Genomic DNA, 57,671 nt, shown 5'->3' with positions numbered 1-57,671 from the left:
CGACGAGGTGGGCGCCGCCGAGACGGCCGTTGAAGCAATCATCCAGGCGGGCCACACCCGGATCGGGATGATCAACAACATCGACGACATCCCCGCCACGCACGGCCGCAGGGAAGGTTTCCTCAACGCTCTCCGGCGGCACGGCCTGCAGCACGACCCCCGCCACCTCGTGATCGGCCAGCCCGAAACCACCGGAGGCCGCGAGGCCGCGCTGGGCTTGCTGGGCCAGCCTGACCGGCCCACAGCCCTGTTCTGCTTCAGTGACAGGGTTGCCATGGGCGCCTACCAGGCGGCCACGGCATTGGGGCTGCGCATCCCGGAGGACGTGTCCATTGTCGGGATCGACAATCTCGAAATCATCGCAGACGCCCTGTGGCCGGGACTCACCACCGTCGCCCTCCCCCACTACGAAATGGGCAGTTGGGCGGTCCACCGGATCCTGGACGACATCGAAAATCCCGGCGCACCCGCAGTCCAGACGCAGCTGGACTGCCCCCTGATTGAGCGGGGGTCGCTCGGCCCGCCGCCACGTTAGCCGACTGCCGGCACCAGCCGGCATCACCACAGCGTTCCACCCCTCCACTGTTCCACTGCTCCACTGCCCGGGGACCGCAATAAAAAGGGACGCAGCCGTTGCACCGGCCGCGTCCCGAAGGACCCGGGGCAATCTCCCACGCCCAAATTCAGCAGAAAGATTGACCAACATGAACAAGCGATTCACCCGGATCCTCGCCACCAGTGTAGCTGCGGCCGCACTCGTCGGATCCCTGGGCGCCTGCGGCAAGGGCAGCGCCTCCGCCCCGTCCGCCGGCTCCAACGAGATCACCATGTGGACCCACAATGCGGGCAACGCCGAAGAACTCAAGGCGGTTGAAAACATCGTCGATTCCTACAACAAGAGCGCAGGCGCCAAGGCCAAGATCAAGGTCCAGGCATTCCCGCAGGACTCCTACAACGACTCCGTGGTCTCGGCCGCGGCCTCCGGGAAGCTTCCCTGCATTGTTGACATCGATGGCCCCAATGTTCCCAACTGGGCCTGGGCAAAGTACCTGGCACCCCTGAAACTCGACGCGGACGTGTCCAAGAACCTTCCGAGCACGGTGGCCAAATGGGAGGGCGAGACCTACGCCGTGGGCACCTATGACGTCGCACTGGCGATGCTTGCACGCGCGTCCGACCTCAAGGCAGCCGGTGTCCGCGTCGCCACGGTCGAGAAGCCGTGGACCAAGGACGAGTTCCAGGACGCGCTGACCAAGCTCAAGGCCCTGGGCAAGTGGGAATACCCGCTGGACATGGGTACCGCCGGAACCGGAGAGTGGCTGCCCTACGCCTACTCCCCGTTCCTGCAGTCCTTCGGTGGGGACCTGATCAACCGCGACGGGTTCCAGTCGGCAGACGGCGTCCTCAATGGCGACAAGGCCATCGAGTGGGCGCAATGGTTCCGCGGCCTCGCCGACCAGGGCTTCATGGCCAAGAAGAGCGGCAAGGACTCCACCCAGGACTTCCTCAACAACAAGAGCGGCCTTCTCTACACCGGCTCCTGGGCCGCGGACAAGGCACGCGCAGCGGTAGGTAAGGACCTGGTGGTCATGCCGTCCGTGGACCTCGGGACCGGACCCAAGATCGGCGGGGCCTCCTGGCAGTGGGGCGTGACCAGCGGCTGCAACAACTCCGCGGCAGCCATGGACTACCTCTCCTACTCGCTGAAGCCGGAAAACCTGGCCGCGGTGGCGAAGGCAACGGGCACCATCCCGGCCACCGACGAGGCCGCCGCGCTCCTCCCCGAATATGCCAAGGGCGGCACAAACCGGATCTTCATGGAACTTTCCCGCAACTACGCGGTGATGCGCCCCGAAACCCCGGCCTATCCCTTCATCGCCACCGAATACGGCAAGGCGGTTCAGGACATCCTCGCCGGCGCCGACCCCAAGACGGCGCTGGACAAGTCGGTCAAGGCCATCGACGCCAACATCAAGTCCAACGGCGGCTACAAGAACTAGCCGGCTGCCCAACGGTACGACGGCGGTGCGCAACCGCCGCCGTCGTCGTACCTCGGGGCCCGACTGTCGACGGAGAAAACCATGACAACCACCCAACTCCCCTCCCCCGGCCGCCCTCTTGCGGAGCCGGCCCCGGCCGCACCGCCCAGCAAACCGCGCCGCCGGCCGCGCCACCTGCGCGAACAGATCAGCGGGTGGGGCATGATCGCCCCGGCCGCGGTCCTGCTGCTCGCCTTCGTCTTCCTCCCGGCGATCCTGGGCTTCGGCCTGGCATTTACGAACGCCCGGCTTGTTTCCCCGCGGCCCGTGGAGTTTGTCGGCACGGACAACTTCGCGCGGCTCTTCGCGGATCCGGTGTTCTGGCGCTCGCTGCTGAACGTCAGCTACTTCGCCGTCGTGGTGGTGCCCGTCCAGTCCGGACTCGCCCTGGCGATGGCCCTCCTGATCAACAAGAAGTTCCGCGGCGTGAACTTCTTCCGCACCATCTACTTCCTTCCCGTGGTGACGTCCATGGTGGTGGTGTCCCTGCTGTGGCTGTTCATGTACCGCAAGGACGGCCTCATCAATGAGCTGCTGTCGGTGGCCAGTTTCGGCCTCATCAGCGGCCCGGACTGGCTCAACGATCCCGCCACCGCCATGCCGGCCATCATCGCCCTGTCGATCTGGCAGGCCGCAGGCTTCCACATGATCATCTGGCTCGCAGGCCTGCAAAGCATCTCCGGGGAACTCTACGAGGCCGCCCAACTCGACGGCGCCAGCCGCTGGCACCAGTTCCGCTACGTGACCTGGCCCGGCCTCACCCACACCCGCACCCTGGTCCTGGTGACCATCACCATCCAGGCGCTCGGGCTCTTCGACCAGGTCAGCGTCATGACCCAGGGCGGGCCCCTCGATTCCACCACCACCATCATCTACGAGGCGGTGCGCTCCGGCTTCAAGCAGCAGGAGACCTCCTACGCCTCGGCCATCTCGCTCGTGTTCTTCGTGCTCGTGCTGCTGATCTCCGCAGTGCAGCGCTACCTGACCCGAGAGAAGGACTGACGTGAAACAGACACTCATTTCCAAGGGTCTCGGCAGTGCCGCGACCACGGCGGTCCGCCTCCTGTTCGCCGCCGTCGCCGCCTTCCCCATCGTGTTCATGATGGTGTCCTCGCTCAAGCCGGACCAGCAGATCTTCGGCGACATGTCCTCGGTGGCGGCGTTCCTGCCGGTCGGCAACATTTCACTGGACAACTACGCGGCCGTGTTCGACCGGGTCCCCGCCGCCCGCTTCCTGGTCAACTCCATCGGCATTTCCGCGGTAACCGTGGTGCTCGGCATCTTCATCAACAGCCTCTGCGCGTTTGCCCTGTCCCGCATGGAGGTCCGCGGCAAGCGCGTGGTGTTCACCGCGATCCTCGCCACCCTCATCGTGCCCTTCCAGACGCTGGCGCTGCCGCTGGTGTGGTGGGTCAACCAGCTGCCGTACTTTGAGCTCAACGGGTTCAGCCTCGAGATCTCGAAGGGCTGGCTGGACACCTACCAGGTCCAGATCATCCCGTTCATCGCCAACGCGTTCTCCATCTACCTGTTCCACCAGTACTTCGAATCCATCCCGAAGGAACTGGACGAGGCCGCCCGGATCGACGGCGCAGGCTGGTTCACCATCTACCGCAAGGTGGTCATGCCGCTCGCGGGACCGGCCACCGCCACCGTGGCCATCCTGACCTTCCTGCCCGCCTGGAACTCCTACCTCTGGCCGCTCATGGTGGTCCAGTCCGAGGAACTCCGCCCGGTGATGATCGGCATCCAGTACTTCTTCCAGCTCAACGTCTCCTGGGGCGAGGTGATGGCTTACGCGTCCCTCATCACCATTCCCGTGGTGGTCCTGTTCATCGCGTTCCAGCGATCCTTCATCAACAGCATCGCCTCCAGCGGCGTCAAGGGCTGACCAGCCTCCTCACGCGAAAGCCTGCCAAGAACCCTCATGAAAACACTCACAGAACTCGACTGCCAGTACCGGCCAAAGTGGCACTACTCGGCGGAGCGCAACTGGCTCAACGACCCCAACGGTCTGGTCTACTCCAACGGCACCTACCACCTCTTCTACCAGCACAACCCGCACGGCCAGGAGTGGGGCAACATGTCCTGGGGCCACGCCACCTCCACGGACCTGCAGCACTGGGACGAACAACCTGTGGCCATCGCCTGCGATGAGCAGGAGGCCATCTTTTCCGGCTCCGCGGTGGTCGATGTCCACAACACCAGCGGCTTCGGCATCGGAGGCGTGGCCCCGCTCGTGGCCATCTACACCAGCGCGTACTCGCCCGCCTCGCCGCTCGCCGGACGGCAGGCACAGTCCCTTGCCTACAGCACGGACGACGGCGCCACCTGGACCAAGTACGCCGGGAACCCGGTCCTGGACCGCGCCTCCGCGGACTTCCGCGACCCCAAGGTCTTTTGGCACGACGGCGCCGCCGGCAGCTACTGGGTGATGGTCGCCGTCGAGGCGGCCCGCCACGAGGTGGTCCTCTACAAGTCGGCGGACCTGTTGACCTGGGAGTACCTGAGCACCTTCGGCCCGGCGAACGCCACGGCAGGGGTGTGGGAATGCCCGGACCTCTTCGAACTGCCGGTGGACGGCGATGCCTCCAACTCCCGGTGGGTCATGGTGGTCAACCTGAGCCCCGGCGGCATCGCCGGCGGCTCGGGCGGCCAGTACTTCATCGGAACCTTCGACGGCGTGACGTTCCGGTCCGAAACCACCGTCACCGACGGCATGCAGGCCGACGACAGCCGGATAGCCGACTACGGGTGGCTCGACTGGGGCCGGGACTACTACGCGGCCGTGTCCTTCAGCAACGCCCCCGACGGGCGGCGGCTCATGATCGGCTGGATGAACAACTGGCAGTACGCCGCCGCAACGCCCTCGGACGGCTGGCGCAGCGCGATGTCCCTGGTCCGCGAGGTCAGGCTGGTGTGCCGCGGCGGGCGCCCGGTGCTGGTGCAGGAGGCGGTGGACCCGTTCCACACCCACGGTACCGAGGTGTTCGCCCTGGCCCGGCAGCCGTTGGCGGACGGGGTGACCTGGCTTCCGGCCGAGGCCTGCGGTGATGTGCTGCGAATCGATGCGGAGTTCGAGCCCGGCGCCGCCGGCAGGGTAGGTCTGGTGCTCCGGGCCGGCACCGAAACGGGCGGGGAAGCCGCCGACCCCGCCGGAGCCGGTGCACGCACCGTCCTGGCCTACGACTGCCGCACGGCCGAGCTCAGCCTGGACCGGACCGAATCCGGCAACGTGGGCTTCCACGAGTCGTTCCCGTCGGTGGAGCGCGTTGCCGTGTCCCTGGAGGACGGCCGGCTAAGGCTCCGGGTCTTCCTGGACCGCTGCTCGGTCGAGGTCTTCGCGCAGGACGGCCTGGCCACCATCACCGATCTGGTCTTTCCCGCGAACTCCAGTACCGCCGTCGGGCTGCTGGCCGAAGGCGACGGCGGCACTCTGGCGGCCCTGGCCGTCCTCCGCTGAGCGGCTGAAGGGGTCCAAGCCGGCAGCGGTGGGGCGATCAGATCCGCGTTGAAACGAAGCCGGTCCGCCGGACCGCTGCCGGCCATCTGCCGTTCACCTGCCCGTATCGGGGATTAATTACCGGGAAGTAACGTGGCGATCTCTTGTTGAGATCCAACCATTGAGAGGCTCCCGAATGAGCACGACTCACACCCGAGGCATCCTCACGGCCGCCGCAGCAATCGTCCTGGCCGCGTCCGCGATCAGCATCACCGCGGCCGCCCAGGCCGCAGACCACCCCACCGGTGCCGGCAGCCACGGTGACAGGAACACAGCCCTGGCCGACGCCTTCAACGGCGTTGACCGGAACACGAACTGGCAGCAGACGTCCAAGCTGAAGCTGAACTTCCCGACCTACCACACGGAGGGAATCGCCTACAGCCAGGACCACATCTTCCTCTCGGCCGTTCAGATCATCGAACCGACCGTGAAGTTCCCGACCCCGCAAAACGGCTTCGACCGCACCCCCGGCAAGGGCGTCGGCCACCTGTTCGTCATGGACAAGGCCGGCGCCCTGCAAAAGGACATCGTCCTGGGAGAGGGCGACATGTACCACCCCGGCGGCATCGACTTCGACGGCACCAACGTCTGGATCCCGGTGGCCCAGTACCGGCCGGACAGCAGCGCCATCATCTACCGGGTCAACGCGACCACCCTGGACGTGCACAAGCAGTTCGAGGTGAAGGACCACTTCGGCGGCATCGTGATGGACAAGCAGACCGGCCACCTGGTCGGCAACACCTGGGGCTCGCGGCGCTTCGCCGAATGGAACCTGCAGGGCAAGCAGCTCTCGACCTGGCAGAACCCGAACTACTTCATCGACTACCAGGACTGCCAGTACGTGCCCACCTCCCGGATGCTCTGCGGCGGGATCACCAACCTCCCGCAGACCCCGGCCGCCGGCGGCACCGGCGGCACCTACGAACTCGGCGGCATGGCGATGATCGACCTCAAATCCCGCAGCGTCATCCGCGATGTCCCGTTCCAGCAGTGGTCCACCGCAGGCCATGTGGCCACGCGCAACCCATTCAAAATGACGGCCGACGGCGGCCACCTCACCATGAAGGTGGCCCCCGACAACGGTGAGGAAGGCAACGGCACCGAAATCCTCACCTACGAGGCCACGGTCACGCCGGCCAAGTAGCCCCGGCAGGTCACCCAAGCAGCACACGAATGCCTGCCCTCAGCCGCAGGCATCCCCGAACACCAACGATTGGCTCCCCCATGCCTCATCCAGCACAACGATTCACCCGGAAGCGGGTTGCCGCCACGGGCGCGGCAGCCCTGGCCGCCTCGGCCCTGACGGCCGGCATGTTCGGTATCGGCGCAGCTCCGGCCTCCGCCGGCGAAAACCACACCGGTACCGCGACGCCAATCAAGCACGTGGTGGTGATCTTCCAGGAGAACGTCTCCTTCGACCACTACTTCGCCACCTACCCGAACGCTGCCAACGCCCCGGGGGAAACCCGGCAGGGCACCGGCACCGCGACGGCCGCCTTCACCGCCGCGAAAAACACCCCCAAGGACATCAACACTCTGGCCACCGCCGGTCTCCTGGCACCGAACAACCCCAATTCGGCGCAGCCTGCCCGGCTCTCACCGATGCAGGCCGTCACCTGCGACCAGGACCACGGATACACCGCTGAGCAGAAGGCCTACAACGGCGGGGCGATGGACAAGTTCGTCCAGTTCACCAGCCGCGACGCCTGCGGCACCAACCAGTACGGCCACCCCGGCCTGACCATGGACTACTACGACGGCAACACCGTCACCGGCATCTGGAACTACGCCCAGAACTACTCCATGAGCGACAACCACTTCAGCACCGTCTTCGGACCCTCCACACCCGGGGCGCTGAATCTGGTCTCCGGCCAGACCCACGGGGCCACCGAGTACACCGCCGCGGGACAACCCGTGGCCACCACGGCGGCCGGCAGCAGTGCTGTCAGCCGGCCGGATGCGAACGGCGTCGGCACCGTCATCAACGACCCCGACCCGGTCCACGACGACTGCTCGAACAGCAGCCACGCCAAAACCGGAAACCTGGCCGGTATGAGCGGCAGGAACATCGGCGACCTGCTCAACGCCAAGGGCACATCCTGGGGCTGGTTCCAGGGCGGCTTCACGCCGACCACCGCCGCGACCGCGACCACCCCGGCGTCGTGCCTGTCCAGCCACACGAACGCCGCCGGCGCCAGCGTGGTCGACTACTCCCCGCACCACCAGCCGTTCCAGTACTACGCCTCCACCGCTAACCCGCACCACCTGGCACCGGCGTCCGACGCGGAAATCGGCCACAACGGGCCGGCGAACCACCAGTACGACCTCACCGCGTTCAACAAGGTGGTCAACACCGACAACATGCCCGCGGTGTCCTTTCTGAAGGCGGGAATGTTCCAGGACGGCCACGCCGCCTACTCCGACCCGATCGACGAACAGAACTTCATCACCAGCACCGTGAACCAGATCCAGAAATCCCGGAACTGGGACAACACTGCCGTGGTGCTTGCCTACGACGACTCGGACGGCTGGTACGACCACGTCGCCGCCAAGGCAAAGAACTCCTCCAACACCGCCGACGACGACGCCTGGTGCCAGCACGCCGCAGCCAGCGGCGTCCCGATGGCCGGCGGCTACGCTGACCGCTGCGGCCCCGGCCCGCGCCAGCCGCTGGTGGTCATTTCCCCCTACGCGAAGAAGAACTTTGTGGACCACACCCAGACCGACCAGGCCTCGATCCTGCGCTTCATCGAGGACAACTGGAGCACCGGCCGGATCGGCGACGCCTCCGCCGACGCCACCGCCGGATCGGTGAACGCCATGTTCAACTTCCACCAACAGCGCAACGACAGGGTACTGCTCAACGAACAGACCGGCGCCGTCGCCGCCACCGAACACGGCAACAACAACCGGGGAAAGTAAACACACCTGCAACAACCCGGTCGTGGACCGAACAGTCCCGTTGGAACGCCACCCGGCCAAGTGCCGGGTGGCGTTCCTGTCCGCGCCGCCTGCACTGGCGCCGTCTGCGCTGGTGCCGCTGTTCGGGGGATCCCGGCTACAGGCCCGCGCTCTCCCTCGAGCCACCCCGAAGCCACCCCGAAGTATCAACAGTTTGTTGACAACAGGATGTTGATGCTAGAAGCTGGTGGTGTCGAAGAGGCGCCGAACCAACGGGAAAGAGGGTCTGGAATGAACGAGACCGACGGGACCGGTCCGGGCGGCGACGCTGCGGAGGCTCAGCGCCAAAGCCAGGCCACGCGGAAGTTGCTGGACCGGGGCGCCTCTGAACTCCCGCCCCGGCCCTGGCTGGGTGAGCGGCAGCCCCCTTCAGCGGGTGACCTCATCCAGCACGTCCTATGGCGGGCCAACGGGACAGACCGCGGAGAGCCGGTGGATGGTCTGGACGTGCGGGCCGCCCTCACCCTTGTGTCTGCCGCGCGGGCAGAGATGGATGGCCTGGAAACAGCCCTCCTGTTTCTGGCGCGGGCCGAGGGGCTGACCTGGCCCCAGATTGCCCAGAGCCTGGGCCTCCGCTCGGCGCAGGCCGCGCAGCAGCGACTGGATCGGCTGTCCGGCAGGCCCGAGACGGGTGCGGTGGGCTGACGTGGAACTCATTCCTGAGCCCAGCGCCGGTACGGAAGGCAGGGATCCCGCCGGCGCGGTTCTCACCGGCATCGGCGCCAGCCCGGGCACCGCCCGCGGGACCGCCCGGACCGTTCACAGCGTCGACGAATTCTCCGCGGTAACCCCCGGCGACGTCCTGGTCTGCCGCACCACTGACCCCGCCTGGACGCCACTGTTCGGGATCGCCGCCGCCGTCATCACGGAAACGGGCGGGATGCTCTCGCACGCCGCCATCGTGGCCCGCGAACAGGGCATCCCCGCCGTTCTGGGGGTAGCCGGCGCCCTGACCCGCGTCACGGACGGAACGACACTCGTGGTCGACGGAACCCACGGCACCGTCCACGCGAAACCGGCAAGTCCGGTGGCAGGTCCATGATGGCCCCGCAGCAGCCATCCATGCTGCTCACCCTCCACGCCGTGCGGCTGCTCGGCTTCGCTGACACAGAGTCGGTTGCCGCCCGGTTCGGCCAGGATCCGCACGACGCCGAACGGCTCCTTATTGACGCCGGCGCGAACGGGTGGGCGTCGCGCTCCGCATTCGGCGGAACCCGGGGCTGGTCCCTGACCGTGGCTGGCCGGACTGAAAACGAACGGCTCCTGGCGGAGGAGTTGGAGTGCGCGGGTGGCCTGGCAGCGGTCACCGCCGTGCACGCGAAGTTTGCACCCCTGAACGCAGGAGTCGTGGCCGCCTGCAGCAAACTTCAACTCCGCTGGCTCGCCGACGGGAGTCAGCCCAACGTTGGGATCGACGAACCAACACGTCAAACCTTCACCCGGGCGTCGGCGTCGCTGAGCGATCTGGAAGTCCGCCTGACCGCCGTGTTGCCGCGGTTCAGCGGATACTCGGGACGCCTCGAGCAGGCGGTGGCAAACGCAGCCACAGAGCCGGCGTGGCTCACCGCCACAGACCGCGACTCCTTCCACCGCATCTGGTTCGAGCTGCACGAAGATCTCATCGCCACCCTCGGCCTCCGGCGATGAACGCCCCAGCAGGGCCCCGAAAATGACAGCGGAACAGCGGTCATCCGCTGCTGGATGACCCTCGCGCGGCGGCCTGGACCTGTTTGACGGGTTTCGTCGCGGGCATGCCGATCACGGCTGCAACGGTGAGGACGGCGGCGATCATGACGGCCAGGAACACGGCGGATGAGGCCGCCACGATGGTGTGGGGATCGGTGTCGCCGTGCGGGGTGCCGGCGTAGACAGCGTTCGCTATCGCACCGAAAACGGCGACGCCGATGGAACTGCCGATCGACCGGGCGAAAAGGTTGGTGCCAGTGACCACGCCACGCTCGTTCCATTCGACGCTCGTCTGGGCGGCGATCAGGGTCGGGGTCGCGACCAGCCCCAGTCCGAGCCCCACGATGAAGCAGCTGACGGCGACCAGCGCAACGTTGGGGACGGAGGCGGTGACGGCCAGGACCGCCGTGCCGATTACGGTGACAGTGATGCCGATCAGGGCCGTGTTCCGGAACCCAATACGCAGATACAGGCGCCCCGATTGCGACGCACTGATCGGCCAGCCGATGGTCAGGGCCGCCAGGGCGAGCCCGGCCACGATCGGGGAAGTCGAGAGGGCTCCGACGAGGAACGTCGGAACGTACGACGTGATGCCCAGCATGACTGCTCCGACACCGAAGGCAACCATCGCCGTCGTCGCCAGCAGCCGCCGGGACACCACCCACGGCGGCAGGACCGGCTCCGCCGCCCTCCGTTCGACGAAGATAAACGCGACGAACAAGAGGGCGCCGCCGGCGAACACCGCGTCGCTGATGGCGGAGTCCCAGGCCCAGGCCTGGCCGCCCTCGAGGGCCCCGAGAATGAGCAGGGTAAGCGAGACCGTGAGCAGCCCGGATCCCAGATAGTCGACCCGGTGATTTACGTGTTCAATGTTCTCGTGGAAGGACCGGACCAGCATCCAGCCGGCCACCAGACACAGCGGGATGTTCACGAGGAAGATGCCGCGCCAGATCCCGAGTGAGGCAAACACTCCCCCGAGCGTCGGGCCCACCACCGAGGAGACAGCCCACACGCTCGCCAGGTAGCCCTGCACTTTTGCCCGCTCGGACAGGGTGTAGATATCGCCGGCGATGGTGATGGCCATCGGCTGGACTGCGCCCGCGCCCAGGCCCTGCACCACGCGGAAGGCGATGAGGACCGGCATGCTCCAGGCGACGCCGCACAGGATCGAGCCGAGCAGGAACAGCCCGATTCCGATCAGCATGATCGGCTTGCGGCCGATGGTGTCGGAGAGCTTCGCGTAGACGGGGACGGACACGGCCTGCGCCAGCAGATAGGCGGAGAACAGCCAGGGGAACGACGTGAACCCGCCAATGTCGTGCACGATCGCAGGCACGGCTGTCGCAACCACGGTCGCGTCGATCGCCACCAGGCCTGTGGAGAGCATCAGGGCGATGAGGACGGGTCCGCGTTTGGAACGGAACCCGACTCCCTCGGCAGGCATGGTGGGCACGTGCATCACTCCCGGTGCGGTGGTCTATTGAGCAGCGTCTATTGGGCCCAGTCGGCGTCGTCGTAGGGGCGTCCGCGGAAGTGGGCGCGGAGGTACTCCCCCACCACGGCCGCGCCCAGGTCCCCGGTCTCGGGCGCCACCACCCTGCCGTCGATGCGGCGGGCCATCCGCTGGACGAACCGTTCCAGGGAAGGGTCGTCGCCGAGCCGGAAGAACGTGGCCTGCGTGCCGGCCCGGGCAAGGCGGTCCAGTTCGGCGACCGTCACGCGGATGGTCTCCGGGTCCGGCGGATACTCGAACCACGACTCGCCGTCGGCCAGCAGGTGTGCGGTGGGTTCGCCGTCGGTCACCACCAGGAGGACGGGCTGCATCGACGGGTGCTGGCGGAAGAACCGGCCGGCCAGCAGCAGGCCGTGGTGCAGGTTGGTTCCCTGCTCCCGCCGGGCAGGCAGGGCCGTGAGCTCGCCAATGTCCATGGTCTGCGCGTAGCGGCCGAACGTGATCAGCTGCAGCCGGTCGCCGCGGAACCGGGTTGAGACGAGGTGGTGCAGTGCGAGGGCAGTGCGTTTCATGGGCACCCAGCGTCCCTCGGCGGCCATCGAGAAGGACACGTCCGCGAGCAGGACGACGGCGGCCTGCGTGCGCGCCTCCGTCTCGGTGACTTCGATGTCGCCCACGGCGAGGCGCAGCCCGCGGCCCGGGTCACCGCCGTCGGCGATGGTGCGGCGGATCGCGTTGGTGATGGTGCGGGTGACGTCCCACGGTTCGGCGTCGCCGAACTCCCATTGGCGGCTGGAGCCGGTCTGATCCCCGGCGGCCCCGGCAACGCGCGTGTCCCGGCGGCCCTGCCGGCCGGAGAGTTGCTTGGCGGTGTCCCGCAGCAGCGACCTGCCGAGCCGCCGCATGGCCTGCGGGGACAGTCGGAGATCGCCGTCGGCGCCGCGCTGGAGGAAGCCGCCGTCCTGCATGGCCCGCTCGATTTCCGCGAGGGTGCGGGCCGACACGGCGGCATTCTGTCCCAGCTGGCGGGCGAGGGCGTCCAGGTCCAGGTCGTCAAGGCGTGACCCGCTGTAGGCCTGGGAGAGCTGTTCAGCCAGCTCGTCCAGTTCGGCGATGTCCTGGAGCACGCCGGTGCCGTCGCCGAGTCCGAGTCCGTCCTCGCCCTCGAAGCGTTCGGACCCGGCCCAGTCCTCGCCGGGGCGCAAAGCCTGCAGGTTGGCATCGAGTTGGCCCAGCTGTGCCATAAGCTCGGGCGAGCCGAACGCCTGGGCGGAGAGCCGCATCAGCTCCTCGCGCTGCTCGGCGGACATGGACTGCAGCAACCGCTGGGCGGCGGCCGCGCGCTGGGCGAGCGCGTCCACCAGCTCCTCGACCGATTGCGGGTTCTCCGGGAAGAACTGGCCGTGTTTGGCCATGAATTCCTGGAAGTCCGCGTCGGTGTCCTCGCCGCGGCGGTGTTTGCCGAGGAGCTCGTTGAGGTCCTGCAGCATCTCACTGACGGCGGCCCGGTCCTCCTCGGTGGCGTCCTCGAGGGCCTCCTTCATGCCGGCGAACCGCTGGTCCAGGATTTCGCGGCCCAGCAGGTCCTTGATCCGTTCGTAGGCCTCCCGGGCGGTGCTCGACTGCCAGTCATAGGAGGCGAGCTCGTTGACCGCCGCCGCCGTGGAATGCGGCAGGTTCTGCAGCTGCATCTCCCGGAAGGCACGGTCGGTGTTGTCCATCATGGCGTCGCGGGCGAGCTGCTTGCGTTCCTCCAGCACCGCAGTCTCGAGCAGCTTCTGGACTTCGTTGAGGGTGCCGTCCAGGTTGTGCCGGCCCAGCAGTTCACTGCGCCGCTGCTGGACGCGGCCGGCGAGGTCATCGAGCCCTTCCCGGTTCGGGGCGCCGCGGCGCAGGAACTCCCGGAGGGCGTGCCGGGGCGAGTATCCGGCCATGACGTCCTCGGCGACGGCGTCCAGCGCCTCCGCCAGGTCCACCGGCGGGGCGAGCGGATCCGGCCCTCCCCTGTACCGGCCGTACCTGGACCGGTTATGAGCGGTCATTTGGCCTCCTGTGCTGTTGCAGAACTGCGTGGCCGAAAAGCTGCCTAGCCGTAGATCGTTTCCTCGTCATCGGAATCCTTGGAGATCCGCCGGGCGAGGTAGAGCCCTTCCAGTGCAAGTTCGACGGCGGCGGCGCGCTGCCCGTCGCTTGTCGCACCCAAGCGCTCACTGATGTCGTCGTAGAGGCTGGATCCATTGAGGGACGGGAGGTTGTGGAGGAACTCCCGCGCGGTGACCAGCTCCCCGGTAGTCACCGTGGCGTGGCCGTCGAGCGCAGCCACGAGCGGACCCATGTCCAGGCCGTGGAAGTGCGCCCGCACGGCTTCCGCGGTGGCCATGCGCAGGAGGTGGTCCAGGACGTCCTGTTCCCGGCCTTCCTCACCGGATTCGAACTCGATCTTCCCGGCGAGGACGTCCACGGCGGCGTCCAGGTCGATGATCCGGGCGACGGCCTCGTCCTCTCCGCGCACGCTGGCCCGGCGCAGGGCCGCCGCGGCCACGGTTTCGGCGCCGGCGATGGCGAACCGCGCGGACACACCGGAGGTCTGGTTGACCGCCGGCGACTGCCGCAGCGCCCGGGTGTAGCGGGCCAGGATCTCGAGGATGACGGGCGGGACGCCGGCCACCAGCTGCCCCTCCTGCCGGATGACGGCGACCTCGTCGTCGAGCTCGATCGGGTAGTGGGTGCGGATCTCGGCGCCGAAGCGGTCCCGCAGGGGCGTGATGATCCGGCCGCGGTTCGTGTAGTCCTCCGGGTTGGCGGACGCGACCACCAGGACGTCCAGCGGCAGCCGCAGCACGTAGCCGCGGATCTGTATGTCGCGCTCCTCCATCACGTTTAGCATTGAAACCTGGATCCGCTCGGCGAGGTCGGGCAGCTCGTTGATGGCGATGATTCCGCGGTTGGAGCGCGGGACCAGGCCGTAGTGGATGGTTTCCGGGTCGCCCAGGCGGCGGCCCTCGGCCACCCGCATCGGGTCAACGTCGCCGATCAGGTCGGCGACGGAGGTGTCCGGCGTCGCGAGCTTCTCGACGTACCGTTCCGAGCGGTGCCGCCACGCCACCCGAAGCCGGTCCCCCTCGGTGAGTGCCAGGGCGCGGGAGTGCTCCGTAATCGGTTCGTACGGGTGTTCGTTCAGTTCCGATTCCTCGATCACGGGCGACCATTCGTCCAGCAGCCCGGCCAGGGTGCGGAGGAGCCGCGTCTTGCCCTGACCCCGTTCGCCGAGCAGGACGACGTCGTGGCCGGCGAGCAGGGCCCGCTCGAGCTGGGGCAGGACGGTCCGGCTGAACCCGTACATCCCGGGCCAGGGGTCGCGGCCGGCGGCAAGGGCCGCGAGCAGGTTGTCGCGGATTTCGCGGCGCAGGTCTTTGTGAACGTGGCCGGAGGCACGCAGTTCACCAACAGTGAAGATATCGGGGCGATCACTCACTCCTCCACCGTAGACCTCTACCGTCCGGGGAATCGAGGGATTTGTTCAGATTCCCTGCGCGGTGGGACGGGGCAGCGAGTCGCCCGGGGTCCCCGGTCCGAGCTTGCGAGGGACGGGGCAGGCGGTGAGCGTTACGCTGGACCTTGATGACTGCAGCAACGCCTGGACTCTCAGCGGAGCCCCCTCAGCAGGGCACGCTCCTGCTTTTGGTGCGCCACGGGGAGACGCCGACGACGGGCATGGTACTCCCCGGCAGAGCGCCGGGACTGCATCTGTCCGACCGAGGCCGGGCCCAGGCCGACCGGGTCGCGGAGCGCCTCTCCGGATTGTCCGTGGATGCCCTGTATTCCTCCCCGCTGGAGCGTGCCTGCGAGACGGCGGAGCCGACGGCGGCCCGCACCGGACTGGGGGTGAAGCACGACGACGGTCTGCTGGAGTGTGATTTCGGCGAGTGGACCGGATCCGCGATCGCCGACCTGGCGGCCCTGCCGGAGTGGCAGAGCGTGCAGCACAGCCCCTCCGCGTTCCGCTTCCCGGCCGGCGAGAGCTTTCCGGAGATGCAGGCGCGGATCGTCGGAGCGATGGAGGCGCTGCGGGATGCCCACGCTGGCGGCGTGGCTGTGTGCTTCTCCCACGCGGATCCGATCAAGGCCGCCGTCGCCCACGCCCTAGGCACGCCGCTGGACCTCTTCCAGCGGATCGTCATCAGTCCTGGCTCGGTGTCCGCCATTTCATTCGTGGAGGGCCAGGACCCCGCCGTGCTGATGGTGAATTCGACCGCCGAGCCGCTCAGCGGGCTGAGGTCATCGTGAGTTGGGGCAGCTGGTGTCCGGCCGGGAGCTGACGCTGCTGACCGAGGGCAGCATTGAGCTGCTCGGACTCATCCCACGCAGCAGCAACCAGACGTTCCTGGTCCAGGTCACCTGCGGCGAGGATGAGGGATACGCCGTCTACAAGCCGGAGGCCGGCGAACGGCCGCTGTCCGACTTCGAGCCCGGACTCTACAAGCGCGAACGCGCCGCCTACCTGCTCAGCGAATCGCTGGGCTGGGGGTTCGTTCCGCCCACGGTGATCCGCGAGGAAGCCCCCTTGGGCGTCGGCTCGCTGCAGTGGTTCATCGAGTGCGACTTCCAGGAGCACTACTTCACCCTGTTCGAGGACGCCCCCGAGACCCACCGGGAGCTGGCGCGGATCGCCCTGTTCGACTACGTCGCCAACAACACCGACCGCAAGAGCGGCCACGTGCTGCGCGGCGACGACGGGCGGATCTGGGGCATCGACCACGGGCTCTGCTTCTCCGCGGCCTTCAAGCTCCGCACTGTGATCTGGGACTTTGCCGGCGACCCCATCCCCGAGGCCCTGCTCGAGGACATCGCCCCGCTCGCAGAGGCCGTACATCCCGAGGTGGCCGAGCTTCTGGACGACGGCGAGGTCGCCGCCCTGCGGCGCCGCGTCCAGCGGATGCTCGTCGCTGGATCGCTGCCGGTGGACCGGACGGGCATGCGCTACCCGTGGCCGCTGGTTTGAGGGTCCCGCCCAGTTCAGGAATTGGCTGAGGACCGAACTCTTGGGTCAAAGTTCACGCCCGTCAGGAGCCCGTTCGACCATGGCTCCGGCCGGGATTGAGCAGGGCGGAGGCGGCGTTCATCAAAATTAACTGAGCAGGCATAGCGCGCGACCCGACGTGGTCGTCACTTTTGGGTCTGTGGGGCTTGGGCGCACATGCAGAACGTCCCCAATTCGTAGCAACTGCCGCCTGCTGCCACAGCTCGGTGTCGCTGCGTGTGATGGCGCCGTCTGGTGGGGGGCTCACTGTCTCAGCTACTTTCAGCCCGTTCCGCGAGGACGCCGATGGCCAGAGAGAAGCGGCCAGGCAATGGAGAAAGTGCCAGCCGGAGCCAGATGGCGTCCGAGTACGCATCGAATCGGACCGGACTAACATGCAGTTCCTCGGCGACGGCCAGCACCTGTGTGTGAGCCGTCAGATATCGGGCGGGCGTCAAGCGGTTATTTCGTAGATGAAGTTCCAACCGGACATCCAGGCCGGCCAGATCCCGGGCGGCCTCGTGTCGAGCCGTGCTGTCGAAGTCCAGCAATCCGGGCGGGATGTCGCTGTCAGGAACGATGATTTGCTTGTCGTATAGGTCTCCGTGGGCCCAAACCACCGGATCCGGTGCCGTCCCAAGCAGGTTCATAGCCACTTGCTCTGCAGCGGCGCGCAAGACATCGCGCTGAGACGACAACTCCGGGACGTTTTCATTGTGCCCCAACCAGTCGTCCACCCGTCGACACACCTTCGTGGCTTCCCACTCTGGTGAGCGGATGGGAAGGCTGTCAAGAACGCGTTGTGCTGCTGGACCATAGGAGCCGTTCAGTTCCGCGGCCCAGGCGCGCGACCATTTCTCCCACGCCCTGGCGAACGCTTCATCGCCTTCGGGCGCCTCCGCCCGGCCCAGCTCGTTCAGTGTCGGTCCCGCGATGGCGCTGAAAACGATGACGTCCTCCCGGGGACTCTGACGAAGGATTCTGGGTGTCGTGAAGTTGCCGGCGTCCAGTAGGACGTCCATTTGTGCGCAGCGCTCGGCCGGTACGACGGCGCCGCCGGGCCCGAAGATTTTTATGTAGCGGTCCTCCGCCCGGACGACCGCCTGGTGGTACGGCCAATACGAAATCAATTCCCCCTGCTGCGCTTCCGCCCGCAAGGCGGGCAGTCCCGGATCGTCCAACGGGATAAGTTCGAACTGCCCGTGACGCAGATGAGCTCCCCGGACGCCGGGCCGTCCCGACGTCAGGACTTCCAGTACAAATTCTCCCGGTGTCTTCTCTGGCCAAGCCCGCTGAACCAGCCAGGATGCGCCGGTCTCATCGTCGGCAAACGCCGGCACTGGAGAGGACCAGCCCATGGAATCAATTCCATCGGCTGGCGGAGGTGCCAGCCGGTCGAACGACGCAGTGGAGTGACGCTTTCCAGGCGTCCCGTGCCGCCCCCGAACAGTAGACAGCCATGCTCCGTCCATCCATGCCTCTCTTCCTAAACGCAGGCTCTTCCGGCGCAGCCGTTCCGTGCGCCCAGCATGAACTCCAACAATGAGGCAGAGATGAAACGGTCATGAAGAAACTTTCATCAATGCCTTCTTCTCCGTCCAATCGGCGTCCCACAAAAGAGTCTGGTGTGAGTGTTCCGGCAAGAACGGACTGTGTGTGACTCGTAAGACTTCCGGTACCCCAGCGCGGCGGCATTCCGTCCACCGTCGAACGGACCCGCCACAGCAGGAGCTCCGAAGTGACCATCAGGGGTACGAGTTGCGACAACGAAAACCGGTCCAACTCGAGAAACCGGTGACCAGATAGTTTGAGCCACGAACTGCGGGCCGCCCGAAACTCACCAACTGCTCTGCAACCCTCGGCTTTCGAGACGCCCCTTAAACCTCCGCCACCGGCGCCGCGAACTGCGCGGCGTACAGCGCCGCGTACGCCCCGCCGGCCTCCAGCAACGAAGCATGCGTCCCCTGCTCCACGATCTGCCCGGCCTCCATCACCAAAATGAGGTCGGCGTCGCGGATAGTGGAGAGCCGGTGCGCAATAACAAACGACGTCCGGTCCGACCGCAGCGCGCTCATCGCCTTCTGCACCAGCACCTCGGTCCGGGTATCCACGGAAGAAGTCGCCTCGTCCAGGATCAGCACGGACGGGCGGGCCAGGAACGCCCGGGCGATGGTCAGCAGCTGTTTCTCGCCGGCGGACACGTTGGAGCCCTCGTCGTCGAGCACGGTGTCGTAGCCCTCCGGCAGGGACCGGACGAACCGGTCCACGTACGTTGCCCGGGCGGCCTCCAGGATTTCGTCCTCCGAGGCGCCGGGCCGGCCGTAGCCGATGTTGTCCCGGATGGTCCCGCCGAACAGCCAGGTGTCCTGCAGCACCATGCCCATCCGCGAGCGCAGCTCGTCGCGGGTCATCGCGGTGACATCCACGCCGTCGAGCGTGATCCGCCCGGCGTCGAGCTCGTAGAAGCGCATCATCAAATTCACCAGGGTGGTCTTGCCCGCCCCGGTCGGGCCCACAATGGCCACTGTCTGCCCCGGCTCCGCCACCAGGCTCAGGGAAGAGATCAGCGGCTTGTCCGGCGAGTAGGAGAAGGAGACGTCCTCGAACACCAGCCGCCCCCGGCCCCCAGAGGGAGCCTCAGCCGGCGACGGATCCGGCGACTGCTCGTCCGTGTCCAGCAGCTCGAACACCCGCTCGGCGGACGCCACGCCGGACTGCAGCAGGTTCGCCATGGACCCCAGCTGGGCCAGCGGCTGGGTGAACTGCCGGGAGTACTGGATGAACGCCTGCACGTCTCCCAGCTGCATCGCCCCGGAGGCCACCTGCAGGCCGCCCACCACGGCGATCCCCACGTAGACCAGGTTCCCAATGAACGTCATGGCCGGCATGATCAGCCCGGAAATGAACTGCGCGCCGAAGCTCGCCTGGTACAGCTCCGCGTTCTTCTGCCGAAACCGCTCCTCCACCTCGCGCTGCCGGCCGAACACCTTCACCAGGGCGTGCCCGGTGTAGGTCTCCTCGATCTGCCCGTTCAGTTCCCCGGTATGTCTCCACTGCGCCACGAACAGCTTCTGCGAGCGCTTGGCGATCACCGCCGTCGTCACGAGCGTCAGCGGAATGGTCACCAGCGCAATCAGCGCCAGCGTGGGCGAGAGCAGGACCATCATCACCAGCACCCCGGCCACGGTCAGCACCGAGGTCACGGCCTGGCTGATGGACTGCTGCAGGCTCTGGGAGATGTTGTCGACGTCGTTGGTCACCCGGCTGAGCAGCTCGCCGCGCTGCACGGAGTCGAAGTAGCGCAGCGGCAGCTTATTGATCTTCGCCTCGATCCGCTCACGCAGCCGGAAGACCGTGCGCTGCACGACGCCGTTGAGGATGTACGCCTGCATCCAGCCGAACACCGACGCCAGCACGTACAGCACCAGCGCCCACAGCAGCACGGTGGCCAGCGCGGTGAAGTCGATCCCGGCGCCGGGGGTCAGTGTCATGGCGCTGAGCATGTCCGCCTGCTGGGTCTGCCCGGCGGCGCGCATTTGGGCGATCACCTGGTCCTGGGTCTCCCCGGGCGGCAGCTGCTTGGACACGACGCCGGCGAAAATCAGGTTGGTGCCCTCGCCCAGCAGCCGGGGCCCGATCACCGAGAACGTCACCCCGACGACGGCGAGCACCAGGACCAGCGTCAGCCACAGCCGCTCGGGCCGCAGCTCCCCCAGCAGCCGCCGGGCGGAGGGCCCGAAGTTCATGGCCTTCTCCGCCGGGATGTTCATCCCGGCGAACGGGCCGCCGCGGCCGGGTCCGCCCGCCGGGCGGGGAATCCGCATCGGGGTTTGCGCCGCAGGAGCCGCAGTAGCCCCGGGGGCGCCGGGAGCCCCGGCGGCGGGAGCGGCGGCGGGGGCCGGCGTCGGCGCCTTGTCGGTGCGGCTCATGCTGCCTCCTCCGCTGCGAGCTGGGAGTTCACAATCTCCTGGTACGTCTCCGACGCCTCCAGCAGTTCCTCGTGCGTGCCGTGCGCGACGATCCTGCCGCGTTCGAGCACCAGGATCTGGTCCGCGTCCACAATGCTGGAGACCCGCTGGGCGATGATCACCATGGTGGCCCCGGCGGTGTGCTGCTTGAGCGCCTGCCGTAGCCGGGCGTCCGTGGCGGTGTCCAGCGAGGAGAAGGAGTCGTCAAAGATGTAGAGCTCAGGCTGTTTCACCAGCGCCCGGGCGATCGCGAGCCGTTGCCGCTGGCCGCCGGAGACGTTGGTGCCGCCCTGCGAGATCGGTGCATCCAGCCCGCCTTCCAGTTCCTCCACAAAATCCTGCGCCTGCGCAATCCTCAGGGCCCGCCAGAGCTCGTCCTCGCTGGCGTCCGGTTTGCCGTAGAGCAGGTTGCTGCGCACCGTCCCGGAGAACAGGTAGGGCTTCTGCGGGACCAGGCCGATGTGCCCCCACAGCAGGTCCGGGTGGAGCTCGCGGACGTCCACGCCGTCAATCCGCACCGAGCCGGAGGTCGCGTCGAAGAGCCGCGGCATCAGGTTCACCAGGGTGGTCTTGCCGGAACCAGTGCTGCCGATGATCGCCGTCGTCTGCCCCGCCCGGGCGGTGAAGTTCACGTCCTGCAGCACCGGCTGCTCGGCGCCCGGGTAGGCGAACCCGACGTCGCGCATCTCCAGCTCGCCGCGCGCCGTCCGCCCGGCCGCGAGCGAGACCGGCCGCAGCGGCGGCCGGACGCTGGATTCGGTCCCGAGGACCTCGCCGATCCGGTCCCCGGAGACGGCCGCGCGCGGGATCATGATCGCCATGAACGTGGCCATCATGACGGACATCAGGATCTGCATGAGGTAGCTGAGGAACGCGATCATGGTCCCCACCTGCATGGAGCCGTCCTCGATCCGGAACGCGCCGAACCAGATCACGGCCGTGCTGGAGACGTTGAGCACCAGCATCACGGTGGGGAACGCGAGCGCCATGAGCCTGCCGGCGCGCAGCGCGGTGTCCGTGACGTCCTCGTTGGCGCGGGCAAAACGGGCGGTCTCCACATCCTCCCGGACGAAGGCCCGCACCACGCGGATGCCGGTCAGCTGTTCGCGCAGCACCCGGTTGACGGTGTCGATTCGGGCCTGCATCACCCGGAACAGCGGCACCATGCGGAAAATGATCGAGCCCACCGCGGCCAGCAGCACGGGGACGCTGACGGCGATCAGCCAGGACAGCTGCAGGTCCTGCCGGATGGCCATGATCACCCCGCCGATGCAGAGCATGGGGGCCGTGACCATGAGCGTGGCGGACATCAGGACCAGCTGCTGGACCTGCTGGACATCGTTGGTGGAGCGGGTGATGAGACTCGGAGGGCCGAACCGGGTCACTTCCTGCTCGGAAAACGCCGCCACCCGGCTGAAGATGGCCCCGCGGACGTCCCGGCCCAGGGCCATCGCAGCCTTCGCGCCGAAGTACACGGCCGCGACGGTACAGACGACCTGCAGCAGCGTGACCGCCAGCATCAGCCCGCCCATGCGCAGGATGTAGTCCGTGTCCCCGGTCGCCACGCCCTGATCGATGATGTCCGCGTTCAGGGTGGGCAGGTACAGCGAGGCGATGGACGCCGCCAACTGGAAGACGACGACGGCGAACAGCAGCCGCCGCTGCGGCCTCAGGTATTCGACGAGCAGTTTCCAGAGCATCCGGTCTCCACTTCACGCGTCACAGACTGTCTCACACAGAACGATGTGAGGGTCAGTTTACGTCCCGAACCCGGGAGTGGGCCGGGTTCCTCTGAGGGCGAATCGGCGCCGGGCCTGCGGCGATGCTCATATGCCTGGACTGCTTGCCGGGCCCACGGCCCGGGTGTAGCTTGAGGCGGATGCTGCGCATTGGCTCAATCGTCATCCGGGTGGACAACCTCGAACGCCAGATGAGTTTCTGGCAGGCAGCCCTGGGCTACGAGCCGCGGTACGAGCCCGACGGCGACTTCGTGATCCTGCAGCCGCCGGGCGGCGTGGGCACCTGCGTCTCCCTGGACCGGGTCCCCGCGGCCGTCCAGATCCCGCCGCGCCTGCACCTGGACCTGTACACGGACGCCCAGGACGCCGAAGTCCAGCGGCTCCTGGCTCTGGGCGCCACCCGGGTGGAGTGGAGCAAGCGGCCCGCGGACGCCGACTACGTGATCCTGGCCGATCCGGAGGGCAACAGGTTCTGCGTGGTGGACACCGCCGGGAGCCCTTAAAACCTGTTGCTTCGCGGGGGAACGGTGTGCCAGCCTCGAAGTGATCCCGTCGCCGCGGCGACGACGGGCGACGGAGAAGGAGCACGGCATGGGACTCATCCATATCGACCTGTTCACCACCCTCGACGGCGTCGCGCAGGCGCCCGGCGGCCCGGACGAGGACCCTGCCGACGGCTTCGCGTTTGGCGGCTGGCAGGCACCCCTCATCGACGAGGTCGTCGGCGGGCAGGTCACATCCGGGATGGCGGGGATGGACGCGCTGCTGCTCGGGCGCCGGACCTACGACATTTTCGCCGGGTACTGGCCGCACGCCAACGGTGAGATCGCGCGGCTGTTCAACCGCATCCCGAAATACGTCGCCTCACGCGGGACGCCTGCCCTGGAATGGGCAGACTCCACGCTGCTCGGTCCTGACATCGTCGCCGCCGTGCGCGAACTGCGCGACCGGCACGAGAACATCCACGTGATCGGCAGTCTCGACTTCGTGCAGACCCTGTTCGCCGAGCGGCTCTTCGACCGACTCACGCTCTGGGTGTATCCGATCCTCCTCGGCGGCGGGAAGAAGGTCTTCGCGGACGGGGTGGTTCCGACGAACCTCAGGCTCATCGAGCCGGTCGTCGCCTCACCGAAGGGTGCGGTGCTGCAGCGCTACGCGCTCGCCGACGGCACCCCTGGCATCGGCGATATGTCGGCTGTGACCCAGGAGGTCTAACGCGGCGCGCCACAGGCCGTTGCCCGCGCCTTATTAGCCGTTCAGCACCACATTGGCCGGCGGCTCGCCGGCCAGCATGATCTCGATTTGCCGCTGCAGCAGCCGGCCCATCCGCGGGCGCATCGCCGAGCTCGCGCCGCCCACGTGCGGGCTGATGATGACGCCCGGGGTCCGCCAGAGCGGGTGGTCCTGCGGCAGGGGTTCGGGATCGGTGACGTCGAGCGCGGCGCGGATCCGGCCGGCGGCGGTGTGCCGGACCAGGGCCTCGGTGTCCGCCACCTGGCCGCGGGCCACGTTCACCACCAGGGCGCCGTCCGGCATGGCCGTGAGGAAAGCGTCATCAATCAGGTGCCGGGTGGAGCCGCTGAGCGGGACGCCCACCACCACGATGTCGTGCTCCGGCAGGAGCGTGTGCAGCTCCGTGATGCCGTGGATCCGGCCGCGGTCATCGGTCCGTTCGGTGCTCGCCACCCGGGTCACGATGGTCTCGAACGGCAGGAGCCGGTCCTCGATCGCCTTGCCCACCCCGCCGTAGCCAACAATCAGGACGCGGCGGTCGGCCAGGCTGGCCGTGGGCCGGGCGTCCCACCGGCCCTCCTGCTGGTTCTGGATCAGGCGGGGCAGCTCGCGCTGGCTGGCGAGGATCAGGGCGAGCGCCAGCTCCGCGGTGGAGGTCTCGTGCACGCCGGACGCGTTGGCGAAGACCCGACCGGCCGGCAGGAACTCCGCCACCCCGTCGTAGCCGATCGACTGGCTCTGCACCAGGGCAGTGTCTACATTTTCCAGACCGCGCAGGACCTGCGGGCCGCCCATGTACGGCGGCACCACGATGTCGATCCGCGGCAGGGGCGGCTCACCGGCGAGGTCCCACTCCAGGACGGTGACGTCCGGGTGCGGCCGAAGGTACTCACGCAACGCGGCGTCCGGCAGGCTGACAGTAATTTTCCGGGTCATGAATGCCAGCGTAGTGGACCTGCATCCGGGATTTTTGTCCCACTTGGGCCGTGCCCCGCGCGCTCCGTGGACTTCGCCCCCGGCCCGGCCTAACGTCGGAGGCACCACCCAGTCGAGTCCGGAGAGGCCCACGCACATGACGAATCCGGGCCCCCGGCCGGCCGCTCCCACCCACCGCAGGAACGTGGTGATCGTCTGGGCCGCCGCCGTGCTGGTGCTGGCCGCCGTTGTGGTTCTCGGCGCGATCCGCACCGCACCAGGCAGTGATTCCCGCACCCGTGACTTCCTGACCCGCGACTTCCCGACCGGCGACGTCCTGACCGTCGCCCAGCAGCAGGAGCCGGGCCCGGCGGAGATCGCACCGGCAGCCCCGGCGGCAGCCGCCGTCGACCTTCCCGCCGAGATGCAGCGGATCATCGGTGAACACCCCGACCACCGGATCGGCGTCGCCGTGCTGGACACCCGCGACGGCCAGCTGCAGACCTACGGCGACGTGGCACCATACACGGCGGCGAGCACCGCGAAGGTCCTGACGGCCGCCGCCTACTACCACCTGGTGGAAACCGGCGATAAGTCACTCGATGCTCCCCTGGGCGCGTTCAATGCCGCGTTCCAGCTCAAGGCCATGATCAACACCAGCAGCGACGACTCATGGCTCCTACTGATGCGGGACATCGGCTACCCCAACCTCACCGCCTACGCCGCCACCCTCGGCATCACCTACGATCCCGAACAAAACCTGCTGGCCCCGACGGACATGGCGCGGCTCCTGACGCAGCTCGCCACGGGCAAGCTGCTCAACGCCGATCACACCGCGGAACTGCTCGGCTACATGCAGCACACCAATGACGAGGACCTCGTCCCGGCCGCCGTCGCGCCCGGCATCACGGTCCACCACAAGTACGGCGTGGTGCAGGGCTACGTCCACGACGCCGCCCTGCTCAGCGCCGGGGACCGCTCCTACGCGGTGGTCATCTACACGTGGGGCCCGGACGACGCCGACAGTGCGGACCGCCTGGACCTCATCCACGAGTTGACCCGCCAGCTCACCGGAGCCCTGTTCGGGCAATAACGGGCCAACACTGGCGCGCCCCTGCGAGTGAGCTGTTAACAGGCTGAAAATCAACCAATCAAAGGTGGCGCAGGCTCCATTACGGGGGCAGGATGAAAGAAGCGGGAATAGTCTCAGCCGCAGCCCGACGGAACACCACGGTGCTGGGCCGTCTCCTGGAGGAACACCAGATGTACATTCCTTCTGAATCTCGATCCTGCCGTCCCGCCGAACCCGGGGCCTCCGGTCCCGCACGGGCCGCCCCGCCGCCCTGACCGGAACGCGCAGACCAGCCCGCCCCCCGGATCCGGGCGTTTTCAAGGGAGTCACCTTGATCCGTATCCTCATTGCAGAAGACGAAGAACGCATCTCCCGCTTCATCGAAAAGGGCCTGCGCGCAGCTGGCTACGTGCCCACGGTGGTCGCCGACGGCGTCACGGCCGTGGACTACGCCTCCAGCGGCGAATTCGATCTCCTGCTCCTGGACATCGGACTCCCCCGCCTGGACGGGTACGCCGTCCTCGCGGCGCTGCGCCGCGGCCAGGTGGGCATACCGGTCATCTTCCTCACGGCCCGCGGATCATCCAGCGACACCGTCGCGGCGCTGGAGGGCGGCGCCGACGACTACATCGTCAAGCCTTTCCACTTCGAGGAACTCGTGGCCCGCATCAATGCCCGGATCCGCAAGTCGGACACCGGCGATGTGCTGGCGGGAAGCGTCATGCGCTACGGGCCCCTGGAACTGAACCTGCTCACGCACTCCGTCAGCGTCGACGGCAGGATGGTGGAACTCTCGGCCCGCGAATTCGCGTTGGTGGAGATGTTCCTGCTCCACCCCGGGCAGGTCCTGAGCCGTCAGCAACTGCTCAGCCATGTCTGGGGCTATGACTTCGACGGCACGTCCAACGTGGTGGATGTGTACGTGCGCCAGTTGCGGATGAAACTCGGCGCGGACCGGATCCTCACCACCCGCGGCGCCGGGTACCGCCTCAGCTAGGCAGAGCGAGCTGATCCGCGCAGGAAGGGAACAGAGTGGCCACCTCGGATGAACATCCCAGTGAAGACGGCCAGGCCGCGCCGGCGGCTGCCTTCCCTGAGGCGGAAACCCAGGACCCGTCCGGCTGGGGCGCGAAGATCCACTCGGTGCGTTTCAGGGTAGTGGCCGCCATGCTGGCCATGATGCTCGCCGGGGTGGTCACAGCCGGGATGGTCACGTTCGTGGTCCAGTTCCAGGACTCTGATGCCAGGATCGACCAGGCGGTTCTCGACAAGGCAAACGCCGTGGTCAAGGTCGTCCAGACAAAGAAGAAAACGTCCGGGGACTACGCCAACAGGACGTACGTCAGCGCCCTGCACGAGGCCGCGGAGGATATCGAGCCGCGCAGCAACGAGGTCATGGCCGGGATAGTGGATGGGCATGTGGCATGGACCGTTGAGGGCAACGCGGACAGCAACCTCCTGAACAACAGCATGTTGGCCGACGCCGCCGGGCTCAGCAACCCGGCCGGCGCATCCTTCGGCGAGCTGAACTCGGACGGCCGTCCGCTCAGGACAGTGGTGGTGCCCATGAAGGGCGCCCCCGGGACATTCTTCCTGGTCGGCCGGGACGCGGGCGATCAACGCGAGCACAACGCCAGCTCAGTGCGGACGTACTCGCTGGTGGCTCTCGGCATGCTCCTGGCTGCCGCGGTGATCGGCAGCGTGGTTGCCGGCCGGCTGCTCGATCCGCTCCGCCGTATGCGCGAGACTTCCAGGGCGGTCGGCCCGGAGGACCTCACGCAAAGGGTGACGGTGCGCAAAGGAGAGGACGACGTCACCCTGCTCGCCAAGACCTTCAACACCATGCTGGAAAGACTCGACGAGGGCGCTCAGCAACAGCAGCAGTTCCTGGACGACGCCGGCCATGAGCTGCGGACCCCGCTGACCATTCTCCGCGGGCACCTCGAGCTCGTGACGGTCGATGATCCGGACGATGTCATCGCCACCAGGGACGTGCTGCTGGACGAGGTGGACCGGATGCAGCGCCTGGTGGACGACCTCCTGTTGCTCGCCAACTCCGGCGAGATCGGCTTCATCCAGCGTGAACCCGTCCGGGTCCCGGAACTCCTGGATCAGGTCATGGAGAAGGTGCACGTCCTGGCCGACCGTCACTGGCAGATCGATGAAAGAGCCGACTACGTGGTTGAGGCGGATCCGCAGCGCCTCACCCAGGCACTGGTCCAGCTCGCCGCGAACGCCGTCAAGTGCACCGGGCCGTCCTCCACAATTGCGCTCGGTTCGCGGATTGAGCGCCCGACGGCAAACGACGGCACCTCGCTGCCCCCTCAGGACACCCTCGTGCTGTGGGTGCGCGATGACGGGATCGGCATCGCCGCCGAGGACCAGCAACGGATCTTCGAACGGTTCGGCCGGGCGCACACGGGCCGCGGCGTGGAAGGCTCGGGACTGGGCCTTGCCATTGTCGCGGCCATCGCCCAGGCACATGGGGGCGTGGCCACGGTGGAATCCGAATACGGCCACGGGGCCACGTTCCAGATCCGGATCCCCCTGCAGTCCTCCGGCGTCCGCGTCTGACCTGGTCCGCCGACTTGCCTTGCCCGCCGTTTGATCTAGCCCGCACCTGCTGGTGTCGGTGCCTAAGCGCGGGACAGCAAACCCGGGCCCTTGGATGAGGAATCCTTAATCTTCCCCTCATCCCATCCTCACTCTCGGGGCGCACGCTGATGCATAACATCAGACAGCACCTGCCCGGACACCGTCGCGATCGCGACCGTGTCCGGGGCACCGGGGGCGGGGGAGGATTGTTGTGGAGCCATTGCGGATAGTGCTGTACTCACATGATTCAGTGGGCCTGGGACATGTGCGTCGGAATCTGGCACTGGCCCACGCGCTGAACAATCAGCTTCCCGGCCTGATCGGCCGCCCCGTCACGGGAATCCTCATCACCGGCACAGCCCTCGCACCGGCGTTCCGGTTGCCCGAGGGGTGGGACTGGGTGCTTCTTCCCGGCGTGGCGAAGGGTACCGCGGGCTACCTGCCGCGGAACCTGACCTTGCCCATGGGGGAGCTCGTGCCATTGCGGGCCAGGCTGCTGCAGGCAACGCTGGCCGGCTTCTCCCCCCACCTCGTGGTGGTGGACCGGCATGCCACGGGCGTTCATGGCGAACTCGAAACAGCCTTGCGGCACGCCCGCACCGCCGGGCCCGTGCGCGTGGTGCTGGGCCTCCGCGAGGTCCTTGACTCGCCCGCCGCGGCCCTTGCCGAATGGGCCAGGGTGGGCGGTCCCCGCGTGGTGAAGGACCTGTTCGACGCCATCTGGGTCTACGGCGATCCCGCGGTCCACGATCCCGTAGCCGCCGGCGAAATACCGTTCGCCCTCCGAAAGCTCATCCGGTACACGGGCTACCTCGCCGAGGGGCGCCCTTCGGCCTCCGGCACCAGCTGCATGCCCGGGCGGTACTGCATGACGACGGTCGGCGGGGGCTCAGACGGCTATGCCCTGGCCCACGTCGCCGTCGCCACGCCGGTCCCGGACGGGCTGGGACACCTTGTCGTCGCCGGGCCGCAGATGCCCGCCGAGCAGCTCAACGACCTCCGGCAGCGGGCCCGCCCCGGCGTCAAAGTGGTCGCCGCAGTCGATGACATCGTGTTCCACATCCGGCACGCCAGCGCCGTCGTGGCCATGGGCGGCTACAACACGGTGTGCGAAATCATGAGCACGCCTGTCCCGGCCATGATCGTGCCCCGCACGCAGTCGCGCAGCGAGCAGCGGATCCGGGCCGCCTCCCTCGCCGCAGCCGGGTACCTGGAACAACACGAGATTGGCACGTTGACGCCGGAGATCCTGGCAGCCTGGCTGGCCGCCCGGTTCGGCACCACCGTGGACCGCCGTCGTGCGGTGCTGGACGGCCTGATCCGGGTTCCGCAGCTGGCCGCGGAGCTGCTGCGGCCGCTGGCCACGACCGGGCTGGCCGCTACCGAGCTGGCGAATTCCGATCGGGCCAATGCCGATCAGGTCACCGCCGAACGGGCTGGTGCCGAACAATTCAGCGCGGACGAAAGCGATGCCGCAGCGAGCGTGGAAGGTGCCAGCCGTGTCGCCGTCTGAACCCGGGACGGCGTACGTCCTGAAGATGTACCCGCGGTTCTCCGAAACGTTCATCGTTTCGGAGATCCTGGCCCGCGAGGCCGCCGGGGACCGGATCGAAATCTTCTCGCTTCGGCCCACCGACGACCCCCGGTTCCACCCCGAGCTCGCCCGGGTCCAGGCACCGGTGACGTACATTGACCGCCCCATCAAGACTGTGGCTCTGTGGGAGAGCCTCCGGATGGCCGACGCGGCCGGGCTCACAGCCGCCGTCGGCCGGAATTTGGGCGAACTCGCCGCCGCCACGGCAGACGACGCCGTGCAGGCCATCAACCTGGCCACCGCGCTGCAGGACCGCAACATCCGGCACATGCACGTCCACTTCGCCTCGGGATCAACCACTGTGGCCCGGCTGACGTCCCTCATCACCGGCATCCCGTTCTCGTTCACCGCGCACGCGGTGGATATCTTCCATGAATCGGTCCAGGACGAGGACCTGCGGCTCAAGCTCGAGCAGGCCCACCACGCCGTGACCATCAGCCAGTACAACATGCGCTACCTGCGCCGCCGCTTCCCGTCCTCGACGGCCCGGCTCCATCTGGTGCGCAACGGCCTGGAGCTGGAGCGCTTCCCGTACCGGGAGCCCCGGCCGCTCGAAGCCACCCTCCGGATCGCCGCCGTCGGGCGCCTGGTCGAGAAAAAAGGCTTCCAGTATCTGTTGCCCGCGGCCGCCGAACTGCTGGACCAAGGGGTCAAACTGGACCTCCGGATCGCCGGGACCGGGCTCATGGCCGAGGAACTGGATGCCAGCATCAGCCAGCTCCGGCTCGGCGGCCATGTCCGCCTCCTCGGCCCGCAGACCCAGGACCAGGTCCACGAGCTGCTCCACTCCTCCGATGTCTTCGTCGCTCCCTGCGTGGTCGGCGCCGACGGCAACGCGGACGGCATGCCCACCGTCCTGCTCGAGGCCATGGCAACCGGCGTCCCCTGCGTCAGCACGTCCGTGACAGGGATCCCCGAAGTAGTCCGGAACGGCTCCACCGGGGTCCTGGTCCGGCCGGGCAACCCGCACGCCCTGGCCCGCGGCATCTGCACACTCGGCTCCCCGGCCACGGACAGACTTGCCATGTCCCGCAACGCCCGCGCACTGATCGAGGAGGACTATGACGTCCACCGCCAGGCCGAACTCCTGAGGTCCCTCTCCCGTTCTGAAAGGAGAGTCGCATGACACGCGTGGCCTATCTCTGCGCCGACCCCGGCGTGCCTGTCTTCGGCACCAAGGGCTCCTCCGTCCATGTCCAGGAAATCGTCCGGGCATGGCGCGGGACCGGCGCCGCCGTCACCGTCTACTGCACCCTGCTCGGCACCGAGCGGCCCAGCGACCTTGCCGATCTCGACGTCGTAGAGGTCAAGCCGGAATCGGTCCCCGCCTCCGCGCGGGAAAGGGCGGTCCAGGACGCCGCGCTGGGCTTGGCGGACGAGGTCCTGCGCAACGGTTGCGGGCTGTTCTACGAGCGGTATTCGCTGTTCAGCCCGGCACTGTCCGTGGTGGCCCGCATCCTGGACGTGCCGTCCGTGCTGGAGGTCAATGCTCCGCTGATCGAGGAGCAGCAACGGTACCGCCAGCTGCTCGATGTGAAGAAGGCTGAGACGGTGTTCCGCCGCAACGCCGCGACGGCCGACGTCGTGGCCTGCGTCTCGGATCCCGTGGTCCGCTGGGTGCGGGCGCGGGTGCCGACCGCCAGGACCGTGCTGGCGCCGAACGGAGTGAACGTCGAACGGATCACGGCCCGCCGCCCCGGCCGCCGGAATCCGGACCACCTCACTGTCGGGTTTGTCGGAACCTTGAAGCCCTGGCACGGTGTCCCCGGCCTCCTGCACGGTGTCGCCCTTGCCAACCAGCAGACCGCCGACCCGGTCCTGCGCTGGCAGCTCCATGTGGTGGGTGACGGCCCCGGCCGGCAGGACCTCGAACGCCTCGCCGGATCCCTCGGCGTGCCGACGGCGTTCTCGGGCGCCGTTGCGCCGGCTGCGGTGCCCGGCCTCCTGGCAGAATTCGACGCCGCCGCCGCACCCTATCCCCCGGACGGACCTGGCCAGGACGACTATTTCTCGCCGCTGAAGGTTTTTGAGTACATGGCGGCCGGGCTGCCTGTGATCGCGAGCGCCGTGGGCCAGATCCCGTCCATCATCCAGGACGGCCGCACCGGGATCCTCGTCCCGCCCGGGGACCCCGCCGCGCTCGCGGACGCCCTCCTCCGGCTCGGCGAAGACCCGAATTTGCGGGAAAGGCTGGGGCTCGAGGCCCGCAACGACGCCGTACAGCGGTTCAGCTGGAGCGGGGTGCTGTCCCGGATCACCGAGGCTCTGCCGCCTGCACGCAGACTGGCCAGGCAATGACCACCACTGCCAGGCATTCGCACCCCCGCAACTGGCGGACCCTGTGGCGAAGGACCCGCGCCAGCGCACCGGCTGAACCCTCACCGTTGCGGCGGACCTTGCGGTGCGTCCGCCCGCATTTGCGCGGGCACAGGCTGCTCATCACCTGGGGATTCATCGCTATGGCCGTGGAAATCCTTTTTCGGCTTCTTGAGCCGTGGCCAGTGAAGATCGTCCTCGACTCCGTCTCACACTCACTCGGGGCCAACCTGCGCAGGTCCCCGCTCAGCGTGGAGGCGAGCGCGGAGGTGTTGCTCCTCTGCGCCGGCGCGGTGGTGGTCATCTGCCTGATCCGGGCCGTGGCCGGCTACGTGTCCGCGATTTCGTTTGCCCTGGTGGGTACCCGGATTTCCTCCGAATTGCGGGCCCGGACCTTCCGCCACCTCCAGGGCCTGTCGATGCGCCACCACAGCCGCGCCTCCACCGGCGACACTGTCCAGCGGCTCGTCGGAGACGTGTCCCGGCTGCAGGATGTGGCTGTCACGGCGGGGCTCCCCCTCATCGGCAATTTCGTGTCGCTGATAGCAATGATGATTATCATGCTCTGGCTCGATCCTTTGATCGCGCTGGTGACGTTCGTGTCCATCGGGATATTCGTGTTGGTGTCCCGCAAGAACTCGGGATCGATTACTACCGCGGCCCGCAAGTCACGCAAGGGTGAGAGCGCCCTGGCCACCACCGCCGCCCAGACGCTGGGAGCAATGCGCGAAGTCCAGGCGTATGGACTCGAAGACACCCTCAGCTCGGGCTTCAGCAAGAGCAACCAGTCGGCACTTGGCTCCGGCGTGGTCACGCTGCGGCTGGCCGCCAGCCTGCAACGGAAAACCGACGTCCTGACGGGAATCGCGACGGCGGTGGTCCTGGCCGCCGGCGGATGGAGGGTTATGCAGCACGCGATGACCCCGGGTGATCTGGTCGTCTTCCTGACCTACCTGAAAACCGGGCTGAGGCCACTCAAGGATGTGGCCAGGTACACCAGCCGCATCGCGCGCGCGACGGCCTCCGGGGAACGGGTTGCGGACCTGCTTGAGGCCCAGAGTGACGTGCCCGAGTCACCGCACGCCGTCGCCCTCAGGAACCCGCACCCGGACATTGTGTTCGATGACGTCTGGGCCGGCCACTTCGAGGAAACCGCGGTACTCAAGGGAATCACCCTGACCATACCGGCAGGTCAACACTGCGCCGTACTTGGGCCCTCCGGAGCCGGAAAGTCCACACTGGCAAGCATGATCCTTCGGATGGTGGACCCGTGGAAGGGGAGTGTCAGCCTCGGCGGCGAGGACCTGCGGGACCTCAAGATCGCTTCCGTCCGCGCCCACGTTTCCATCCTGCTCCAGGACTCCGTGCTGTTCGGAACCTCCGTCCGGGAGAACATCAGGTTCGGCCGCCTCGATGCCACCGATGAGGAGATCGAAGCCGTGGCGGCCCTCGCCCAGGCCGACGGTTTCATCCGCGCACTGCCCCAGGGCTACGAAACCGTCCTTGGCGAGGCGGCCAACAATCTTTCCGGGGGCCAGCGTCAACGGCTGGCCGTCGCCCGTGCCATGCTCCGCAAGGCGCCGATCGTGATCCTGGACGAGGCGACCGCCGGGCTCGATCCGGCATCCCGGGATTCTGTCCTCAGCGCACTGGACATACTCACCGAGGGCCGGACCTCCATCACGATCACCCACGACGTCAACTCGGCCCAATCGTGCGACCGGGTGATCTGGCTCGAAGACGGCCAAATTCTGGAAGACGGGCCGCCGCAGTCATTGCTGGCCAATCCGGATTCCCGCTTTGCCGGCTGGGTCCACCGGCAGCAGACCCCAGAGCCGGGTGAACTGTTCAAGGTGCCGACATGAGCACCCCGCAGGGACAACGGCTGCAGGGACAGTGGCTGCAGGCGAAGCGACGCGACGCTGACCGTGCCCTAGCGGCCCGTGACCCCCGGATCCCTGGCCTGAACTGGGTGCTCGACGACGAGCTGCTCTCCGAGCTTCTGGGCGAAAGTGTCCAGATCATCAGGACCCGCTACAAACCGCACACCTCCGCCCTAGTCGCCTTCCGCCGGGCCGGCAGCGGCAGCTACGGCAGCGGCAGTGACGGCAACGGCGCCGGCACCTACGGCTGGGCATTGACCACATCACCGGAGCACATCGAGAAACTGCAGCAAAGGGCAGACAGCTCGCAAAAGCGCGGCGGCGGCATCCGGCTCGTCCAGCCCGACCGTCCGCATGGGGACGTCGTCGTGGCCGTCGGCCCCATCCAGGAGGACTGGCCGCTACGCCCCAACCTGCGCTGGCTCCGGGACCATGGACTCGGACGGCTCGGAGCACTCCCCGCGGCAGGGCGCTTCCTGGACCCCCCGGTCAGCGTGCTGCGATACAACCCGGAGCGCAGGCTCGTTGTCAGGATCCCCTCGGCGACACTGCCCGTCGTCGTCAAGACCGCCGTCCAAGCTGACGAAGCTGCCGCGGGCCTCCGCCTGCGGCAGCGGCTTCAGAGCCACGGTATCCCGGTCCTGCCCGAACTCGCGGACCCGGAATGCGCCGCGCACGGCATCAGTGCCTCCCCGGACTGGGGCCACGGAGACCTGGGCGGCGTCGACAACGATCCGGCCGCCTACCGGGCCGGCCAAGCCCTGGCGGCGATCCATGGAATGGACACGGGAACCGGGCCGAACCCCGCGGCGGAAATGGCGGACCTGGTACGGCAGCTCGCCGCCACGCGGTCCATGATCACCTGCCTGCTCCCGGGGCTCGAGGCTCCGGTAGCCGCACTCACCAGCCGGCTGCTGGCAACTGTCGTGGCCGGCCCCCACGGGCCGGCGCCAGTGTTGGTCCATGGCGATTTCTCGGCGGACCAGGTCCTGGTCGACGGCCCGGCCGTCCGCATCATCGATTTCGACCGAGTCAGGACCTCCGACCGGGCCAGGGACCTTGGGTCCTTTGCCGCGGTGGAGGACATCGCAGACCCCGCCGGCGTCGGGCCCGTCGCCGGCGGCCGCAAGACGGCCCAGCTGATCGACGGTTACCGCGAGGCTGGCGGGTACGTATCGCAGGCCAGGGTGGAGACCTGGGCGGCCTTCCGGTTGTTCCTGAACAGCGTCGACCCGTTCAGGAACCGGGCCAGCGACTGGCCGGCCGACACGAGTTGGCATATCCGCCGGGCCTTGGAGTTGATCGCATGATCTGGCACCCGCCGCTTTGGAAATACACCGACGACGCCGGCACGGCGTGGCGCGTCCACAACGCGTGGCCCGATAAAGAACCCGGAGAATACCTGTTGGAGGTCGGGACTGCAGAACGGCCCGGCGTTCGGGGAGCACATCTGAGCCATGGCCACTTTGAGATCCTGCCGGAGGACGATCCCGAGCTGCCAGCCCTTCGGACCGAACGACAGCGCGGGGAAATCATTTCCCACTGGCCCTACACGCGGGCGATCATCCGGGCGGAGGGTTGCTACATCAAGGTCTTCCGGCCCGGCAGGGCCGCGGTCCCGGCCGAACGGTACGCTCAGATGGACCTCCTGCTGGACGCCGGCGCCTTTACGGCGCCCGAGGTGCTTCAGAGCTCCCCGGACACCCTCGTTTTGAGCGCCCTCTCCGGACCGACGCTCGGCGAAATCGGCGAGGACTACGCCACGATCGGCGAGAAGGAGTTTGCCGGCGCATGGGAAGAATGGTCCAGCGCGTGGCTCGCCCAGCTGAGCGCGGCGGCGGACGTCAGCAGACAAGCCGTTCTGGGCGCCCTGCCGGTCCATTCACCGGAGGTGGAAGCGAGGGGCGTGGCCCGTTGGTTGAAACTATGGCTGCGCCACACAGAGAATGTTCCGGAATTGTCCACCCAACGCGAGACGTTGATGGCAATGGCAGATTACGTCACGGCGAACCTGCTCGGCTCGGTACCGGACCCGATGGTATGGGCCCACGGGGACCTGCATGACCGGCAGATCATCGCTGGCGACGGCCGGTCCCCGTTCGGGTTGCTGGACTTCGACGATACTGCCCGGGCAGAGGCCGCCCGCGACCTCGCCTACCTGGATTTCCATCTGGAGCGGCGCATGTGGCGCAATAACCTGACGCCGGCCCGATACCTTAAGGCCCACACGAAGGTGCTGGCCGTGGCCGAGCAATTGCAGGTCAGCCCGGATCGGTTCGATGCCTACTCGGACGCACGCTGGCTGCGACTGGCCTGCTCTTCGCTCCCTTCGGGCTCATCGCTGGCGACCCGCGTTCTCGAGGACCGGGTAAAGCATCGCCAGTCCTTCGGATCCACCGTCCCGGCCAGCAGCCGGCCCCTCGGATCCCGGAGCTGATCCGCATGGGCTGGCACCCGCCCGTCCCGGCCGCCGTCCTGGATGCGGACAACTTAGAATGGCAGGTCATCCGGTCCTGGCCCGACGAGTCCGCGGAGGACTACGTCCTGGAGCTGGGGATTCCCGGCCGGGCAGGGGTCCGGGCAGCCCACCTCCGGGCGGGCCAGCTGGAGTTCCTGCGGGACGGCCGCGACCGGCGTCTCCCCGCCCTGAGACGCGCGTCGCCGCTGGGGGTGGTGGTGGTGCACCGTGCCCACAAGCGCGCCGTGGTAAGGGCCGGGGAGCACCACCTCAAGCTCTTCCGGGCCCGCCAGTCCGACGAAGCAGTGGGCAGGCACGCCCGGATGAACGAGCTCCTCGGCGCAGGAGACTTCCTCACCCCGGAAATTGTTTCCTCCGCCCCTGGCTGCCTCACCCTCATGACGTTGCCCGGCCGTTCCCTGTTCGAGCTGGGAATCGACCCCGCGGTCAGCGATGTGGTCTTTGAAAATGCCTGGCAAAAATGGTCCCGGGCCTGGGTCCGGCAGCATTCCCTGGCCTTGGCGCCCGCGCACCGCCCCACCCTCGAGGCGCTCCCTGTCCGGACGGCCGCCGTCGAACTAGCGAGACTGCAACACACGGTGAACTTGTGGCTGGTGCACGCCGGGGACATTCCGGCGGCGCAAGCCGAGCGCGCGGCCGTCCGCGGGGCCGCGGGGCAGGCCGCCCAAAAGCTGCTCCAGACCGATCCGGATCCGCTGGTGTGGTCCCACGGGGACTTGCACGACAAGCAGATCTTCACGGTGGATCCCGGCGCTCCCCTGGGGCTGCTGGACTTCGACGAAGCCTGCCGCGCCGAGGCCGCCGCCGACCTCGGCAACATCGCCGTGCACCTTCAGCTGCGCCTGCACCAACACCGCCTGACCGCCGAAAGGTACCAAACCGCCCGCCGCCACGTCATTGCCACGGCCGAAGAGCTGCATGTCACCCCTGCGCGCTTCGACGCCTACGCAGCCACGACCCGCCTGCGGCTCGGCTGCCTGTATTCCTTCCGGCCGCAGTGGGCGGACCTGGCGGAGGACTTCCTCATTCCGGATGGTGAACAGGCCCTGGCGGTGGGAGTTCCGGCCGCTAAAGTGGAGCCCACGTACTGACTGCACACCGTAGCGAAACCGCCCCACACCGAACCACCCCACACCGAACCACCGAACCACAGCGCTTTGCGCCGAACCGGGAGGACCGCTGGCATGGCTTACATCAAGGTTGGAACCGAAAACAGCACAGACGTTGAGCTCTACTACGAGGACCACGGGTCCGGCCAGGCCGTGGTCCTGATCCATGGCTACCCGCTGGACGGCTCGTCCTGGGAAAAGCAGACCGCGGCGCTGCTCGGCGCGGGCTACCGTGTGATCACCTACGACCGGCGCGGCTTCGGACAGTCCAGCAAGCCCACCGAGGGCTACGACTACGACACCTTCGCGGCGGACCTCAACACCGTCCTGACCACCCTCGACCTGAACGACGCCGCGCTGGTGGGCTTCTCCATGGGCACCGGTGAAGTGGGCCGCTACCTCGGAACCTACGGCTCCGCCCGGGTCTCGAAAGCCGTATTCCTGGCCTCGCTCGAGCCATACGTGCTGCAGGCCGAGGACAACCCCGGCGGGGTCCCGCAGTCGGTGTTCGACGGGCTCATGGAGGCCGTGACGGCGGACCGGTACGCCTTCTTCACGGAATTCTTCAAGAACTTCTACAACAGCGACACCTTCCTGGGCACCCCGCGGCTCAGCCAGGAGGTCCTAAACGCGGGCTGGAACCTCGCCACCGCGGGTGGGCCCACGGCGTCGTCGGCGGCGCAGCCGACCTGGCTCACGGACTTCCGTGCCGACATCCCCAAGATCGATGTCCCGGCCCTCATTGTGCACGGCACGGCGGACAACATCCTGCCGATCGACGTCGCCGGGCGGCAGTTCGCCAAGGCGCTGCCGAGTGCCGAGTACGTGGAGATCGACGGCGCCCCGCACGGCATGCTGTGGACCCACGCCGCGGAGGTCAACGAGGTCCTGCTGCGGTTCCTGGCGAGCTGACCGGGAATTTAGACCGAGGATCTGGCACATGCTGCTGGAAGACTTTAACGCTGCCGGACGCCCTGAGGCCGCGGCCGCCCTGCGTCCCTGCCTGGACATTGGGCGGTGGATAGAGGAGATCGTCGACTCCCGGCCGTTCGGCAGCACCGGAAGCCTCCTCGAGGCCGCCCGCCGCGCGGCGGAGCCCTTCACCGCCGCGGAGGTGGAGGCCGCCCTGGCCCACCATCCCCGCATCGGCGAACAGGCCGCCGGAAACAGCATGGAAGCCCGGCTCTCGCAGGCGGAGCAGGCCACTCTTGGCGCCTCGGATCCTGCCGTCGCGGCAGCACTCGCCGAGGGGAACCGGAGCTATGAAGAAAAATTCGGCCAAGTGTTCCTGATCCGTGCGGCCGGCCGCAGCCGGGAGGGGATCCTGGCAGCCCTCAACACCAGGCTCGCCCATACTCCCGAAGAGGAACTGGCAGTCATCGGCCAGCAGTTGCGCGAAATCGCAGTACTCCGACTCGAAGGACTGATTCGCGCATGAGCACATCCCACATCACCACCCACGTCCTGGACACCGGCTCCGGCAAGCCCGCCGAGGGCGTCGCCGTCACCCTGGACCGGCTCGACGGCGACCGCTGGGTCAGGATTGCGGCCGGCGCCACGGATGAGGACGGGCGCGTCACGTCGCTTGGTCCGGACAGCCTGGGCTCCGGCACGTACCGGCTGGGTTTTGACACCGGAGCCTATTACGCCGCCGCCGGGACCGAGACGTTCTTCCCCGAAGTCACCCTGGTTTTCGCTGTGTCCCAATCGCAGTCCCACTACCACGTCCCCCTGCTGCTCAGCCCCTTCGCCTACTCCACCTACCGCGGCAGCTAGTGGCACATGGGCATTAGCGGAGCGCCGGGCACGACGGCGGTGCTGCTCGCCGCCGGCGCCGGGACGCGGCTGGGGCGCGGGCCCAAGGCGTTGCTCCCCTTTCATGGACGCACGCTGGTCGAAGTGCTCGCCGACGTGCTGTTCGCGGGCGGCTGCCGGGAAGTGGTGACGGTGCTCGGCGCGGAGGCGGCCACGGTCCGCGCCGCCACCGACCTCAGCCGGCACCGGGTCATCGAGAACCCGGACTGGGGCACCGGGATGGGCAGTTCGTTCCGGGCGGGCGTTGCCGCGGCGGCCCCGGGCGACCATGTGCTCATCGCGCTGGTGGACCAGCCCGGGCTGACCACGGAGACCGTGGCCCGGCTGCTGGCAGCCCACCGGCCCGGCCGGGCGACGCCGGAGCGCGCGTCTTCCTGCGGACCCACCCGGACCTGATTGATCTGGTGGACTGCAGCGACCTCTCCGGCGGCGAGGACCTCGACTCCCCCGACCAGCTGCGCCTTCTCGATTAAGGACAACGCGGGGTCAGATACGGCCCATTAGGGCCCCTCCAATGGGCCGTATCTGACCCCGCGTTGGTTTTAGCGCGAGTGGGCCAACAGTTCCTGCAGGCCACGCTTGAAACCGGACCGGCCGCCGTGGGCAGGGTGCCTGATTTTCGGCACGTCCAGGCCGTTGCGCTGCAGGCTGCGGTGCGCCACATTGCCCACGGCCACCACGGTTTCGATGGAAAACGCCTCGATCAGCGCCTGCCAGAACGGAGTCCCCAGGGCAGCTTCGGATGCCCGCGGCGTGCGGTTGGACAGCGGCCGCCCGGGCACGTGGGTGTGCCACGGGCAGGCGCTCCACAGCAGCGGCAGGAACTCCAGCTCCGCAAGGACCTGCCACATCACCGTGGCCGTCGGCTCGGCGGCTATGCCTTCGAAGTCTGCCGGAAGCACGTACCCCTTCCCGGGCCCAAACAGCCCAAACTCGTTGGCAGGGCCTTCGAGCATGGACCGGTTCGTGAAGGGAATCCCGGTGATCCTCATGCCCCTGTACCCGGGGGCTTCGCCCAGCAGCAGGACCTTTGGGGGGCGGTCCTGCATCTCCCGCAGATAGAGCTCCAGGTTCCGGCGGCGCTGCGCATTTCCAGGCACGGTGTGGTCAAAGAAGTTGTTGCAGTCCGGCCCGGTGGGCACGGACGCCAGCCGGTCGATGAAGGCCTTGATGGAAGAAGCAGTCATCCGCCAGACCGCTCCGATACGGCAGCCACGCGCCCGGCAGCTGCTTGGTCCGATCGTTTGGTCACCAGTCGATTCCTCCCTGCCGGAGTGCGCCTGAGTTCGCCTGAGTGCGAAGAAGAATCCTGCGCCCTACCAGCGGGGGTGGATCGTTTCGCGGAAGTAGCGGTCATAGATTTCGCGGACGCCGACGTCGAACGTTGCGTCTATGCCGCTGACACCCGCCGCGCCGGCATTGGAGCGAGCCTGGTCCACGTTCCGCGCGCCCGGGATCACCGTGCTGACGCCGTCCTGCGCCGCGATCCAGGCGATGGCCGCCTGGGCGGTGCTGACGCCGTCGGGCACCAGTTCCTCGAACTCAGCCACCGCTTTGAGGCCTTCTCCGAAGTCCACGCCGGAGAAGGTTTCCCCGACGTCGAACGCCGATCCGGTGCGGTTATAGTTCCGGTGGTCGTCCTGCGCGAACGTCGTCTCCGCGGTGTATTTGCCGGAGAGCAGTCCGGAGGCGAGCGGGACACGGGCAATGATGCCCACTCCGGCCGCCTCGGCAGCCGGCAACACGTCATCCAGCGGCTTGAGCCGGAAGGCGTTGAGGATGATCTGCACGGTGGCCGTGCCGTCGTGGCGCATCGCTTCGAGGGCTTCCTCGGTCCGCTCCACGCTGACGCCGTAGTTGCGGATGGCCCCCTCCGCCACGAGCGTGTCCAGCGCGTCGTAGACCTCGTTGTTGCTGTACACCGCGGCGGGCGGGCAGTGCAGCTGGACCAGATCCAGCTGCTCGACGCCCAGGTTGCGGCGCGACCGGTCCGTCCATTCGCGGAAGTTGGCGAGGTTGTAGTTCTCCGGCCGCTGCTCCAACCGCCGGCCCATCTTGGTGGCCACCGTGATGTCCAGGCCGGGGTTGCCTGCCAGGAACATGCCGATGGCCTGCTCGCTGCGGCCGTCGCCATAGACGTCCGCGGTGTCGAAGAACGTGACACCCGCTTCGGCGGAGGCCGCCAGGATGGCCTGCGCCTGCGCGGGGTCCACGTTGCCCCAGTCCGCGCCGAGCTGCCAGGTACCCAAGCCGACGGTGGAGACGTTTCGTCCGGTTTTGCCCAAGAGTCGTTGTTCCATCGTCCGACTATAGGCCGTTAGCGACCTCAAAGCGGGGGAACCAGCCCTGCTTCCTTCAGGCCCAGGTAGATCTTGTCCCGGGAGATGGGCAGCTGGGAGAACCTCACGCCGGTGGCGTTCCGGATAGCGTTCGCGAGCGCCGGCGCCACCGGGTTGAACGGGCTCTCGCTCATCGACTTCGCGCCCAGCGGGCCCAGCTTGTCGCTGGTGTCGGCGAAGTACACCTCGCTGCGCGGCACGTCGGCGAAGGAGGGGACGTGATATTGCCGCAGGACGTCAGTGGTGACGCGGCCGGCGTCGTCCACTGCGATCTCCTCGTAGAGCGCAGAGCCGAGGGCCTGCGCGATCCCGCCTTCGATCTGGCCGCGGCACTGGCGCGGGTTGACCACGACGCCGGCGTCGGCCGCCTGCACGCTCTGCAGGATCCGCAGCTCCCCCGTCCCGGTGTTCACCGCCACCCGGAAGCCCTGGACATTGAACGCCACGGAACGCGGCGTTCCGCCCCAGCGTCCCTCGGCGGCGAGCTCGACGCCGGCCTGCTCCGCGGCGTCGTAAATCTCCGTCAGGGGCACCCGGGTTCCCTCGCAGACCACGGCGTCCCCGTCCAGGACGCAGCCGGAGGGCGGCACGCGGCGGATGCCGGCGGCGAAGGCGCGGATGCGGAGAGCAAGGTCCTCTGCGGCGGCCAGCGTCGCTTTGCCGGCCACCACGGTGCCGGCAGATCCGAACGCACCGGAATCGTGGTCCACCAGGTCGGTGTCGGACTGCCGGAGGGTGACGCGGGCGGCGGAGGTGGACAGCGCGGTGGCCGCGAGCTGCGCGTGGACGGTGGTGGTGCCGTTGCCGAATTCTGCCGTCCCGACGTCGGCGGCGTATGTCCCGTCGGGCAGGAGCCGGAGCCTGGAGTGGGCAAAGTGGCCGCGTGGCGGGACGGTGTCGATCATGGACAGGGCAGTCCCCTCCCCGAGGACCCAGTCCGGTCCCAGGCTGTCGGGGCCGGCCGCGCGGTAGCGTTCCCGTCCGCGAGCCAGGGCGTCCTCCACCAGCTTCGTGCACTGGTCCAGGCCGTAGCTGCCGTAGCGGACGTCCTCCTGGGGCTCGTCGCGGATGGACAGCATGTCATCGCCTTCCCGGACCATGTTCCGGCGGCGGAACTCCAGGGCGTCCATGCCGATCCCTGCCGCGAGCTCGTCGATGCCGGATTCGATCGCGAAGATCATCTGGCTGAGCCCGTAGCCGCGGAAGGCACCGGACGGAACGGTGTTTGTGTACACGGCGTGGGCATCCACTTTTTTGTTGGCGCACCGATACACGGCCAGCGATTCGCCGCAGCCGTGGAACATGACCCCGGTCGCGTGGTTGCCATAGGCGCCCGTGTTGGTGAGCACCTCCAGCTGGAGTGCGGTCAGCCTCCCGTTGCGGCTGGCGCCGGCCTTGAGGTGGATGGTGAAGGGATGTTTGGTGGTGGCGGCGGTGAACTGTTCTGTCCGGGTGAATTCAAGCTGCACGGGGCGGTTGAGCTTCAGGGCGGCCAGCGCCACGACGTCCTCCGTGAGCACCTCCTGTTTGCCGCCAAAACCGCCGCCCACACGTCCGGCCACCACCCTGATCTGCTCTTCCGGCAGGCCGAATACCCGGCCCAGGGTGCGCCGCACCAGGAACGGGACCTGGCTGGAGGTGCGGATCAGCAGCCGCCCGTCACCGCCGATGGAGGCGATGGCGGCATGGGTTTCGAGCGCCATGTGCTGCACCCGTTGGGTCCTATAGCTGTGTTCGTGGATGAAGTCCGCCGCGGCGAACCCGGCCGACATATCGCCGAGCTCGGAATGCAGTTCCGCGACGACGTTCCGCTCCGGCCGGCTGATGCGGGCCGTGGCTGCGTCCTTGTCCCCGTGGAGGGCGGGGGCGCCGGGGAGCATGGCATTCTCCGGGGTGAAGACGGCGTCCAGCACCTCGTAGTCGACCTTCAGGGCCCGCACGCCTGCCTCGGCCGCCGCCACCGTGCCGGCGACGACGGCGGCGACGCGCTGGCCGGTGAAGCGCACAACGTCGTCGAACACGCGGGTGTCGTCCGGGTCGTCGGTGTAGAGCTCGTGCTGCGCGGTCGAAAACAGCTGGGCCGGGGAGTCCTTGTGGGTGAAAACCGCCGCGACGCCGGGAATCGCCAGCGCGGCTGCTGCGTCGATGGAGCGGATCCGGGCGTGGGCATGCGGGGAGCGCAGCAGTTTCGCGTGCAGCAGCCCGGGCAGCTCTTCGGCCGGGACGTCCAGGGTGTAGCGGGCCTGCCCCGTGACGATGGCGAGGGCCGCCGGCGCAGGAGCGTCGTCGCCCAGCTGTCCCAGGCGGGGCTCCGGCCCGCCGGGGCCCTCAGTTGCAGGCTCCGGACCGGAGGTGTCCGGGCCTGAGGCGTGGGGGGTTGAGGTGACCGGGCGGCTCCCCGTCCCGCAGACGGCGTCCTCGATCGCCCTGTACCCGGTGCACCGGCACAGGTTGCCCTTCAGGTTCCGCGGCAGGTCCGCCTTCTGCGCGTCATCGAACGTTGCGGCGGTCATCACCATGCCGGCCGTGCAAAAACCGCACTGGAAGCCCTGCCGGTCCAGGAATTGCTGCTGCATCGGATGGAGCGCGGTGCTGTTGGGGTCATCCGCTCCGCCGGAGGCGCTGGCGGCAGCCAATCCCTCCACCGTTGTGACCGCCCGGCCTTCCGCGCGGACGGCGGGATAAATGCAGCTGTGCACCGGGACCCCGTCCACGTGCACCGTGCAGGCGCCGCAGTCGCCGGCGTCACAGCCCTTTTTCACGCCCAGGTTTCCCTGCTCGCGAAGGAACGTGCGCAGGCACTGGCCGGGGCGGGGTTCGGCCTGCGCCGGGACCCCGTTGATCTCGATTCTGCCGTCGAACTCCACTGTCATGTTCAGGCCCCTTCCGTCCGGGACCCGGCGCCGGGCGGCTCTGTCCGCGGGCTCTGTCCGCGGGGGCGCTGTCCGCGGGGAATGGGACCGCGGCGGCCAGAAGTCGCCGGAGATACGCAGCGGATCGCGGCCTGCCGGGGCGGCGAGTTCGGCCCGGATTTCGTGGGCCAGCCGGTACGTCATGTCCTTGCGCCAGGCCGGCAGGCCGTGGACGTCGTCGTGGTACAGCGCATCGGGGATCGCGGCATCCAGGGCCTCGGAGAGAGAATCAGTGAGGTCGCCGGCGAGCGCCGCCGCGGAGGACGTCAGGCGCAGCTGCACCGGGCGTTTGGTGGCTGCGGTGACGGTCAGCACCAGGGCGCCGTCGGCGTCGAGCCTTCCGATGAGCAGCACCGCGGACCGGCCCAGGTTGCTCAGCGACAGCCGGCGGAAGGCCACCCGGGAGGACAGTGCCGCCGCCGGCAGGCTCACGCTGCGCAGGAGCTCGCCGGGAGCCAGGGAATTCGTTCCGTCGCCCGTCACGAACTCCAGCACCGGGAGCGTGCGGCGGGCGCCGCCGGGGCCCAAAATCGTGGCCGTGCCCTCGAACGCCGCGCAGAGCGAAATCATGGGCCCGGCCGGCAGGGAGGTGCACAGGTTGCCGCCCACCGTGGACATGGTCCAGACCTTGAAGGAGGCGACAAAGGACTCGCAGCAGGGCCGGATGAGCTCCACGCCGGGCCAGTCCGCGGCCAGTCCCCGGCCGGGGCCCGAATCGGGGAACGCAGCCAGTTGCGCGATGGTGCAGGTGGCCGCCAGCTCGATGCCGGCCGCCGAGACGGCCAGGGGTGTCCAGTCCGCGGAGCCGAGGTCCAGCAGACGCCGGGGCGCTTCCGGTCCGGTGCCGGGGCTCCCGGTGGAGAAAAGCACGGTGCCCCCGGCGAGCCAGGCGTCGCCCTCGCGCCACTGCGCCGGATCCGCGGTGTGGACCACGGCCTCGACGGTGTTCAGGTCCATGCGGCCTCCCGGGGTTGCAGCATGCCGGTGCTAGTACTCGGTCCGGGACTCGAGCGAGTTCCAGGCGGTGAAAGGATCCAGGGCCGCGGGGGCTTGCGGGCCGGTCAGTTCCAGCCTGCCGACAGGCATGAGCGCGTCGCGCTGATCGTTTTCGAAGTATTCGTAGAAGACGGCGTCATCGAACCCCGCGGACGCGGCATCGTGCCTGTCCGCGGCGAACACCACACGCGACACCCGCGCCCACAGCGCGGACGCCAGGCACATGGGGCACGGCTCGCAGCTGCAGTAGAGCGTGGCTCCGCTGAGTTCGAACGTGCCCAGTTCGCTGCAGGCCCGCCGGATGGCCGTGACCTCGGCGTGCGCCGTGGGATCGTTGGCGGCGGTGACGCGGTTGGCGCCTTCGAACACCTGCCCGTCCGCAGTAACCACCACTGCGCCGAACGGGCCACCGCCGTTCAGGACGTTGGCCATGGCCAACTCGATGGATCTCGCCAGGAACTTCTGGGCCGTATCGGACGTCGTCATGCTGCCACTCCCTGCCTGCGGAAGCCGGTACACCGTTGCGGGAATGCAAGGGACGGGTGCGACGGTGACAGTCTTCAGCATGTGCCTTGAAGGATGCGCCTGGTAGATAGCTTCCCGGGTCCGGGCTGCCCGCCGTTGGCAAGATTGAGAGTAGCACCGGGGCCTGCGCACGGCGCGGCCTATTTCGTGGAAGCCCGGTTTCCGTTATGTGAAATCTCCTTATCCGGGTCTTCACGCCAATCCCGGGCCCTCCTGGCCGCACTCGATTCTTTCGAAAAGTCATGTACACAAGGGCCTGGGCCCGGCTACGCTGGAGCCCACTTCGTGGCCCGGGAGTCGTAGCCCAGGCCACGTAACCTGGGAGCAGCAGGCAGGGTCGTAATGAGCTGGCATCAACTGATGTCGGCTCTTTTTTGTGGACGGACGGAACAAGAAACGCGCGGGAAACGGCGCTTAATTTCTATGTGGGACTGTGGTGCCGCATACCTGAAGTTGGGAATCAGACCATGAGCAACAAGATCGTCCTCGGCCAGAACCAGTACGGAAAAGCCGAAGTCCGGGTCGTCAAGATCACCCGGGATACCCGCCGCCATGAGATCGAAGACCTGAACGTCACCTCGCAGCTGCGCGGGGACTTCGCTGCGGCACACCTCGACGGCGACAACAGCCACGTGGTGGCCACAGACACCCAAAAGAACACGATCTACGCGTTCGCCCGGGACGGGATCGGCGCCCCGGAAACCTTCCTGCTGCGGCTCGGCAAGCACTTCACCTCGAACTTTGACTGGGTCACCGGCGGCCGCTGGGCGGCAGAGTCGTACAAATGGGACCGGATCCAGGCCCACGGGTCCGGGCACCACCACTCGTTCGTCCGCAGCGGCCAGGAAGTCCGCACCGCGGTCCTGGTCCGCGACGGCCGCGATGAGCACCTCATCGCCGGGCTGAAGGACCTCACCGTGCTGAAGACGACCCAGTCCGGGTTCAGCGGCTTCCCGCGGGACAAATACACCACCCTCCCGGAAACGGCGGACCGCATCCTCGCCACGGACGTCTCGGCCCGCTGGCGTTTCAGGACCGGCACCGACTTTGGCACGTTCGACTTCAACAAGAGCTACGAGGACGTCAAGGCCCTGCTGCTGGAGGCATTCAGCGAAAAGTACTCCCACGCCCTGCAGCAGACCCTCTTCGACATGGGGGCCAAGGTCCTGGCAGCGCACCCCGAGATCGACGAGATCAAATTCTCCATGCCCAACAAGCACCACTTCCTCGTCGACCTCTCGCCCTTCGGCCTCGACAACCCCAACGAGGTCTTCTTTGCCGCCGACCGCCCCTACGGCCTGATCGAGGCCACGGTCCAGCGCGAAGACACCAGCCCCGCCGACATCGCCTGGCACGGGATCGCCGGCTTCTGCTAACGCCACGGACCGCCGGCACTGCCGCCGCCGGCGGTGCCTAGGAGTAGTGTGAGCGGCCAAAGAGAAGTGTGAGCGGCCCAGGAAGGACCAGAAATGACTCTCGTCGTCACCGATCCCCACCCCGTCGACCGGGCCGGAGAAATCCTGACCCCGGAGGCTCTCGCCTTCGTCGAAGAACTCCACGTCCGCTTTGCCGGAACCCGCGCCGAGCTGCTCAAGGCCCGCGCCCGCAAGCGGGAGCACGTGGCCCTGACCGGCCGCCTGGACTTCCTGCCGGAGACCGCGGAGATCCGCGACGCCGACTGGAGCGTGGCTGTGGCGCCCGCGGCCCTGCAGGACCGCCGGGTCGAAATGACCGGGCCGGCCGCCCCGGCCAAAATGGCCATCAATGCGCTGAACTCCGGCGCCAAGGTGTGGCTCGCCGACCTCGAGGACGCCAGCACGCCCACCTGGTCCAACGTGGTCGAATCGATCCTCAATCTCCGGGACGCGGCCGACGGCACCCTGAAATACACCTCGCCCGAAGGCAAGGAATACGCGCTGCGCACTGACGCCCCGCTCGCGGTGGTGGTGACCCGGCCACGCGGCTGGCACATGGGCGAACGGCACCTGCTGATCGGCGGGGAACACACCATCGGCGCCCTGGTGGACTTCGGCCTGCACTTCTTCCACACCGCCAAGCGGCTCGTGGCAAACGGTCAAGGCCCCTACTACTACCTGCCCAAGATGGAGAGCCACCTCGAGGCCCGGCTGTGGAACGAGATCTTCGTCTTCGCCCAGGACTACGTCGGCATGCCGCAGGGCACCGTCCGCGCCACGGTCCTGATCGAGACCATCCCGGCAGCGTTCGAGATGGATGAGATCCTCTTCGAACTCCGCGACCACGCCTCCGGCCTGAACGCCGGCCGCTGGGACTACCTGTTCAGCATCATCAAATACTTCCGCGACGCCGGTGCGAGCTTCGTGCTGCCCGACCGCGCCACCATCGCCATGACCGCGCCGTTCATGCGGGCGTACACCGAGCTCCTGGTCAAGACCTGCCACCGGCGCGGGGCCTTTGCCATGGGCGGCATGGCAGCGGTGATCCCGAACCGGCGCGAACCCGACGTGACGGCCCAGGCCTTCGAGAAGGTGCGCGCGGACAAGACCCGCGAGGCGAACGACGGCTTTGACGGCTCCTGGGTGGCGCACCCGGACCTGGTGCCTGTCTGCCGCGAGGTGTTCGACGCCGTCCTGGGCGGGCGGCCCAACCAGCTGGACCGGCAGCGCCCGGAGGTCAGCGTCACCGCCGAGCAGCTCCTGGACATCCGATCCGCCCAGGGCCAGGTGACCGAGGGCGGCCTGCGTTTGAACCTCTACGTCGCCGTCGCGTACACCGCCGTCTGGATCTCCGGCAACGGCGCCGTCGCCATCCATAACTTGATGGAGGACGCCGCGACGGCGGAAATCTCGCGGTCCCAGGTCTGGCAGCAGATCCGCAACCGTTCGGTGCTTGCCGACACCGGCCGGACCGTCACCCGCGAGCTGGTGTCTGCCATCCTGGCCGAAGAGACCGGGAAACTCCGGGCCGAGGTGGGCGAGGACGCGTTCGCGAAGCACTACCTGCCCGCCAGCAAGCTCATCGGCGGCCTCTGCCTGTCCGAGGACTACACCGATTTCCTCACCACGCCGGCGTACGAGCTGGTGGACTGAACGCATGGCAGCCTCCTCGGCCAGCGCCGGGCAGCATACACCGGGCCGTTCACCAAACGGGTCACCAATCCAGGGTCCGGTGAGGCAGGGTCAGGTGAGCCCGGCGCTCTCGGCGGCGGACCTTGCCCGGATCGATGCGCGGCTCGCGGCCACCGACCGGCTGCTGGAGCGTGGCTACCCGGGCGACGACGGCTCCCGCCAGCCCGTGCACACCGTCTACGTTCCGGCCGACCGTTTCGGCCCGGACTTCACCGCGGACTGGGGCGCCCAGGCGTTGGCCGCAACCGATGCCCACGGCGGGCTGGAACGGCTCGGCACCCTGCTCGGCCAGGACCCCGAGCTGGCCGCCGCCGTCGCGCCGCGGGTCCGGGCCAAGCTCTCACACGAGCCGATCGAGGACCTTCGGCTGGACTTTGAGGACGGCTTCGGGGACCGGGGCGACGACGCCGAGGACGCCGCCGCAGTTGCCGCGGCGTCCGTCGTGGCCGCCGCCGTCGCCGCCGGCACCGCGCCGCCGTTCATCGGGATCCGCTTCAAGTGCTTCGAGGCCGCCACCCGCGCGCGGGGCCTGCGGACCCTGGATCTTTTCGTGTCGCAGCTGGCCGCGGCCGGCGAACTGCCGGACGGGCTCATCCTCACCTTGCCCAAGGTCACCACGGTGGCCCAGGTGGAGGCCATGGCCTTCGCCGTGTCCCGCCTCGAGGAAGCCCATTCGTTGCCCGCGGGCCGGCTCCGCTTTGAGGTTCAGGTGGAAACCCCGCAGCTGATCCTGGGCCCGGACGGAACCTCTCCGGTGGCGCGCTTGCCGCACGCTGTGCCCGGCAGGATCAGCGGGCTGCACTACGGCACCTACGACTATTCGGCGTCGCTGCAGATCTCCGCCGAATACCAGTCCATGGAACATCCCGTGGCGGACTTCGCCAAGGAAGTCATGCAGCTTGCCGCGGCAGGCACCGGGATCCGGCTCTCCGACGGGTCCACCAACATCCTCCCGGTGGGCGGGAACGTGGAGCAGGCCTGGCAGCTCCACGGCCGGCTGGTCCGCCGCTCGCTGGAACGCGGCTACTACCAGGGCTGGGACCTCCACCCGGCGCAGCTGCCCAGCCGGTTCGCCGCGACCTACGCCTTTTACCGGCAAGGGTTCCCCGCCGCCGCTGCCCGGCTCCGCCATTACGTGGAACAAACCGCCGGCGGCGTCCTGGATGAGCCCGCCACCGCCCGCGCCCTGGCGGCCTTCGTGCTCCGCGGCGTCCAGTGCGGCGCCGTCGGTGCCGACGAAGTCCTGGCGCTGGCCGGCGTCGGGCTCCCCCAACTCACCGTGCTGGCCCATCCCCGGCTGGCCGCCACCTCCGCCTCCTCAGCAGAAGGAACGCACCCATGAGCAACTATTTCTACCCTGAGGGCGGGCTTCCGCCGCAGACCCAACTCCTCACCGACCGGGCCGTGGTCAAGGAGGCCTACACGGTCATCCCGAAGGGCGCCCTCCGGGACATCGTCACGAGCAAGCTTCCCGGCTGGACCAACACCCGCTCCTGGATCATTGCCCGGCCCATCGCCGGTTTCGCTACGACGTTCGCGCAGCTGATTGTCGAGGTGGGACCGGGCGGCGGCGCGGAAAAGCCCGAGCCGGAGGCCGGCGTCGAAGGCGTCATCTTCCTGACCAAGGGCGCCCTGGCACTGACCCTCGAGGGGGAAGTCCACCAACTCGGAGAGGGGAGCTACGCCTACCTCGCCGCGGGGGCCCGGTGGTCCGTGGCGAACGAGTCCGGGGAGATCGCGAGCTTCCAGTGGATCCGGAAGGCCTACGAACCGCTGACCGGCCACACGGCAAAGTCCTTCGTGACCCGGGACCAGGAAGTCGAACCGCGGCCCATGCCCGGTACCGACGGCGCCTGGGCCACTACCCGTTTCGTGGACCCGGAGGACCTTGCCCACGACATGCACGTCAATATCGTCACCTTCAAGCCCGGGGCTTCCATCCCGTTCGCGGAAACCCACGTCATGGAACACGGGCTCTTCGTCCTGGAAGGCAAAGCCGTCTACCGGCTCAATGACGACTGGGTGGAGGTGGAGGCCGGCGACTTCATGTGGCTGCGTGCCTTCTGCCCCCAGGCCTGCTACGCCGGCGGCCCGGGTGACTTCCGGTACCTGCTGTACAAGGACGTCAACCGCCAGATCCGGCTGACCTGAAACCGGAGCCGGGAGCACTTGTGGCACAGGCGATCCTTGCTAGCCTGATGCTGTGAGGTACGAATCCCTGTGGATCGGAATGCTCCTTGGCGCGGCCCTCGGCTTCGCAATCGGGGTCACCACCGTCGACAAGCCGTTCACGGGCTTGCTGATCGGTGTGGCGCTCGGCGCCCTCGTGGGCCTGGCGGCCCGGAAGGACCCCAGGAAACGGTAGGGATGCCCGCCGCCGGGACCCCCGAAGCCATGCCCCTTGGCTCTCCGACCACCTGCCGCCCTCACCGGAAGAACCCGCAATGACGTACACCGTGAACTGCTCCATCCTCCTGACGGAGCTCCCGCTTCTGGAACGCCCGGCCGCGGCGAAGGCCGCCGGTTTTGACGCCGTCGAATTCTGGTGGCCCTTCGGCACCTCGGTCCCCACCGACGTCGAGGTTTCCCGGTTTGAGAACGCCATCGCCGACGCCGGCGTGCAGCTCACGGGCCTGAACTTCAACGCAGGCGACATGCCCGGCGGCGACCGCGGCTTGGTCTCCTGGCCGGCACGCTCCACCGAATTCCAGGACAACATCGACGTCGTCGCCGGCATCGGCGAGCGCCTCGGCTGCAAGGCCTTCAACGCCCTCTACGGCAACCGCGTTGACGGTGCATCCGCGCAGAGGCAGGACGCCCTTGGCGCCGAGAACCTCGCGACGGCGGCTGCCGGCGTCGCGAGCATCGGCGGCACTGTGCTCCTGGAACCGGTCAGCGGCGCACCACGCTACCCGCTGCTCAAGGCCCAGGACGCCCTCGACGTCATCGCCCGGGTCAAGCGGGAATCCGGCGCGGAGAACATCAAGCTCCTCGCCGACTTCTACCACCTGGCCGTGAACGGTGAGGACGTCGCCGCCGTCATCGAAAAACACGCCAGCGACTTCGGCCACATCCAGATCGCCGACAACCCCGGCCGCGGGGCTCCCGGAACCGGGCAGCTTCCGCTCGGCGAATGGGTCGCCCGCAGCCGCGCCCTCGGCTACCAGGGCTACATCGGCCTGGAATACAAGGAACCGGCGGAAACGGCGTTCAACTGGGCCCTCCGTGCCTGAAGACACCTACGACGTCGTCTTCCGCGGCCGGCAGGTGCTGACCACCGACGGCATCGCCGCGCGGGAAGTCGGCCTCCGCGACGGCGTGATTGCCGCGATCGAGCCGCTGGGCACCGGACTATCCGGCCGTGAAGTCATCGATCTCGCCGGCGACGAAACCCTCCTGCCGGGCCTCGTGGACACCCACGTGCACGTCAACGAGCCCGGCCGCACCGAGTGGGAGGGCTTCGCGTCCGCCACCCGGGCGGCGGCGGCCGGCGGCGTCACCACCATCATCGACATGCCGTTGAACAGCATCCCGCCCACCACCTCCGTGGCCGGCCTTAAGCTCAAGCGCGAGGCGGCCGGGGGCCAGGTGTTCGTGGACGTCGGGTTCTGGGGCGGGGCCGTCCCGGGCAACAGGCACGAGCTGCGGCCGCTGCACGACGAGGGCGTCTTCGGCTTCAAATGCTTCCTGCTGCACTCCGGTGTGGACGAGTTCCCGGACCTGTCAGCGGACGAGATGGAAGCGGACATGGCCGAGCTCCAGTCCTTCGACTCGCTCATGATCGTCCACGCTGAAGACTCCCACACGATCGATCACGCGCCCCGCCCGGGCGGCGGCCGCTACGCCACATTCCTGGCGTCCCGACCGCGCGGAGCCGAGAACAAGGCCATCGCCGAGGTCATCGAGCGGGCCCGCCGTACCGGCGCCCGCGCCCACATCGTTCACCTGTCGTCCTCCGACGCGCTCCCCATGATCGCCGCCGCCAAGCGCGACGGCGTCCGCCTCACCGTCGAGACGTGCCCGCACTACCTGACGCTGACTGCCGAGGAAATCCCGGACGGCGCCACGGCCTACAAGTGCTGCCCGCCGATCCGCGAAGCCGCCAACCGCGAACTGCTGTGGGCCGGGCTTCTGGACGGCACCATCGACTGCATCGTCTCGGACCACTCCCCGTCCACCCTGGATTTGAAGGACCTGGAGAACGGGGACTTCGCCGTGGCCTGGGGCGGCGTCTCCTCGTTGCAGCTGGGCCTGTCGCTGGTCTGGACCGAGGCCCGGCACCGCGGCATCGCGCTGGAGCAGGTTCTCTCGTGGATGGCGGCCAAGCCGGCCCAGTTCGCCGGCCTGCGCAACAAGGGCCAGTTGGCGCTCGGGTACGACGCCGATCTCGCCGTGTTTGCCCCGGACGAGGGGTACGTCGTGGATGCCTCCAGGCTCAGGCACAAGAACCCCATCACCCCCTACGACGGGAAGGACCTTTCCGGCGCCGTCCGGCAGACCTACCTCCGCGGCACCCTGGTCGACGGCCGGACGCCGACCGGCAGGCTGATCCGCCGCGGCGGCGCATGAACCCGCGTCTGGCCCGCGCCCGGTCCGCGCCTGGTCCGCGCCGCATTCGGTTTTCTGCCCCGCTTTAGGACGAAGGCCCCGCGGATCCGCGGTGCGCTGGTCCGGTTCCGACGCAGTTTTCCGATAACGCCGCGCTAGAAGAGGGCGCCCGCGACGGCCTGCGTCAGCTCATGGATCACCTCGGTGCGTTCCGGGACGTCGCTCAAGTCCTGGCCCCTGGTGTAGATGACCAGCGCGTATGCGGTGTTGCCCTGCGCGAGGACCGCGGCGTCGTGCAGTTCATCGTCCAGGAGCCCGTACTTGTGGAAGACCGTGATCCCTTCCGGAACGGCGGCGGGAATGAGCGTTTCGTAGTTGGTGTCCTGCATATAGGACAACAGCTGGGCGGTGTGCCCGGCCGTCAGGAGCGTCCCGGAATAGACCCCCGCCAGGATCGTCGCCATTTCCGCCGGTGTCAGCGTGTTGGTCGCGGGGTCATAGCTCACGCCCAGCGATGCCGCGTACTCCGTCAGCTGCTCATGGCCCACGGCATCCATGATCAGCGACCACGAGTCGTTGTCGCTCTGCTGGATCATCTCCCGGAGCTGGAAGCCGGCGGTGTAGCTCCCCAACGGGTCATCGATGCTGGCCGCCCCGGTTTCGACCAGGTGGTAGTACGCCGCCGCGGCCAGCACTTTGGCTGTGCTCGCCGCCACGAACTCCTCCCGGACCCCGTATTCGTGGACGTCCGCGGCGCCGGGAGCCTGGGAGAGGTCGACCAGCGCCACGCCGATCTCATACTGGCTGTTGGCATCGAGAATGGCCTTGATACGCGCGTCCAGGGCCTCGTCCACCGTTCCCGGCGCCGGACCGGATGCCTGGGCCGACGCATCGGGGCTGGCCGACGGCGATGAGCTGGCCCCCGCCGTCGGCGCGGCAGTCGGTGCGGCAGACGCCGTGGGATTCACCGCAGCCGAGCGGGCTTCCGCGGAGGAATAGATGCCTGCGGCCAGCACGACCGCCAGCGCTGCGGCACCGGCCGTCAGGGCCATGGCCCGGACCCGGCCAGGCGCCGGCTGCCGTCCCGTGGCCGTGCCCCGGGATCCGAATCGTCGCTGCCTTGGAGTCTGCTGTTCCATAATGGCTCCAAGCTAGCCACGGCAGCTATGCCCGAGCTATGAAATAGCTGTCAGGCCGGGGGGTCCCCAGGCCGGCCCGGACAGGTCCCGGGCAGGCCCAGGCGGCGGAATACAGCCTCGGTCCACGATGTTGTGCATCACAGACCCGTTGTTCACCCCCCACCCCCCCGAAGGATCATCATGAGCGCAAACATGACCGTCAAGCTTCAGCCCGGCACCCCGGCCCCGGATTTCACCCTCCCTGACGCCGAAGGCAAGCCGGTTGCCCTGGCCGACTACCGCGGCAAGAACGTCATTGTGTACTTCTACCCGCAGGCGGCAACTCCCGGCTGCACCACCGAGGCTTGCGACTTCCGCGACAACCTCGCGTCCCTGCAGGGCTCCGGCTACGAGGTCCTGGGCATCTCCCCCGACGCCCCCGAGGCCCTCGCCCATTTCACCGGCGACTTCGCCCTGACCTTCCCGCTCCTTGCCGACGAGGACCACGCCGTGGCCCTCGCCTACGGCGCGTGGGGCGAGAAGCTGGTCCACGGCGAGGTCACGGAGGGCATCGTCCGCTCCACCGTGGTGCTGGACCCCGAGGGCAAGGTCAAACTGGCGCAGTACCAAGTCAAGGCCCAGGGGCACGTGGCGTCGCTCAAGGAAGCACTGGGCGTCTAACGCTGCACCGCTCCGCGGCGTCGCCGCGGGGGATTCGGACCACCGCGGCGGAATCGGACAGATGCAGCGCGGATCCGCGGCGCGCGGGTCCCATAGCTGCCCGCCGGTCCGAAACCGCCGCGGAATAGTTCTCCACATCCGCCGCGCCGGTGGTTGTCCGGCCCCGGCAGCGCGGGCCACCATCGGGGCATGGACCTACCCCGACTTATTCTCAGCAGCGACCTCGCGCGCCTCGGCGCGGACGCACGGGGCCGTGCACGGCAGGCGGAATCCGGGCAGCTCCGGCGCATCAGGCAGGGCGTCTACGTCCGGGCGCAGGAGTGGGAGGCGCTGCCGCCGTGGGACAGGTATCGGGTCCTCATCCGGGCGGCGGCTTCGACATTGCGGAGCCGGACCGTCTTCTGCCGCCAGTCCTCCGCCGTGCTGTGGGACATGCCGGTGCTGGGCCACAGCCATCTGGTGCACGCCTGCACGTCCGACGGCGGCGGCGGGCGCTCGCGCGCCGGGGTCCGCCGGCATCTGGTCGATTTGGGCTCGGTGCAGATCGAGGAACGTCACGGGCTCCTGGTCACGGACCGTGTCCGGACAGCACTGGACCTGGCCGCCTCCGAATCGTTTGAGCAGGGAGTCGCAGTGTTCGACCATGTCCTGGGGCCGCGCCCTGGCACCCTCAGCCGCGGGGAACTCGACGCCGAGTACCTCCGGGGCCGGACACCAGCCGAGGCCCTCACCGACGAGAAACGCCGGGAGGACAGGATTCGGGCCACGGGCCGGCACGTGATCCGTTGGACATGGACGGAGCTGGCCAATCCCGGATCATTCTCCGCATTCCTGGCGGACGCCGGCGTTCCCCGGCAGCCGCTCCCGTCCTGTCGGCGCTGATCATCCCGCCACGCTCCCGGGAAACCGCCACGATATCGGGCACGCGGCCCGGATCCCCGGCGCACCGGTCCGGATGCGGCGCTGCGGTCCGAAAACGCCGCAAAAAACGGTCCGGGCCCTCCCGCCCAGCTAGACCTTGGTTCCCGCCACCACGGTTGCGGTGGACCGGAGCCGGATCGCGCCGTCGTGCTCGTAGCGGCCCAGCAGAGCGAACACATCCGAGCGGATCAGGGCCCGCGACTCCGCGTCCGCCTTGGCCAGCCCCATCGCCACGGTCGTCGCGATGTCGGTCATGAACTCCCAGTAGCTCTCCGGGGATTCGTGCACCAGGTCGGTACTGACCTGGTGCTCGGCCACCTCGGCCAGCCCGGCCTCCTTGAACATGCGGGTCATGAAGCCGGTTGGTGCGCAGCGGAACAGCCCGGGAGTCCCGGCGGGCGGAATGGGCAGTTCCCGGTGCCGGGCAATCGTGCCCAGGACCAGGCTGGCCCAGGGGTTTGCTGCCGCGCGTCCCCAGACGACGGCGCCGACACGGGCGCCCGGCCTGGCGGTGCGCGCCATCTCTGCCATGGCCGCGGACATCACCGGGAAGAACATCAAACCAAAGTGGCTGTACACGGCATCGAACGTGCTGCTCCGGAACGGCAGGGCGGCCGAATCGCACACTTGAAAGTCCAGGTTCTTCAGGCGCCGGGCCGATGCCTTCTCTTCGGCCACCCGGAGCATCCCGGCCGAAATGTCGGTCAGGACCACCCGGCCTTCCGGCACCTGCGCGGCCACGTTGAGGCCAGGCTCCCCCGTGCCTGCCGCGACGTCCAGCACCTCTGAATCGGGGCGGAGCCGGAGCTCCTCGCGGAGGGCGTCGCCGAACGGGGCCTGCCACCCGAGCAGTTCCGCGTCCCATTTCTTCCAGCCCGCCGAGAACTCATCCCAGAGCAAGCGCTGCTCCTCACGAACACGGTCGGCTGAAGCTAACATGGCGGATCCTTAGCTCGTCTGTACCTAGCCCCTAGTCTGCTCCGGGATACGGTCCGCGGCAATGAGTTGAAGGGCAGTAGGCTTAACGGCATGTCTCCCCACGAAACCCCCGGCACAGCAGGCAACGACCCCCAGCGGGAACCGGCACAGGGCAACATTCAGGGCGGCGTTCCGGAGCGCCGCGAGGTCACCGTCCGCCGGGCCCC

The 57,671-nt window shown here is 68.1% G+C and carries 50 protein-coding genes and 2 pseudogenes (2 of these 52 cut by a window edge); 38 read left to right on the top strand and 14 right to left on the bottom strand.

Features of this window, described 5'->3' with window-relative positions:
- The 10 genes from B5X90_RS06115 to B5X90_RS06070 form a co-directional block, all read left to right on the top strand.
- Nucleotides 1-535, top strand: the 3' portion of a protein-coding gene (locus tag B5X90_RS06115) for a LacI family DNA-binding transcriptional regulator (protein WP_256860080.1). 488 nt of this gene lie to the left of the window's left edge; 535 of the gene's 1,023 nt are visible here — the last part of the coding sequence; its start codon lies off the left edge, out of view; the stop codon is at nt 533-535.
- A gap of 169 nt (nt 536-704) precedes the next feature.
- Nucleotides 705-2,000: a sugar ABC transporter substrate-binding protein gene (locus tag B5X90_RS06110; protein WP_179129067.1), complete on the top strand. Its 1,296-nt coding sequence runs from the start codon at nt 705-707 to the stop codon at nt 1,998-2,000.
- 81 nt (nt 2,001-2,081) lie between these two features.
- Nucleotides 2,082-3,041: a carbohydrate ABC transporter permease gene (locus B5X90_RS06105; RefSeq protein ID WP_079550958.1), complete on the top strand. Its 960-nt coding sequence runs from the start codon at nt 2,082-2,084 to the stop codon at nt 3,039-3,041.
- Between the two features lies 1 nt (nt 3,042).
- Nucleotides 3,043-3,930 carry a carbohydrate ABC transporter permease gene (locus B5X90_RS06100; protein ID WP_079550955.1) on the top strand — a complete coding sequence of 296 codons (888 nt, stop codon included), beginning with the start codon at nt 3,043-3,045 and terminating at the stop codon, nt 3,928-3,930.
- A 36-nt stretch (nt 3,931-3,966) separates the two neighbouring features.
- Nucleotides 3,967-5,502: a glycoside hydrolase family 32 protein gene (locus B5X90_RS06095; protein ID WP_079550953.1), complete on the top strand. Its 1,536-nt coding sequence runs from the start codon at nt 3,967-3,969 to the stop codon at nt 5,500-5,502.
- 175 nt (nt 5,503-5,677) lie between these two features.
- Nucleotides 5,678-6,685: a DUF6454 family protein gene (locus B5X90_RS06090; RefSeq protein ID WP_079550950.1), complete on the top strand. Its 1,008-nt coding sequence runs from the start codon at nt 5,678-5,680 to the stop codon at nt 6,683-6,685.
- A gap of 80 nt (nt 6,686-6,765) precedes the next feature.
- Nucleotides 6,766-8,463 carry a phospholipase C gene (locus B5X90_RS06085; protein ID WP_079550948.1) on the top strand — a complete coding sequence of 566 codons (1,698 nt, stop codon included), beginning with the start codon at nt 6,766-6,768 and terminating at the stop codon, nt 8,461-8,463.
- Between the two features lie 270 nt (nt 8,464-8,733).
- The gene (locus B5X90_RS06080) at nt 8,734-9,147 is read left to right on the top strand and encodes a hypothetical protein (protein WP_079550946.1); all 414 of its coding nucleotides are present in this window, start codon (nt 8,734-8,736) and stop codon (nt 9,145-9,147) included.
- A 1-nt stretch (nt 9,148) separates the two neighbouring features.
- Nucleotides 9,149-9,544: a PEP-utilizing enzyme gene (locus tag B5X90_RS06075; RefSeq protein ID WP_256860079.1), complete on the top strand. Its 396-nt coding sequence runs from the start codon at nt 9,149-9,151 to the stop codon at nt 9,542-9,544.
- Nucleotides 9,545-9,564: 20 nt separating this feature from the next.
- Nucleotides 9,565-10,149, top strand: a complete 585-nt coding sequence (locus B5X90_RS06070) for a hypothetical protein (RefSeq protein ID WP_256860078.1) — start codon at nt 9,565-9,567, stop codon at nt 10,147-10,149.
- A gap of 40 nt (nt 10,150-10,189) precedes the next feature.
- On the opposite strand, the gene B5X90_RS06065 is transcribed toward B5X90_RS06070, so the two are convergent.
- Genes B5X90_RS06065 through B5X90_RS06055 form a run of 3 tightly spaced genes read right to left on the bottom strand, consistent with a single transcriptional unit; the run spans nt 10,190 to nt 15,116 of the window.
- Nucleotides 10,190-11,647 (bottom strand): MFS transporter, encoded by a 1,458-nt coding sequence (locus B5X90_RS06065; protein WP_079550941.1) that lies wholly within the window; start codon nt 11,645-11,647, stop codon nt 10,190-10,192.
- A gap of 32 nt (nt 11,648-11,679) precedes the next feature.
- Nucleotides 11,680-13,683 (bottom strand): vWA domain-containing protein, encoded by a 2,004-nt coding sequence (locus tag B5X90_RS06060; RefSeq protein WP_079550938.1) that lies wholly within the window; start codon nt 13,681-13,683, stop codon nt 11,680-11,682.
- 44 nt (nt 13,684-13,727) lie between these two features.
- Nucleotides 13,728-15,116: a sigma 54-interacting transcriptional regulator gene (locus B5X90_RS06055; RefSeq protein ID WP_079550936.1), complete on the bottom strand. Its 1,389-nt coding sequence runs from the start codon at nt 15,114-15,116 to the stop codon at nt 13,728-13,730.
- 146 nt (nt 15,117-15,262) lie between these two features.
- On the opposite strand from B5X90_RS06055, the gene B5X90_RS06050 reads away from it, so the two are divergent.
- Nucleotides 15,263-15,928 (top strand): MSMEG_4193 family putative phosphomutase, encoded by a 666-nt coding sequence (locus tag B5X90_RS06050; RefSeq protein ID WP_079550933.1) that lies wholly within the window; start codon nt 15,263-15,265, stop codon nt 15,926-15,928.
- 13 nt (nt 15,929-15,941) lie between these two features.
- Nucleotides 15,942-16,643 carry an SCO1664 family protein gene (locus B5X90_RS06045; RefSeq protein WP_079551188.1) on the top strand — a complete coding sequence of 234 codons (702 nt, stop codon included), beginning with the start codon at nt 15,942-15,944 and terminating at the stop codon, nt 16,641-16,643.
- Between the two features lie 290 nt (nt 16,644-16,933).
- Here B5X90_RS06045 and B5X90_RS06040 read toward each other — a convergent pair whose 3' ends face one another.
- The 3 genes from B5X90_RS06040 to B5X90_RS06030 form a co-directional block, all read right to left on the bottom strand.
- On the bottom strand, nt 16,934-18,019 hold the full coding sequence (locus B5X90_RS06040) for a hypothetical protein (RefSeq protein ID WP_079550931.1): 1,086 nt from the start codon (nt 18,017-18,019) through the stop codon (nt 16,934-16,936).
- 519 nt (nt 18,020-18,538) lie between these two features.
- Nucleotides 18,539-20,590 carry an ABC transporter ATP-binding protein gene (locus B5X90_RS06035; RefSeq protein WP_079550929.1) on the bottom strand — a complete coding sequence of 684 codons (2,052 nt, stop codon included), beginning with the start codon at nt 20,588-20,590 and terminating at the stop codon, nt 18,539-18,541.
- Nucleotides 20,587-22,329, bottom strand: a complete 1,743-nt coding sequence (locus tag B5X90_RS06030) for an ABC transporter ATP-binding protein (RefSeq protein WP_079550927.1) — start codon at nt 22,327-22,329, stop codon at nt 20,587-20,589. The genes B5X90_RS06035 and B5X90_RS06030 overlap by 4 nt, the downstream gene beginning before the upstream one ends.
- 179 nt (nt 22,330-22,508) lie before the next feature.
- Here B5X90_RS06030 and B5X90_RS06025 point away from each other — a divergent pair, with 179 nt between their 5' ends.
- Complete coding sequence (locus B5X90_RS06025) at nt 22,509-22,871, top strand: VOC family protein (protein ID WP_079550925.1); 363 nt, start codon at nt 22,509-22,511, stop codon at nt 22,869-22,871.
- An 88-nt stretch (nt 22,872-22,959) separates the two neighbouring features.
- On the top strand, nt 22,960-23,583 hold the full coding sequence (locus B5X90_RS06020) for a dihydrofolate reductase family protein (protein WP_079550922.1): 624 nt from the start codon (nt 22,960-22,962) through the stop codon (nt 23,581-23,583).
- A gap of 33 nt (nt 23,584-23,616) precedes the next feature.
- Here the strand turns inward: B5X90_RS06020 and B5X90_RS06015 are convergent, their stop codons facing one another.
- Nucleotides 23,617-24,537 (bottom strand): 2-hydroxyacid dehydrogenase, encoded by a 921-nt coding sequence (locus tag B5X90_RS06015; protein WP_079550920.1) that lies wholly within the window; start codon nt 24,535-24,537, stop codon nt 23,617-23,619.
- A 136-nt stretch (nt 24,538-24,673) separates the two neighbouring features.
- On the opposite strand from B5X90_RS06015, the gene B5X90_RS06010 reads away from it, so the two are divergent.
- The 14 genes and pseudogenes from B5X90_RS06010 to B5X90_RS05945 all read left to right on the top strand — a co-directional run bounded on the left by B5X90_RS06010 (nt 24,674) and on the right by B5X90_RS05945 (nt 39,852).
- Nucleotides 24,674-25,609 (top strand): serine hydrolase, encoded by a 936-nt coding sequence (locus tag B5X90_RS06010; protein WP_179129066.1) that lies wholly within the window; start codon nt 24,674-24,676, stop codon nt 25,607-25,609.
- Nucleotides 25,610-25,919: 310 nt separating this feature from the next.
- Nucleotides 25,920-26,585, top strand: coding sequence for a response regulator transcription factor (locus B5X90_RS06005; protein ID WP_079550915.1), 666 nt, complete (start codon nt 25,920-25,922; stop codon nt 26,583-26,585).
- 35 nt (nt 26,586-26,620) lie between these two features.
- Nucleotides 26,621-28,162 carry a sensor histidine kinase gene (locus B5X90_RS06000; RefSeq protein ID WP_079550913.1) on the top strand — a complete coding sequence of 514 codons (1,542 nt, stop codon included), beginning with the start codon at nt 26,621-26,623 and terminating at the stop codon, nt 28,160-28,162.
- 286 nt (nt 28,163-28,448) lie between these two features.
- Nucleotides 28,449-29,696, top strand: a complete 1,248-nt coding sequence (locus B5X90_RS05995; RefSeq protein WP_256860077.1) for a glycosyltransferase family protein — start codon at nt 28,449-28,451, stop codon at nt 29,694-29,696.
- Complete coding sequence (locus tag B5X90_RS05990; protein ID WP_079550909.1) at nt 29,683-30,903, top strand: glycosyltransferase; 1,221 nt, start codon at nt 29,683-29,685, stop codon at nt 30,901-30,903. Before B5X90_RS05995 ends, B5X90_RS05990 begins: the two co-directional genes overlap by 14 nt.
- The gene (locus B5X90_RS05985; RefSeq protein WP_079550907.1) at nt 30,900-32,075 is read left to right on the top strand and encodes a glycosyltransferase; all 1,176 of its coding nucleotides are present in this window, start codon (nt 30,900-30,902) and stop codon (nt 32,073-32,075) included. Before B5X90_RS05990 ends, B5X90_RS05985 begins: the two co-directional genes overlap by 4 nt.
- Nucleotides 32,076-32,236: 161 nt before the next feature.
- Nucleotides 32,237-33,958, top strand: coding sequence for an ABC transporter ATP-binding protein (locus tag B5X90_RS05980; protein ID WP_256860094.1), 1,722 nt, complete (start codon nt 32,237-32,239; stop codon nt 33,956-33,958).
- A complete protein-coding gene (locus B5X90_RS05975; RefSeq protein ID WP_079550903.1) occupies nt 33,955-35,286 on the top strand; it encodes an aminoglycoside phosphotransferase family protein in 1,332 nt (443 codons plus the stop codon). The genes B5X90_RS05980 and B5X90_RS05975 overlap by 4 nt, the downstream gene beginning before the upstream one ends.
- A complete protein-coding gene (locus B5X90_RS05970; RefSeq protein ID WP_079550901.1) occupies nt 35,283-36,413 on the top strand; it encodes a phosphotransferase in 1,131 nt (376 codons plus the stop codon). Before B5X90_RS05975 ends, B5X90_RS05970 begins: the two co-directional genes overlap by 4 nt.
- A gap of 5 nt (nt 36,414-36,418) precedes the next feature.
- Nucleotides 36,419-37,546, top strand: a complete 1,128-nt coding sequence (locus B5X90_RS05965; RefSeq protein ID WP_079550899.1) for a phosphotransferase — start codon at nt 36,419-36,421, stop codon at nt 37,544-37,546.
- Between the two features lie 93 nt (nt 37,547-37,639).
- Nucleotides 37,640-38,476, top strand: a complete 837-nt coding sequence (locus B5X90_RS05960; RefSeq protein ID WP_079550896.1) for an alpha/beta fold hydrolase — start codon at nt 37,640-37,642, stop codon at nt 38,474-38,476.
- 28 nt (nt 38,477-38,504) lie between these two features.
- Nucleotides 38,505-39,002, top strand: a complete 498-nt coding sequence (gene uraD / locus B5X90_RS05955) for a 2-oxo-4-hydroxy-4-carboxy-5-ureidoimidazoline decarboxylase (protein ID WP_079550894.1) — start codon at nt 38,505-38,507, stop codon at nt 39,000-39,002.
- Entirely contained in the window at nt 38,999-39,340 is a 342-nt protein-coding gene (gene uraH / locus B5X90_RS05950; protein WP_079550891.1) for a hydroxyisourate hydrolase, read from the top strand. The genes uraD and uraH overlap by 4 nt, the downstream gene beginning before the upstream one ends.
- Nucleotides 39,341-39,346: 6 nt before the next feature.
- Nucleotides 39,347-39,852 (top strand): annotated as a pseudogene (locus B5X90_RS05945) (NTP transferase domain-containing protein).
- A 69-nt stretch (nt 39,853-39,921) separates the two neighbouring features.
- On the opposite strand, the gene B5X90_RS05940 reads toward B5X90_RS05945, so the two are convergent.
- The 5 genes and pseudogenes from B5X90_RS05940 to B5X90_RS05925 form a co-directional block, all read right to left on the bottom strand.
- Entirely contained in the window at nt 39,922-40,566 is a 645-nt protein-coding gene (locus B5X90_RS05940) for a uracil-DNA glycosylase family protein (protein ID WP_079550889.1), read from the bottom strand.
- A gap of 129 nt (nt 40,567-40,695) precedes the next feature.
- Nucleotides 40,696-41,679: an aldo/keto reductase gene (locus tag B5X90_RS05935; protein WP_079550886.1), complete on the bottom strand. Its 984-nt coding sequence runs from the start codon at nt 41,677-41,679 to the stop codon at nt 40,696-40,698.
- Between the two features lie 26 nt (nt 41,680-41,705).
- On the bottom strand, nt 41,706-44,591 hold the full coding sequence (locus tag B5X90_RS05930; RefSeq protein WP_218670184.1) for a molybdopterin-dependent oxidoreductase: 2,886 nt from the start codon (nt 44,589-44,591) through the stop codon (nt 41,706-41,708).
- A 45-nt stretch (nt 44,592-44,636) separates the two neighbouring features.
- Nucleotides 44,637-45,587, bottom strand: a pseudogene (locus tag B5X90_RS21380) (FAD binding domain-containing protein); the annotation flags it as partial.
- A gap of 30 nt (nt 45,588-45,617) precedes the next feature.
- Nucleotides 45,618-46,112, bottom strand: coding sequence for a nucleoside deaminase (locus tag B5X90_RS05925; protein ID WP_079551186.1), 495 nt, complete (start codon nt 46,110-46,112; stop codon nt 45,618-45,620).
- Nucleotides 46,113-46,618: 506 nt separating this feature from the next.
- On the opposite strand from B5X90_RS05925, the gene pucL reads away from it, so the two are divergent.
- The 7 genes from pucL (at nt 46,619) to allB (ending at nt 53,827) form a co-directional block, all read left to right on the top strand.
- A complete protein-coding gene (gene pucL / locus B5X90_RS05920) occupies nt 46,619-47,527 on the top strand; it encodes a factor-independent urate hydroxylase (RefSeq protein ID WP_079550882.1) in 909 nt (302 codons plus the stop codon).
- Nucleotides 47,528-47,620: 93 nt separating this feature from the next.
- Entirely contained in the window at nt 47,621-49,219 is a 1,599-nt protein-coding gene (aceB, locus tag B5X90_RS05915) for a malate synthase A (protein ID WP_079550879.1), read from the top strand.
- Nucleotides 49,220-49,313: 94 nt separating this feature from the next.
- Entirely contained in the window at nt 49,314-50,600 is a 1,287-nt protein-coding gene (locus B5X90_RS05910; RefSeq protein ID WP_079550877.1) for a DUF6986 family protein, read from the top strand.
- A complete protein-coding gene (locus B5X90_RS05905; RefSeq protein WP_079550875.1) occupies nt 50,597-51,409 on the top strand; it encodes a bifunctional allantoicase/(S)-ureidoglycine aminohydrolase in 813 nt (270 codons plus the stop codon). The genes B5X90_RS05910 and B5X90_RS05905 overlap by 4 nt, the downstream gene beginning before the upstream one ends.
- 52 nt (nt 51,410-51,461) lie before the next feature.
- Nucleotides 51,462-51,623, top strand: coding sequence for a glycine zipper domain-containing protein (locus B5X90_RS21230; protein ID WP_179129057.1), 162 nt, complete (start codon nt 51,462-51,464; stop codon nt 51,621-51,623).
- 79 nt (nt 51,624-51,702) lie between these two features.
- Complete coding sequence (locus tag B5X90_RS05900; RefSeq protein ID WP_079550873.1) at nt 51,703-52,491, top strand: hydroxypyruvate isomerase family protein; 789 nt, start codon at nt 51,703-51,705, stop codon at nt 52,489-52,491.
- Entirely contained in the window at nt 52,484-53,827 is a 1,344-nt protein-coding gene (allB, locus tag B5X90_RS05895; protein ID WP_079550871.1) for an allantoinase AllB, read from the top strand. The genes B5X90_RS05900 and allB overlap by 8 nt, the downstream gene beginning before the upstream one ends.
- A 134-nt stretch (nt 53,828-53,961) precedes the next feature.
- Here allB and B5X90_RS05890 read toward each other — a convergent pair whose 3' ends face one another.
- On the bottom strand, nt 53,962-54,945 hold the full coding sequence (locus B5X90_RS05890) for a serine hydrolase (RefSeq protein ID WP_256860076.1): 984 nt from the start codon (nt 54,943-54,945) through the stop codon (nt 53,962-53,964).
- Nucleotides 54,946-55,125: 180 nt separating this feature from the next.
- Here B5X90_RS05890 and bcp point away from each other — a divergent pair, with 180 nt between their 5' ends.
- Both bcp and B5X90_RS05880 read left to right on the top strand, forming a co-directional pair.
- On the top strand, nt 55,126-55,605 hold the full coding sequence (bcp, locus tag B5X90_RS05885) for a thioredoxin-dependent thiol peroxidase (protein WP_028275479.1): 480 nt from the start codon (nt 55,126-55,128) through the stop codon (nt 55,603-55,605).
- Between the two features lie 189 nt (nt 55,606-55,794).
- A complete protein-coding gene (locus B5X90_RS05880) occupies nt 55,795-56,487 on the top strand; it encodes a hypothetical protein (protein ID WP_079550867.1) in 693 nt (230 codons plus the stop codon).
- 129 nt (nt 56,488-56,616) lie between these two features.
- On the opposite strand, the gene B5X90_RS05875 is transcribed toward B5X90_RS05880, so the two are convergent.
- Nucleotides 56,617-57,465, bottom strand: a complete 849-nt coding sequence (locus B5X90_RS05875) for a class I SAM-dependent methyltransferase (protein WP_079550865.1) — start codon at nt 57,463-57,465, stop codon at nt 56,617-56,619.
- Nucleotides 57,466-57,555: 90 nt separating this feature from the next.
- Between B5X90_RS05875 and B5X90_RS05870 the strand changes: the two genes are divergently transcribed.
- Nucleotides 57,556-57,671 carry the 5' portion of a hypothetical protein gene (locus B5X90_RS05870; protein WP_256860075.1) on the top strand. Its footprint extends 268 nt past the window's final position, so the window shows 116 of its 384 coding nt (coding positions 1-116); it begins with the start codon at nt 57,556-57,558; its stop codon lies beyond the right edge, outside the window.

Source organism: Arthrobacter sp. 49Tsu3.1M3 (assembly GCF_900168135.1).
In the GTDB taxonomy this organism is placed as follows: Bacteria; Actinomycetota; Actinomycetes; order Actinomycetales; family Micrococcaceae; genus Arthrobacter.
This window is presented reverse-complemented; position numbering and strand designations above follow the sequence as displayed.

Bases quoted from the DNA above. Each gene is read 5' to 3' on its own strand.
- B5X90_RS05940 (WP_079550889.1), bottom strand. From the start codon at position 40,566: ATGACTGCTTCTTCCATCAAGGCCTTCATCGACCGGCTGGCGTCCGTG.
- B5X90_RS05985 (WP_079550907.1), top strand. From the start codon at position 30,900: ATGACACGCGTGGCCTATCTCTGCGCCGACCCCGGCGTGCCTGTCTTC.
- bcp (WP_028275479.1), top strand. From the start codon at position 55,126: ATGAGCGCAAACATGACCGTCAAGCTTCAGCCCGGCACCCCGGCCCCG.
- B5X90_RS05875 (WP_079550865.1), bottom strand. From the start codon at position 57,465: ATGTTAGCTTCAGCCGACCGTGTTCGTGAGGAGCAGCGCTTGCTCTGG.
- B5X90_RS06040 (WP_079550931.1), bottom strand. From the start codon at position 18,019: ATGGGCTGGTCCTCTCCAGTGCCGGCGTTTGCCGACGATGAGACCGGC.
- B5X90_RS06030 (WP_079550927.1), bottom strand. From the start codon at position 22,329: ATGCTCTGGAAACTGCTCGTCGAATACCTGAGGCCGCAGCGGCGGCTG.
- B5X90_RS06110 (WP_179129067.1), top strand. From the start codon at position 705: ATGAACAAGCGATTCACCCGGATCCTCGCCACCAGTGTAGCTGCGGCC.
- B5X90_RS05930 (WP_218670184.1), bottom strand. From the start codon at position 44,591: ATGACAGTGGAGTTCGACGGCAGAATCGAGATCAACGGGGTCCCGGCG.
- B5X90_RS06090 (WP_079550950.1), top strand. From the start codon at position 5,678: ATGAGCACGACTCACACCCGAGGCATCCTCACGGCCGCCGCAGCAATC.
- B5X90_RS05975 (WP_079550903.1), top strand. From the start codon at position 33,955: ATGAGCACCCCGCAGGGACAACGGCTGCAGGGACAGTGGCTGCAGGCG.
- B5X90_RS05905 (WP_079550875.1), top strand. From the start codon at position 50,597: ATGAGCAACTATTTCTACCCTGAGGGCGGGCTTCCGCCGCAGACCCAA.
- pucL (WP_079550882.1), top strand. From the start codon at position 46,619: ATGAGCAACAAGATCGTCCTCGGCCAGAACCAGTACGGAAAAGCCGAA.
- B5X90_RS06080 (WP_079550946.1), top strand. From the start codon at position 8,734: ATGAACGAGACCGACGGGACCGGTCCGGGCGGCGACGCTGCGGAGGCT.
- B5X90_RS06010 (WP_179129066.1), top strand. From the start codon at position 24,674: ATGACGAATCCGGGCCCCCGGCCGGCCGCTCCCACCCACCGCAGGAAC.
- B5X90_RS06015 (WP_079550920.1), bottom strand. From the start codon at position 24,537: ATGACCCGGAAAATTACTGTCAGCCTGCCGGACGCCGCGTTGCGTGAG.
- B5X90_RS05900 (WP_079550873.1), top strand. From the start codon at position 51,703: ATGACGTACACCGTGAACTGCTCCATCCTCCTGACGGAGCTCCCGCTT.
- B5X90_RS06060 (WP_079550938.1), bottom strand. From the start codon at position 13,683: ATGACCGCTCATAACCGGTCCAGGTACGGCCGGTACAGGGGAGGGCCG.
- B5X90_RS06025 (WP_079550925.1), top strand. From the start codon at position 22,509: ATGCTGCGCATTGGCTCAATCGTCATCCGGGTGGACAACCTCGAACGC.
- aceB (WP_079550879.1), top strand. From the start codon at position 47,621: ATGACTCTCGTCGTCACCGATCCCCACCCCGTCGACCGGGCCGGAGAA.
- B5X90_RS05970 (WP_079550901.1), top strand. From the start codon at position 35,283: ATGATCTGGCACCCGCCGCTTTGGAAATACACCGACGACGCCGGCACG.
- B5X90_RS06085 (WP_079550948.1), top strand. From the start codon at position 6,766: ATGCCTCATCCAGCACAACGATTCACCCGGAAGCGGGTTGCCGCCACG.
- B5X90_RS06105 (WP_079550958.1), top strand. From the start codon at position 2,082: ATGACAACCACCCAACTCCCCTCCCCCGGCCGCCCTCTTGCGGAGCCG.
- uraD (WP_079550894.1), top strand. From the start codon at position 38,505: ATGCTGCTGGAAGACTTTAACGCTGCCGGACGCCCTGAGGCCGCGGCC.
- B5X90_RS06070 (WP_256860078.1), top strand. From the start codon at position 9,565: ATGCTGCTCACCCTCCACGCCGTGCGGCTGCTCGGCTTCGCTGACACA.
- B5X90_RS05890 (WP_256860076.1), bottom strand. From the start codon at position 54,945: ATGGAACAGCAGACTCCAAGGCAGCGACGATTCGGATCCCGGGGCACG.
- B5X90_RS05965 (WP_079550899.1), top strand. From the start codon at position 36,419: ATGGGCTGGCACCCGCCCGTCCCGGCCGCCGTCCTGGATGCGGACAAC.
- B5X90_RS05925 (WP_079551186.1), bottom strand. From the start codon at position 46,112: ATGACGACGTCCGATACGGCCCAGAAGTTCCTGGCGAGATCCATCGAG.
- B5X90_RS06050 (WP_079550933.1), top strand. From the start codon at position 15,263: ATGACTGCAGCAACGCCTGGACTCTCAGCGGAGCCCCCTCAGCAGGGC.
- B5X90_RS05980 (WP_256860094.1), top strand. From the start codon at position 32,237: ATGGCCGTGGAAATCCTTTTTCGGCTTCTTGAGCCGTGGCCAGTGAAG.
- B5X90_RS06020 (WP_079550922.1), top strand. From the start codon at position 22,960: ATGGGACTCATCCATATCGACCTGTTCACCACCCTCGACGGCGTCGCG.
- B5X90_RS06065 (WP_079550941.1), bottom strand. From the start codon at position 11,647: ATGCACGTGCCCACCATGCCTGCCGAGGGAGTCGGGTTCCGTTCCAAA.
- B5X90_RS06035 (WP_079550929.1), bottom strand. From the start codon at position 20,590: ATGAGCCGCACCGACAAGGCGCCGACGCCGGCCCCCGCCGCCGCTCCC.
- B5X90_RS05880 (WP_079550867.1), top strand. From the start codon at position 55,795: ATGGACCTACCCCGACTTATTCTCAGCAGCGACCTCGCGCGCCTCGGC.
- B5X90_RS06095 (WP_079550953.1), top strand. From the start codon at position 3,967: ATGAAAACACTCACAGAACTCGACTGCCAGTACCGGCCAAAGTGGCAC.
- uraH (WP_079550891.1), top strand. From the start codon at position 38,999: ATGAGCACATCCCACATCACCACCCACGTCCTGGACACCGGCTCCGGC.
- B5X90_RS05935 (WP_079550886.1), bottom strand. From the start codon at position 41,679: ATGGAACAACGACTCTTGGGCAAAACCGGACGAAACGTCTCCACCGTC.
- B5X90_RS05960 (WP_079550896.1), top strand. From the start codon at position 37,640: ATGGCTTACATCAAGGTTGGAACCGAAAACAGCACAGACGTTGAGCTC.